This window comes from Polaromonas glacialis (assembly GCF_000709345.1).
Classification (GTDB): Bacteria; Pseudomonadota; Gammaproteobacteria; order Burkholderiales; family Burkholderiaceae_C; genus Polaromonas; species Polaromonas glacialis.
In genome coordinates this window covers 55,222-111,275 of the sequence record NZ_KL448323.1, presented here as the reverse complement: position 1 = coordinate 111,275, position 56,054 = coordinate 55,222, and the positions used below count along the sequence as shown (strand labels likewise).

52 protein-coding genes (2 of these 52 only partly in view) are annotated in these 56,054 nt (G+C 64.5%); 18 read left to right on the top strand and 34 right to left on the bottom strand.

What is annotated here, in order from left to right; genetic code table 11:
* The 5 genes from EC86_RS0100875 to EC86_RS0100855 form a co-directional block, all read right to left on the bottom strand.
* Positions 1 to 352: the 5' end (the start) of an FAD-binding domain-containing protein gene (locus EC86_RS0100875; RefSeq protein ID WP_029523836.1), read on the bottom strand. The gene continues 818 nt to the left of window position 1, outside the view; the window shows 352 of its 1,170 coding nt (coding positions 1–352); the start codon lies at positions 350 to 352; its stop codon lies beyond the left edge, outside the window.
* Complete coding sequence (locus EC86_RS0100870; protein ID WP_051675655.1) at positions 349 to 1,947, bottom strand: cryptochrome/photolyase family protein; 1,599 nt, start codon at positions 1,945 to 1,947, stop codon at positions 349 to 351. The genes EC86_RS0100875 and EC86_RS0100870 overlap by 4 nt, the downstream gene beginning before the upstream one ends.
* Entirely contained in the window at positions 1,944 to 2,111 is a 168-nt protein-coding gene (locus EC86_RS27430; RefSeq protein ID WP_084181081.1) for a DUF2256 domain-containing protein, read from the bottom strand. Before EC86_RS27430 ends, EC86_RS0100870 begins: the two co-directional genes overlap by 4 nt.
* 253 nt (positions 2,112 to 2,364) lie before the next feature.
* Positions 2,365 to 2,574, bottom strand: a complete 210-nt coding sequence (locus EC86_RS0100860) for a DUF2788 domain-containing protein (protein ID WP_029523834.1) — start codon at positions 2,572 to 2,574, stop codon at positions 2,365 to 2,367.
* A complete protein-coding gene (locus tag EC86_RS0100855; RefSeq protein ID WP_029523833.1) occupies positions 2,574 to 3,443 on the bottom strand; it encodes a DUF2189 domain-containing protein in 870 nt (289 codons plus the stop codon). Before EC86_RS0100855 ends, EC86_RS0100860 begins: the two co-directional genes overlap by 1 nt.
* Positions 3,444 to 3,644: 201 nt before the next feature.
* Between EC86_RS0100855 and EC86_RS0100850 the strand changes: the two genes are divergently transcribed.
* Complete coding sequence (locus EC86_RS0100850; RefSeq protein WP_029523832.1) at positions 3,645 to 4,013, top strand: TraR/DksA family transcriptional regulator; 369 nt, start codon at positions 3,645 to 3,647, stop codon at positions 4,011 to 4,013.
* 283 nt (positions 4,014 to 4,296) lie between these two features.
* Positions 4,297 to 5,109, top strand: coding sequence for a DUF2189 domain-containing protein (locus EC86_RS0100845; protein WP_051676089.1), 813 nt, complete (start codon positions 4,297 to 4,299; stop codon positions 5,107 to 5,109).
* 50 nt (positions 5,110 to 5,159) lie between these two features.
* Here EC86_RS0100845 and EC86_RS0100840 read toward each other — a convergent pair whose 3' ends face one another.
* The 15 genes from EC86_RS0100840 to EC86_RS0100765 all read right to left on the bottom strand — a co-directional run bounded on the left by EC86_RS0100840 (position 5,160) and on the right by EC86_RS0100765 (position 20,943).
* Entirely contained in the window at positions 5,160 to 5,855 is a 696-nt protein-coding gene (locus EC86_RS0100840) for an SOUL family heme-binding protein (protein WP_029523830.1), read from the bottom strand.
* 14 nt (positions 5,856 to 5,869) lie between these two features.
* Positions 5,870 to 6,091, bottom strand: a complete 222-nt coding sequence (locus EC86_RS0100835; RefSeq protein ID WP_029523829.1) for a TIGR02450 family Trp-rich protein — start codon at positions 6,089 to 6,091, stop codon at positions 5,870 to 5,872.
* A gap of 310 nt (positions 6,092 to 6,401) precedes the next feature.
* Positions 6,402 to 6,974, bottom strand: coding sequence for a dCTP deaminase (gene dcd, locus EC86_RS0100825; protein WP_029523828.1), 573 nt, complete (start codon positions 6,972 to 6,974; stop codon positions 6,402 to 6,404).
* A gap of 169 nt (positions 6,975 to 7,143) precedes the next feature.
* On the bottom strand, positions 7,144 to 8,451 hold the full coding sequence (gene guaD / locus EC86_RS0100820; RefSeq protein WP_029523827.1) for a guanine deaminase: 1,308 nt from the start codon (positions 8,449 to 8,451) through the stop codon (positions 7,144 to 7,146).
* An 18-nt stretch (positions 8,452 to 8,469) separates the two neighbouring features.
* Entirely contained in the window at positions 8,470 to 8,838 is a 369-nt protein-coding gene (locus EC86_RS0100815) for a 6-carboxytetrahydropterin synthase (RefSeq protein WP_029523826.1), read from the bottom strand.
* Between the two features lie 17 nt (positions 8,839 to 8,855).
* Positions 8,856 to 9,491: a 7-carboxy-7-deazaguanine synthase gene (queE, locus tag EC86_RS0100810; protein WP_029523825.1), complete on the bottom strand. Its 636-nt coding sequence runs from the start codon at positions 9,489 to 9,491 to the stop codon at positions 8,856 to 8,858.
* 14 nt (positions 9,492 to 9,505) lie between these two features.
* A complete protein-coding gene (locus EC86_RS0100805; protein ID WP_029523824.1) occupies positions 9,506 to 10,582 on the bottom strand; it encodes a BMP family ABC transporter substrate-binding protein in 1,077 nt (358 codons plus the stop codon).
* An 81-nt stretch (positions 10,583 to 10,663) separates the two neighbouring features.
* Positions 10,664 to 11,917 (bottom strand): YbfB/YjiJ family MFS transporter, encoded by a 1,254-nt coding sequence (locus EC86_RS0100800; protein ID WP_029523823.1) that lies wholly within the window; start codon positions 11,915 to 11,917, stop codon positions 10,664 to 10,666.
* A gap of 57 nt (positions 11,918 to 11,974) precedes the next feature.
* On the bottom strand, positions 11,975 to 12,361 hold the full coding sequence (locus EC86_RS0100795) for a response regulator (protein WP_029523822.1): 387 nt from the start codon (positions 12,359 to 12,361) through the stop codon (positions 11,975 to 11,977).
* Between the two features lie 2 nt (positions 12,362 to 12,363).
* Entirely contained in the window at positions 12,364 to 14,754 is a 2,391-nt protein-coding gene (locus EC86_RS25775; protein WP_051675654.1) for an ATP-binding protein, read from the bottom strand.
* Between the two features lie 266 nt (positions 14,755 to 15,020).
* Positions 15,021 to 16,061 (bottom strand): adenosine deaminase, encoded by a 1,041-nt coding sequence (locus EC86_RS0100785; protein ID WP_029523820.1) that lies wholly within the window; start codon positions 16,059 to 16,061, stop codon positions 15,021 to 15,023.
* Between the two features lie 92 nt (positions 16,062 to 16,153).
* On the bottom strand, positions 16,154 to 17,305 hold the full coding sequence (locus tag EC86_RS0100780) for a BMP family ABC transporter substrate-binding protein (RefSeq protein WP_029523819.1): 1,152 nt from the start codon (positions 17,303 to 17,305) through the stop codon (positions 16,154 to 16,156).
* A 79-nt stretch (positions 17,306 to 17,384) separates the two neighbouring features.
* Positions 17,385 to 18,305: an ABC transporter permease gene (locus tag EC86_RS0100775; RefSeq protein WP_029523818.1), complete on the bottom strand. Its 921-nt coding sequence runs from the start codon at positions 18,303 to 18,305 to the stop codon at positions 17,385 to 17,387.
* The gene (locus EC86_RS0100770; RefSeq protein WP_029523817.1) at positions 18,305 to 19,387 is read right to left on the bottom strand and encodes an ABC transporter permease; all 1,083 of its coding nucleotides are present in this window, start codon (positions 19,385 to 19,387) and stop codon (positions 18,305 to 18,307) included. Before EC86_RS0100770 ends, EC86_RS0100775 begins: the two co-directional genes overlap by 1 nt.
* Positions 19,384 to 20,943, bottom strand: a complete 1,560-nt coding sequence (locus EC86_RS0100765) for an ABC transporter ATP-binding protein (RefSeq protein ID WP_029523816.1) — start codon at positions 20,941 to 20,943, stop codon at positions 19,384 to 19,386. The genes EC86_RS0100770 and EC86_RS0100765 overlap by 4 nt, the downstream gene beginning before the upstream one ends.
* Here EC86_RS0100765 and EC86_RS28435 point away from each other — a divergent pair.
* From EC86_RS28435 to EC86_RS0100730, 6 genes are all read left to right on the top strand, one after another.
* Positions 20,942 to 21,175 (top strand): hypothetical protein, encoded by a 234-nt coding sequence (locus EC86_RS28435; protein WP_156955156.1) that lies wholly within the window; start codon positions 20,942 to 20,944, stop codon positions 21,173 to 21,175. The genes EC86_RS0100765 and EC86_RS28435 overlap by 2 nt on opposite strands.
* 73 nt (positions 21,176 to 21,248) lie before the next feature.
* Positions 21,249 to 22,838, top strand: coding sequence for a xanthine dehydrogenase small subunit (gene xdhA, locus EC86_RS0100755; protein WP_029523815.1), 1,590 nt, complete (start codon positions 21,249 to 21,251; stop codon positions 22,836 to 22,838).
* Positions 22,835 to 25,240, top strand: coding sequence for a xanthine dehydrogenase molybdopterin binding subunit (gene xdhB / locus EC86_RS0100750; protein WP_029523814.1), 2,406 nt, complete (start codon positions 22,835 to 22,837; stop codon positions 25,238 to 25,240). Before xdhA ends, xdhB begins: the two co-directional genes overlap by 4 nt.
* A 307-nt stretch (positions 25,241 to 25,547) precedes the next feature.
* Positions 25,548 to 26,585 carry a porin gene (locus EC86_RS0100745; RefSeq protein ID WP_029523813.1) on the top strand — a complete coding sequence of 346 codons (1,038 nt, stop codon included), beginning with the start codon at positions 25,548 to 25,550 and terminating at the stop codon, positions 26,583 to 26,585.
* Between the two features lie 139 nt (positions 26,586 to 26,724).
* Complete coding sequence (locus tag EC86_RS0100740) at positions 26,725 to 27,132, top strand: group III truncated hemoglobin (protein WP_029523812.1); 408 nt, start codon at positions 26,725 to 26,727, stop codon at positions 27,130 to 27,132.
* A gap of 216 nt (positions 27,133 to 27,348) precedes the next feature.
* Positions 27,349 to 28,311 (top strand): Bug family tripartite tricarboxylate transporter substrate binding protein, encoded by a 963-nt coding sequence (locus EC86_RS0100730; protein WP_029523810.1) that lies wholly within the window; start codon positions 27,349 to 27,351, stop codon positions 28,309 to 28,311.
* Between the two features lie 93 nt (positions 28,312 to 28,404).
* Here EC86_RS0100730 and EC86_RS0100725 read toward each other — a convergent pair whose 3' ends face one another.
* The 3 genes from EC86_RS0100725 to EC86_RS0100720 all read right to left on the bottom strand — a co-directional run bounded on the left by EC86_RS0100725 (position 28,405) and on the right by EC86_RS0100720 (position 30,301).
* Complete coding sequence (locus EC86_RS0100725; protein ID WP_029523809.1) at positions 28,405 to 28,638, bottom strand: hypothetical protein; 234 nt, start codon at positions 28,636 to 28,638, stop codon at positions 28,405 to 28,407.
* A 66-nt stretch (positions 28,639 to 28,704) separates the two neighbouring features.
* On the bottom strand, positions 28,705 to 28,875 hold the full coding sequence (locus EC86_RS28430) for a hypothetical protein (protein WP_156955155.1): 171 nt from the start codon (positions 28,873 to 28,875) through the stop codon (positions 28,705 to 28,707).
* A gap of 70 nt (positions 28,876 to 28,945) precedes the next feature.
* Entirely contained in the window at positions 28,946 to 30,301 is a 1,356-nt protein-coding gene (locus tag EC86_RS0100720; protein ID WP_029523808.1) for a glycerate kinase type-2 family protein, read from the bottom strand.
* Positions 30,302 to 30,391: 90 nt separating this feature from the next.
* Here EC86_RS0100720 and EC86_RS0100715 point away from each other — a divergent pair, with 90 nt between their 5' ends.
* On the top strand, positions 30,392 to 30,724 hold the full coding sequence (locus EC86_RS0100715) for an SMR family transporter (protein WP_029523807.1): 333 nt from the start codon (positions 30,392 to 30,394) through the stop codon (positions 30,722 to 30,724).
* Between the two features lie 130 nt (positions 30,725 to 30,854).
* Here EC86_RS0100715 and xdhC read toward each other — a convergent pair whose 3' ends face one another.
* Positions 30,855 to 31,697, bottom strand: a complete 843-nt coding sequence (gene xdhC / locus EC86_RS0100710) for a xanthine dehydrogenase accessory protein XdhC (RefSeq protein WP_029523806.1) — start codon at positions 31,695 to 31,697, stop codon at positions 30,855 to 30,857.
* Positions 31,698 to 31,786: 89 nt separating this feature from the next.
* Between xdhC and EC86_RS0100705 the strand changes: the two genes are divergently transcribed.
* The gene (locus EC86_RS0100705) at positions 31,787 to 32,296 is read left to right on the top strand and encodes a hypothetical protein (protein ID WP_029523805.1); all 510 of its coding nucleotides are present in this window, start codon (positions 31,787 to 31,789) and stop codon (positions 32,294 to 32,296) included.
* Between the two features lie 269 nt (positions 32,297 to 32,565).
* Here the strand turns inward: EC86_RS0100705 and EC86_RS0100700 are convergent, their stop codons facing one another.
* Complete coding sequence (locus tag EC86_RS0100700; protein ID WP_029523804.1) at positions 32,566 to 33,582, bottom strand: tripartite tricarboxylate transporter substrate binding protein; 1,017 nt, start codon at positions 33,580 to 33,582, stop codon at positions 32,566 to 32,568.
* 222 nt (positions 33,583 to 33,804) lie between these two features.
* On the opposite strand from EC86_RS0100700, the gene EC86_RS0100695 reads away from it, so the two are divergent.
* Positions 33,805 to 36,102, top strand: a complete 2,298-nt coding sequence (locus EC86_RS0100695; protein ID WP_029523803.1) for an NADP-dependent malic enzyme — start codon at positions 33,805 to 33,807, stop codon at positions 36,100 to 36,102.
* 224 nt (positions 36,103 to 36,326) lie between these two features.
* On the opposite strand, the gene EC86_RS0100690 is transcribed toward EC86_RS0100695, so the two are convergent.
* Both EC86_RS0100690 and EC86_RS0100685 read right to left on the bottom strand, forming a co-directional pair.
* Positions 36,327 to 36,677 (bottom strand): helix-turn-helix transcriptional regulator, encoded by a 351-nt coding sequence (locus EC86_RS0100690; protein WP_029523802.1) that lies wholly within the window; start codon positions 36,675 to 36,677, stop codon positions 36,327 to 36,329.
* A complete protein-coding gene (locus tag EC86_RS0100685) occupies positions 36,664 to 37,164 on the bottom strand; it encodes a type II toxin-antitoxin system RelE/ParE family toxin (RefSeq protein WP_332258564.1) in 501 nt (166 codons plus the stop codon). The genes EC86_RS0100690 and EC86_RS0100685 overlap by 14 nt, the downstream gene beginning before the upstream one ends.
* Between EC86_RS0100685 and EC86_RS0100680 the strand changes: the two genes are divergently transcribed.
* The 3 genes from EC86_RS0100680 (at position 37,158) to EC86_RS0100670 (ending at position 39,885) form a co-directional block, all read left to right on the top strand.
* On the top strand, positions 37,158 to 38,183 hold the full coding sequence (locus EC86_RS0100680; RefSeq protein ID WP_029523800.1) for an ABC transporter substrate-binding protein: 1,026 nt from the start codon (positions 37,158 to 37,160) through the stop codon (positions 38,181 to 38,183). The genes EC86_RS0100685 and EC86_RS0100680 overlap by 7 nt on opposite strands.
* Before the next feature lie 73 nt (positions 38,184 to 38,256).
* On the top strand, positions 38,257 to 39,078 hold the full coding sequence (locus tag EC86_RS0100675; RefSeq protein ID WP_029523799.1) for an ABC transporter ATP-binding protein: 822 nt from the start codon (positions 38,257 to 38,259) through the stop codon (positions 39,076 to 39,078).
* A gap of 42 nt (positions 39,079 to 39,120) precedes the next feature.
* Positions 39,121 to 39,885, top strand: coding sequence for an ABC transporter permease (locus EC86_RS0100670; protein ID WP_029523798.1), 765 nt, complete (start codon positions 39,121 to 39,123; stop codon positions 39,883 to 39,885).
* 134 nt (positions 39,886 to 40,019) lie between these two features.
* Here the strand turns inward: EC86_RS0100670 and EC86_RS0100665 are convergent, their stop codons facing one another.
* Both EC86_RS0100665 and EC86_RS0100660 read right to left on the bottom strand, forming a co-directional pair.
* Positions 40,020 to 40,502, bottom strand: coding sequence for a cyanophycin metabolism-associated DUF1854 family protein (locus tag EC86_RS0100665; protein ID WP_029523797.1), 483 nt, complete (start codon positions 40,500 to 40,502; stop codon positions 40,020 to 40,022).
* A 26-nt stretch (positions 40,503 to 40,528) separates the two neighbouring features.
* Complete coding sequence (locus EC86_RS0100660) at positions 40,529 to 42,922, bottom strand: cyanophycin metabolism-associated ABC transporter (RefSeq protein ID WP_029523796.1); 2,394 nt, start codon at positions 42,920 to 42,922, stop codon at positions 40,529 to 40,531.
* A gap of 336 nt (positions 42,923 to 43,258) precedes the next feature.
* Between EC86_RS0100660 and EC86_RS0100655 the strand changes: the two genes are divergently transcribed.
* The 4 genes from EC86_RS0100655 to EC86_RS0100640 all read left to right on the top strand — a co-directional run bounded on the left by EC86_RS0100655 (position 43,259) and on the right by EC86_RS0100640 (position 49,660).
* Entirely contained in the window at positions 43,259 to 45,493 is a 2,235-nt protein-coding gene (locus EC86_RS0100655) for a cyanophycin synthetase (RefSeq protein ID WP_029523795.1), read from the top strand.
* A complete protein-coding gene (gene cphA / locus EC86_RS0100650; protein ID WP_029523794.1) occupies positions 45,493 to 48,084 on the top strand; it encodes a cyanophycin synthetase in 2,592 nt (863 codons plus the stop codon). The genes EC86_RS0100655 and cphA overlap by 1 nt, the downstream gene beginning before the upstream one ends.
* Before the next feature lie 130 nt (positions 48,085 to 48,214).
* Positions 48,215 to 49,045, top strand: a complete 831-nt coding sequence (locus tag EC86_RS0100645; RefSeq protein WP_029523793.1) for an urease accessory protein UreD — start codon at positions 48,215 to 48,217, stop codon at positions 49,043 to 49,045.
* A 171-nt stretch (positions 49,046 to 49,216) separates the two neighbouring features.
* Positions 49,217 to 49,660: a hypothetical protein gene (locus EC86_RS0100640; protein ID WP_029523792.1), complete on the top strand. Its 444-nt coding sequence runs from the start codon at positions 49,217 to 49,219 to the stop codon at positions 49,658 to 49,660.
* Position 49,661: 1 nt separating this feature from the next.
* Here the strand turns inward: EC86_RS0100640 and EC86_RS26830 are convergent, their stop codons facing one another.
* From EC86_RS26830 to urtB, 5 genes are all read right to left on the bottom strand, one after another.
* A complete protein-coding gene (locus tag EC86_RS26830) occupies positions 49,662 to 52,274 on the bottom strand; it encodes a CHASE domain-containing protein (RefSeq protein WP_051675653.1) in 2,613 nt (870 codons plus the stop codon).
* A gap of 166 nt (positions 52,275 to 52,440) precedes the next feature.
* On the bottom strand, positions 52,441 to 53,136 hold the full coding sequence (gene urtE, locus EC86_RS0100630) for an urea ABC transporter ATP-binding subunit UrtE (protein ID WP_029523790.1): 696 nt from the start codon (positions 53,134 to 53,136) through the stop codon (positions 52,441 to 52,443).
* A 730-nt stretch (positions 53,137 to 53,866) separates the two neighbouring features.
* Entirely contained in the window at positions 53,867 to 54,745 is an 879-nt protein-coding gene (gene urtD, locus EC86_RS0100625) for an urea ABC transporter ATP-binding protein UrtD (RefSeq protein WP_029523789.1), read from the bottom strand.
* On the bottom strand, positions 54,742 to 55,953 hold the full coding sequence (urtC, locus tag EC86_RS0100620) for an urea ABC transporter permease subunit UrtC (RefSeq protein WP_029523788.1): 1,212 nt from the start codon (positions 55,951 to 55,953) through the stop codon (positions 54,742 to 54,744). The genes urtD and urtC overlap by 4 nt, the downstream gene beginning before the upstream one ends.
* Positions 55,954 to 55,956: 3 nt before the next feature.
* Positions 55,957 to 56,054 carry the 3' portion of an urea ABC transporter permease subunit UrtB gene (urtB, locus tag EC86_RS0100615; RefSeq protein WP_029523787.1) on the bottom strand. It continues 1,477 nt past the right edge of the window, so 98 of the gene's 1,575 nt are visible here — the last part of the coding sequence; the start codon falls outside the window, past its right edge; it ends in the stop codon at positions 55,957 to 55,959.

Here is a 56,054-nt window from a genome sequence, read left to right as displayed (position 1 = left end):
CGGTCCTGGCCTGCACGATGTCTTCGGGCAACTCGTTGGCATAGGCGGCCTCGGGCATCAGGCCTTCATGCAGCGACTGGTGAATGCCTGCGCCGACATGGCTCCACACATGCTGAAAATACGCGCGCCAGCCCAGTTCGAAGACAAACTTGTGCTGGTCATCGAGCGGATAGCTTGAGGCCACGCCCGCATGCACCTCGGGCAGCGAAACAAACCCGTGCGTCAGGTAGGGCGAGAGCCGGGTGACGGCGCCATAGAGGGCATTTCGCGTGCGGGCATATTCTTGCGGGCGGACCGCCTTGATGCGTTCATGGGCGGCCTGCAAGGTGGGTTCAAACGCAAAGGGGGTCATGGGGAAACGGGCGGGCTGACGGCGGACTGGTGGGACTGCGCCTTTTCGAGGATGAGGGCGCGCTTCTCCGGGCTCAGGCGGGCGATGTTCTTGACCTGCAGCGCCATGCGCGGGTTCTTGGCCAGCCGCGCTTCGTGGCGCATCAAAAAATCCCAGTACAGGGTGGTGAAGGGGCAGGCTTTTTCGCCCACAGCTTCGGCCGGGTCAAACCGGCAGCCCTTGCAGTGGTTGCTCATGCGCTGGATGTACTTGCCAGTGGCGGCATAGGGCTTGCTCGCCATCAGGCCGCCGTCGGCGAACTGGCTCATGCCCAGCACATTGGGCAGTTCGACCCATTCGACCGCATCGACATACACGCTGAGGTACCAGGCATGCACCGCCTGCGGCTTGACGCCGAGCAGCAGCGCATACAGGCCGGTGACCATCAGGCGCTGGATGTGGTGCGCATAGCCGTGCGCCAGGGTTTGCGTCAGGGCATCGCGCAGGCAGGCCATGTCGGTCTGGCCGGTCCAGTAAAAATCCGGCAACGCCTGCTGCGCGTCCAGTTCGTTGCGCCGAGCGTAATCGGGCATCTGCGTCCAGTAGATGCCGCGCACGAATTCGCGCCAGCCGAGGATTTGCCGGACAAAACCTTCAACGGCCGCCAGCGGCGCCTGCCCTGCCCGGTAAGCCGCCTGCGCGGCATCGACGACTTCGCGCGCGCCGAGCAGCTTGAGGTTCATCGACGACGACAGGTGCGAATGGTAGAGCCAGGCTTCGCCGTTCCACATGGCGTCTTCATACTGGCCGAACAGCGGCAGGCGCCGGGCAATAAAGGCGTCGAGCGCCAGCAGCGCCTGGGCGCGGGTGACCGGCCAGCCAAAGGAATCGAGTTGGCCGGGATGGCTGGCAAAACGACGGTTGACCAGCGCCATGACCTCCAGCGTGGTGGCATCGGGCGCAAAAAAGCTGCGCGGCGGCAGCGCGCCCGGCCCTGCCGCACCAAAGGATTCGCGGTTGTCGGCATCGAAATTCCACTGCCCGCCTTCGGGCTTGCCGCCTTGCATCAGGATGCCGTTTGTGGTGCGCAGTTCGCGGTACCAGTATTCCAGCCGCAGTTGCTTGCGCCCCTGGGCATGGGCGGCAAAGTCGCGCACGGTGCTGAAGAAATGCCGGTCGTCGCGGATGTCCAGCAGCTTGTCCGCTGCCTTGGCCGCGCCGCGCAAGTCCTGCAGCACGCGCCAGTCGCCCGGCGCGGTCATGACCAGCGCTTCGGGCGCCAGCCCGGTGATGGCGGCCTGCAATTGGCCCGCCAGCGTGCCGCAGTTGCCGCTGTCGTCCAGCCGTGAGTAGTGAACCGTCCAGCCGCGTTCGCGCAGCTGGACGGCAAAGTGGCGCATGGCGCTTAAAAACAGGGTGATGCGCTGCTTGGCCGACCACACATGGGTGGACTCCTCGGCTACTTCAGCCATCCAGACGGCATCGAGTTCGGCATCAAAACCATCAAAAGCCGAAGCCTGTTCATCCAGCTGGTCGCCCAGCACCATGACCAGATGGCGCAGCCGCCCCGGCTGAACGGGACTGGCCGCAGCCCATGCAACAGGGGCCCCGGTCATGGCGCGGCGCCGTGGTGCTTTTTCCTGGCGCGGCAGGCGTCAGAGCAGTACAGCACCTCGGCCCAGTTTTTCGCCCAGGCCTTGCGCCAGGTCATGGTGCGGCCGCAGACCGCGCAAGGTTTGGCGGGCAAGGCGTGCTTGTTGCCTTTGAAGTCATTTTTCATGAGCCGATTGTGTCAAGACCGATCCGCCAGGCACCGCCAGCCCGATTTTCAAGGGTCATTGCATGCTATATATTTAATAGCTGCCTACGCTTACGGGTATTGCGCGGGACTGATTTTTTTATTCAAAAACAGCAGCCAGGGCCAGCGCTTTATTACGTTTTCAAATCAGTCCGGGATTAGGCGCGAAGCCGGAGAACAGGCTTTGGCACGGCAAGGCAAAGCAAGGACATATCGGATTGATTTGGAAACGGAATTACTTCTCCAGCATCCACTGGATGAAGTACTTGGCGACAAAACCCACCATGCCGAAAGCCAGGCCCAGAAAGATCACGAAAGTGCCGAACTTTCCGGCCTTGGACGACCACGCCAGCTGGCCGATGATGAACAGCATGTAGAGCATGAAAGCGCCCACGCCGAACGACAGGCCAAAAGCGGCCACCTGCTCCTCCGAGTAACCGAACATCAGGCGGCCCCCTCGGGCGGCAGGCGCTCGGGCAGCGCACTGGCATCGACCAGGTCGCGGTAGGCATGCCAGCTGGCATGGCCCAGCAGTGGCAGCACCACGACCAGGCCCAGCAGCAGCGTGCCCAGGCCAAGCAGCGTCAGCAGCATGATCAGCGCCGCCCACAAGGCCAGCGGAACCGGGTTGGTCAGCACCGCCTGCCAGCTGGTCAGCACCGCCTGCAGCACATCGACCCGGCGGTCGAGCAGCAGCGGCATGGCAATCACGCTGGAGGCAAAGATCGGCGCCGCCATCAGGCCGCCCATGGTCAGCCAGAGTTCGAAGACGTAGTGGCCCGGCGCCAGCACGACGTGGCGCAGGAAATCGAGCGGCGTGTTGACGGGTTCGGGCGCCAGGAGGGTGATCAGCGCGGCCGACGTCAGCACCCAGCCGGTGCCGGCCAGCGCCAGCAGCAGGCCAAAGCGCACCATGCTCCAGTAGCCGCCCCTGGCCGCATAGCGCGAGTACTGCCAGCGCGTCCAGGTGTTGACGATGAGCCGGAGATTGACCGGCTCATCGCGTTCAATCGCCCGGCTGATCGCATACAGGCTGGTGGCCAGCACCGGCGCCACCACCAGGAAACCCGAAAACGCACCGGCCAGCAGCCAGAAACGGTCGCGCGCCAGCAGCACCAGCAGGCCGCCGAACGCGGCAGGCACCAGGCCGTGCAGCAGGCTCAGCCAGCCGCCGCGCCGCATGTCGCGCGCGCCGCGCGCCAGCCATTTCAGCGGCTGGGCCACGTCGATGCTCCGGATGCCGGGCAGGGCCAGGGCGCCGCGGCTGGCGCGCGGCGGAAGGGGTGGGGGGGGAGGAAGGTTGGATGGCGGCACGGTGGGATGCAAGCTTACCTGCAAATCTTCGGGCAGCCCCTGGATGCACCGGCAATAGTGCTGAAAAATCGCCCGGCGTTGCCTCCGTGCAGGCACGCGATGCGGGCGCTCCATGGGTGCTTAACACGCGTTGACCCTTGTCAATGAAGAAAATACCGCGCGGGTGCATGATGAACCCAAACCCAACAAGGAGACCTTCCCATGACCCCAGAACAAGCAAGCCCTTACCGCCAGCAATTGACGGACATGCGCACCGCCATCCTGGCGCAGATCAGCGACCAGCGCGGCGGCGTGCTGGGCCGCGCCGAAGCGGCAGCCGACCATTTCGAGCGCCGCGAGGATTCCAGTGCCCAGGTGGCCACCGAGCGTGAACTGGAGTTCGCCATTGGCGAGCGCGAAACCAGCGAACTGGCCATGATCGACGCGGCCCTGGCGCGCATTGAAGCAGGCAACTATGGCGAATGCATCGACTGCGCGGTCCCCATCCCCGCGCCAAGGCTGAAGGCCAGCCCCGAAGCCCCGCGCTGCATTGCCTGCCAGGAAAAATTCGAACAGCACCAGGCCGCCTGAAACACGGTTTTTCCTATTTTTCCCGGTACTCTGGAGCGAGCGTGTTTCAGGCAGTACACCGAAACGCAGGGCGACGCGCATGCACTGGAAATCCATACCGGCAACGCTTGTTGGTACTTTCCTGCTGGTCAGGGCCTGGGGAACTGGTTACGCTGGCGGCTGACGACAGACCCGCCTTCTCAACCAAAGCCCCATGAACTCTTCCCCTTCCCGCGACGACGGCAGGGTGCCGCCCGCAGCCCTGCCCTCCCAAGCCCAGACGCTGCACGACGAGCTGCCGGTCATGGACACGCCGTATGTGCCTCCGCCTCCGGTCGGGCCGCAGGCGATCATGCGGCCGCTCGGTCCGGGTGCGCCCTTTGCCTGGCTGGCCGCCGGATGGCGCGACCTGTTGGCGCATCCCGGCATCGGCCTGTTTTACGGGATTTGCTTCTGGCTCATGGCGCTCACGCTCGGCGCCGTGTTTCGCGCCCGGCCTGAATACACGCTGACGATTGCCTCGGGCTGCCTGCTCGTCGGCCCCTTCCTGGCGATGGGCCTGTATGAAGTCAGCCGCCGGCGCGAGCAGGGCCTCAGGCCCGAACTCGGGGCGTCGCTGACCTGCTGGGACAGCCACATCCGCAGCATGGGCATGCTGGTGCTGGTGCTGATCGTGCTCGAACTGCTGTGGGGCCGGGCCTCGCTGGTGGTGTTCGCGGTGTTTTTCAACACCGGCATGCCTTCGACCACTGGCGTGCTGAACGCCGTGTTCAACCCCGACAACTGGGAATTCGTCGCCGTCTACCTGGCGGTGGGCGGGATGTTCGCGGTGCTGGTCTTTTCCACCGCCGTGGTGTCGATCCCGATGATCCTGGACCGCGACACCGATGCGATTTCAGCGGCCATCACCAGCATCCGTGTGATGTTTTCAAGCCCCGGCGTGATGCTGCTGTGGGGGCTGCTCATCACCACGCTGATTGCCGTGGCGCTGCTGCCCTGGGGCGCCGGCCTGGTGGTGATCGGCCCGCTGCTCGGCCATGCAAGCTGGCACGCCTACCGGGGCGCGGTGGGCTGGCGCGAAGCCGAGACGCCAACGGCTCAGACCGCTCCAGGCTGACCGGAAAAAGGAGTCAGCGCATCGCCCTGTTCGTGTGAAAAACCCCTGATTCAGGGCGTCTTGATTTCCATCTGGATTTCGTTTCGGCGCCACATCGGCAAGGTCCACGGCGGGTCGTAGCGCGCAAGCTGGGGCACGCTGACAGCCTGCAGGTTTTTCGACTTCATCCACAGGGCCAGCTCGTCCGTTTTCTCCTGAACCCTGGAGGCCGTGTTGAAACCGGAGTAGCTCAGCACCGCAAAAGTCCTGGCGGGCACTGCCCGCAACTTCACCGCCTCGTTGTTGGGTTTGGGCAGCGTTTGCATCGAATACTGGCTTGGCATCACGAAATGAATCCGCCATTGGGTGGCGCTGGCCATGGAGGCAGCAGCCGCCACAGGCTCCACGGTCACGGGAGCGGTCATCGCGATCTTCCCGGACGCAGCCACGGGCTCGGCGGTGACGGGCGCCGTCATTGCGATCTTTTCCGAAGCCTTGTCTGGCGCCGTGCCTGCCAGCTGGTTGTTGCCAAAAATGTAATCGGCGATCAGCTTGAAACCCTGGCGCGAGGCCGCATCCATGTCACCTTCCACATAGGTTTCAGCCACGATGACCGGGGCATAGCGGCGCACTTCGCAGTTGCCGTCCTTGACCGTGACTTCAAACTTCGGTTCTTCAACGGCCATGGCCACGCTCCCTGCGGTTAATCCCATCGCCAAGAGGCCTGCAAAACGCGCCTGGCGCAGCAGCAGGCTGCGGGGTTTCATGCGCTTGCCGGCTTTCATACCCAGCCCTGCTTCCAGAGGTCGTCGTTTTGCAGGTCACGCCAGGCAAGCCTTTGCGTGGACCGCGAAAACACCGCTTCGATGTCCACCCACTGCGTTTTTTCTCCCACAAACTCGGGCGCAACTACCTTGGTGACCAGGAAATGCTTGTCCTTGCGGATGGGCTGCACCGCCGTCCATTTGGAAAGCAGGAGTTTTTTGGGGTTCAGGGGGTTCATGCGGCAGGCGGATGATCAAGCATCCGAAGTTCCGATGATTTTTCAGCAAGCCCGGGTTCAAGCGCCGCCTGGCCTGGCTGCCCGCCGGGCAAGCCCGGTGCGCACATTTTTTCTCCGTCCCAGCGCTGCCCGCACCAGCAGAAACCTTGCGCATTGATCATGCAGGTGCCGGTTCCGCAGCAGCGGGTGTCGTCATTTCTCATGGGTTGCCTGCCTTTCGTGGGTGGACTTCGCAGGCCGCATTGTGGCGCGGCCATTGCGCCAGGCCAATAGCCCCCGGCGTTCAAGGCCTATCCGCAAGTGCGGCAGCTCACGCCTTGGGCAGCGTCACGCCCACCTGGCCCTGGTATTTGCCGCCCCGGTCCTTGTAGCTGACTTCGCAGACATCGTCCTTGTCGCTTTCAAAGAACAGCACCTGCGCGCAGCCTTCGCCGGCGTAGATGCGGGCGGGCAGCGGCGTGGTGTTGGAAAATTCCAGCGTCACATAACCTTCCCATTCGGGCTCGAAGGGCGTGACGTTGACGATGATGCCGCAGCGCGCATAGGTGCTTTTGCCCAGGCAGATGGTCAGCACGTTGCGCGGAATGCGGAAATATTCGAGCGTGCGCGCCAGCGCAAAGCTGTTGGGCGGAATGATGCAGCTGTCGCCGTGCATGTCCACGAAGCTCTTTTCATCGAAGTTCTTCGGGTCCACCACGGTGCTGTGGATGTTGGTGAAAACCTTGAACTCGGGCGCGCAGCGGATGTCGTAGCCGTAGCTCGACGTGCCGTAGCTGATGATCTTGTGGCCATCGCGCTCGCGGACCTGCTTGGGTTCGAAAGGCTCGATCATGCCGGTGGTCTCGGCCATGTGGCGTATCCATTTGTCGCTCTTGATGCTCATTGGGAAGGTTCCTTGCGTTGCCGGTGATTGTAGGCAGGCTGGATTGCACAAGCGGCGCGCCAGGGCGTCTTTAACGGCCAGCAGACCGGCCCGTTATCACGCTATCTATTCAATAGCTTACTTCGCCCGTCCTGCCTGCGCAAAATACCTTTTTCATCATGAATCCGGCCTATTTCAGCAGCCCTGCGCCACCGGCCTGCGAAATCACGGTTTTTTCGACCAGCCGGTCGTCCCCGAGCACGATCATTGAAAACAGCAGCTCGTCCAGGCTGGACGCCTGCGAGGCGCGGCGCGCCAGCAGTGCCGTAGCCTGCGGATTGAGCACGACAAAGTCGGCCTCGCAGCCGGGTAGCACGTTGCCCACCACGCCTCCCAGGCCCAGCGCCTGCGCGGCGCCCCCCGTGTGCTGCCACCACAGGTGTTGCGGGCTCAGGGAAACGCCGGTCTTGGTCTGCCCTTCGCGGCCAACGTAATACGCCGCCAGCATGGTGTGAAACGGACTGAACGACGTGCCGCCGCCGACGTCGCTGGCCAGCCCATAGTCAAAACCCACGCGGTCGGCGCCGGCATAGTCGAAAAATCCGCTGCCCAGGAACAGGTTGCTGGTCGGGCTGACGGCGGCGGCCGCGCCCGTGCTGCGCATCAGCGCCCGGTCTTCGTCGTCGAAGTGAATGCAGTGGGCGTAGATGGCGCGCGGGCGCATCAGGCCGAACTGCTCGTACACGCTTAAATAACTACGCGCCTCGGGATACAGGCCCTTGACCCAGGCGACTTCATCCTTGTTTTCGGCGACGTGCGACTGAATCCACACGTCCGGATACTTGGCGGCCAGTTCGCCGGCGCCGCGCAACTGGGCGGCGCTGCAACTGGGCACGAAACGCGGCGTGATGGCATAACCCAGCCGGTCCACGCCGTGCCAGCGCCGGATCAGCGCCTCGGTGTCGAGCAGGCTTTGCTGCGTCTCGTCGCGCACGCCGTCGGGCGCGTGCTGGTCCATCAGCACCTTGCCGGCGATCAGGCGCAGATTGTTTTTTTGCGCCTCGGCAAACAGCGCATCGACCGATTCGGGATGCGAGCTGGCAAAGGCCAGCGCCGTGGTGACGCCGTTGCGCAGCAGCTCTGCTATGAAAAATGTAGCTACCTGCGCACTGTGGCCGTGCGCAGAGAAGCGTTTTTCCTGGGGAAAGGTGTAGTTTTCAAGCCACGGCAGCAAGCCCTCGGCGGGCGAGCCGATCACATCGACTTGCGGAAAATGGAGGTGCAGATCGACAAAGCCCGGCGCGATGATGCGGCCGGGGAAATGCTCGGTCGGCACGCCGGCAAAGCGCGACGCCAGTTCGGCGTAAGGGCCGAGCGCCTGCACCACCTGCCGGCCCCGGGCGTCCGGACCGACGACCAGCAGGCCGTCGGCTTCCAGCGCCGCCCGGGGGAGCGCAGGATCGGGAAAATGAAGAATCGAGGCGCGGTAGGCTTTCATCGCGTCAAGATTACCCGATCACAGCGGCCGGGTCACCCGGCAGCCATCGCCAATCGACACGCGCCAGACCCGCACCGAGCTCAAGGCCGGCAGCGCGGGCAGCAGTTTGCTGAAGATGAACTGGCACAGGTTTTCCAGCGTCGGCGGCCCCAGGCCCGGCACTTCGTCAAGCAGGTGGTGGTCGAGTTGCTCGCGCAGCAGCGCCACCTCGCGGCGCACCAGCCCGAGGTCGATCACCATGCCGGTGGCCGGATCGGGCTGGCCGGTCAAGAACACCTCGGCGTTGTAGGTGTGGCCGTGGATGCGTTTGCTGCTGGCGGTTTCGATGGCGCGGTCCAGCGTGTGCGCGGCGTCGAAAAAGAAGGACTGGCTGATCTCGCAGACCATGGGCGTTGACCTATCGTTCATCGGATGCCGGTGATCTTGTGGGTTTGCAAGCTCAGGCGCCAGGCGGGCTGGGCCAGGCACAGCGCGATGCAGGCCTGGGTATTTTCCTGGCGCGCGGCGTTGTCCATCGGCTGCAGGTAGCGATGACTGAAATTGGCCGCCTGCAGTTCAGCCCAGTCAAGCGCCGGCTGCGGCCAGACGACCTTCAGCTCATCGCCTTCGCGCTGGACCCATGGCGCGCCGGCCTTGGGGCTGACGCAGATCCAGTCGATGCCGGGCGGCGCGGCGATCGTGCCGTTGGTTTCCACCGCGATCTGAAAGCCGCGCGCATGCAGCGCTTCGATCAACGCGCTGTCCACCTGCAGCAGCGGCTCGCCGCCGGTCATCACGACAAAGCGGTGCGCGCTGTCGCCGGCGGGCCACTGGGCCTCGATCTGGCGGGCCAGCGCGTCGGCATCCCGGAACTTGCCGCCCAGCGTGCCGTCGGTGCCAACGAAGTCGGTGTCGCAAAACCGGCAGACGGCGCTGGCGCGATCTGGCTCGCGTCCCGACCACAGGTTGCAGCCGGCGAAACGGCAAAAAACCGCAGGACGGCCGGCATGGCTGCCCTCGCCCTGCAGCGTGTAGAAAATTTCCTTGACCTGGTAGCTCATGGTGTTGATCTCGTTTATGGGTTCAGCTTGCCCTGAACGCCCTGCACCAGGAAGTTCATGTTCAGGATCTGTTCGTCGCTCAGCGCCCGGCCGGCGGCCAGCACTTCACGGCCTTCGTTGTCAAGCAGCGCGCCTCGTGCCTTGAACGGATGCAGCCGGCCGGCGGCGATGTCGCGCTGGCGGGCCAGCACTTCGTCGGCGACCTGTTTCGGCACTTTGGGGCCGAAGCTGTCCACGCGGATCATTCCCTCCTTCACGCCGCCCCAGAGCGCGGCGCTTTTCCAGCGACCATCCAGCACGGCTTTGGCGCGGCCGGTGTAGTAGTCGCCCCACTGGTGGGTGATGGCCAGCAGCTGCGCGTCGGGCGCGACCTTGCGCATGTCGGAATGGTAGGCAATCGCCAGCTTGCCGCGCTCTTGCGCGGCGCTCATCACGGCGGTCGAGCCGGTGTGAAAGGCGATCACTTCCACGCCCTGATTGAACAGCGCCATGGCCGCTTCGCGCTCGCGCGGCGGGTCGAACCAGGCGCCCAGCCAGACCACCTTGACCGTCGCCTGCGGGTTGACCGAGCGCATGCCCAGCGTGAAGGCGTTGATGCCCTGGATCACCTCGGGAATCGCAAAGCCCGCCACATAGCCGGCGCTGCCCGCCAGCCGTCCGGCGGCAATGCCGGCCAGGTAACGGCCTTCGTAATAACGCGCATTGGCTACCGCCACGTTGGGCGCGGTCTTGTAGCCGGTGATGGATTCGAACTTCACGTCGGGAAAGTCTTTGGCGACCTTGAGCGTCGGCTCCATGTAGCCAAAGCTGGGCGTGAAGATCAGCCGGTGGCCCTGGCTGGCCAGGTCGCGGATCACCCGTTCGGCGTCAGCGCCTTCGGCGACGTTGTCGACATGGGTGGTCTGCACCTGGCTGCCCAGCGCCGCCTCGACGGCCTTGCGCGCTTCGTCGTGCTGGCGAACCCAGCCGGCCTCGGTGACGGGCGCGACATAGACAAAGCCGATCTTCAAAGGCGCTGGCGCCGGGGATTGGGAAAAAGCGGGAGAAAAAAAACAGGCGGCCACGAGCGTGGCGGCGAGGTTTTTATACATGGTGGTCCTCTACATGGTCCCGGAAAATAAAAACACCAGTGCGCCGGGACAGCGCGCTGGTGAAGCCGTGATTTTAGCGTTTTATTTCAAAACTGGATAAGCGCGCACCATCCAGGCATACATGACTGCGCCGACCAGCAGGGCGCTGGCGGCAATCTCAAGCGACAGCGTGAAGCCTTCGCCGGTGGTCGCGCTGTGCCTGAGCAGCAGCGCCACCAGCGGCGGGCCGGCAATCTGGCCCACGCCGTAGGCCGCCGTCAGCAGGCCGATAAAGGCGGGGGCTGTGGCCGGGCGCAGGCGCCGCACCTCCTGCACCCCGAAAAAGGTGATCGCGGTAAACGGAATGCCCAGCAGCAGGCTGCCGACGACAAAGCCGGCCAGGCTCGGACTCCACAAGCTGGCGAAAATGCCCAGCGCCTGCACCGCATAGCAAATGCCCAGGCGCACCCGCATGTCGCCGTGCGGCAGGCGCGTGGCCAGCAGCGCACCGGTCATGACGCCCAGGCCGAAGATCGGCCAGAACAGGTCGAGCCAGGCCGAACCGGGCAGCGCTGCTCTAGCAATCACCGGCAGGAAGGTCGCCGTGATGATGTAGCCGAAACCGGCCAGGCTGTAGGCCAGCGTCAGCACGGCCATTTCAGCCGGGCCATGATTTGCAGTTGCGGACAAGCTGGCCGCTTGCGGGCCTGGCGCGCCGAGCGCCTTCAGGCGTTCGTCGCCGCCGCGAAAAATTCGCCACACGGTCGCTGACAGCCCGAAGGCCAGCAGGCCCACCACCACCCAGCCGGCAGCCGCCGCCAAGTGCTGCGCCACCATGGCGCTGGCCAGCAGGCCGCTCACGACAATGCCAGCGCCGGGACCGGCGTAGATCATGCCGCCCATGCTGGGCACGCCCAGCCGCGACAGGCGGGCAAGGCACCAGCCCGAGGTGTAGACAAACACCACCGCGCTGGTCACGCCGGCGGCAAAGCGCAGCGCCGGCCAGGCGGCCGGAAAAGGCCAGGCCATCGCCAGCGTCAGGGCGCCGGTCGCCAGCAGGCCGGCGCGCACCAGCGACGAAAAGGCCAGCGCCGGCAGCCAGCGCAGGCGCGCCCAGATCCAGGGCTGGAGCGTGCAGAAAATGGCGCCCAGCATGTAGCCAAAATAATTGGCGCTGGCCAGCCAGCTGGCGCCCGGCAGATCGACCACGCCGTCGCTGAGCATCATCGGCAGGAGGGGCGTGAAGGCAAACCGGCCGATGCCCATGGCCACGGCCAGCGACACCAGCCCGGCCAGGGCAATCGGCCATGCGCCGGACGGCGTTGCGGAAATGGGTTGGTTTGTCGAAAGCGCCATGCCAGGTGTCTGTCTTTTTTGCTTCAGCTCAGCCCAAAGTCAGGCCAGGGTCGATTATCAAGGGCGCGCCGCCCATACCTGGCGTAGTTGTTCAGACAGCTTCATCGGGTCGAATGGTTTGGAAATCACCTCCAGCGCGCCCATCGACTTGTAGAGCGCCACTTCGGCGGCCTGCACCTTGGCGGTCATGAAGATGACCGGTGTCTGCGCCGTGGCGGGAAGCTTGCGCAAGGCCTGCAAGGTGCTGGGCCCGTCCATGCCGGGCATCATCACGTCCAGCAGCAGCAGATCGGCCATGGCGTCCGGGGCGCAATTGAGCGCCTCCTGGCCCGAAGCGCAGGCCACGACGGTAAATCCCCCGACGACCTCCAGCGCCATCTTGGCCACCAGGCGGATGTCAGGCTGGTCTTCAACATAAAGGATGCGGCAAAGCGGTGAGGACATGGTCAATCTTGATTTTTGGGATGAATGCGCCCGGGGTTCCCGGAATTTTCGGGAATCAGGAGCGCGCGCTGTATTGCATTGAGCAATTCGGTGTTGGAAGTGTTGGATTTGACCAGAACCGCTGCAACCTTTTTTCTTTGAGCCGGGTCTTCATCACTGGCAGAAAACACGATCACCGGCGGCCTGGGGGTGAGTTGGTCGATGTCCTCGAACAGGCTCCAGCCCGAATCCTTGCCAAGCGCAAGGTCCAGCAGTATCAGGTCAAAGGAGTTCTCGCGCAGCCGGGCACGGGCTTCATGGAGCGTGGCCGAAAACTCGAACACGGCATTGTCCTGAACGATGGCGGCAACGATGCTCTGGATATCAGGATCGTCTTCGACATGCAGGATGCGCGGCTTTGCGCTTTTCGAGCTGGCCACGGCGCGGCGCACGCTGTGTACCAGCCGGCTTTCGTCGATGGGTTTTTCAAGCCAGTCCGACACCGTGAGCAGTTTTTGGTTGAATTGCAGGCGCCCTTCCCCGGCCATGGCCGAGATCGCCACGACCGGCAGATGGCGTGTCCGTTCATCGGCGCGCAAGGCATTGATGAAGGCCGCGCTGCCCTGGAGATTCAAGTCCACGGTCAGGGCCACGAAGCCACCGAGCACCACGCGTTCCAGCGCCTGCGACGCGCCATGCACCATTTCCGAATCGAACCCCGCTTTTTCGAGCATCATGCGGATCAGGCGTGCAACGTCCGGATCGCTCTCGCAGACCAGGATGCGTGGCCGCGCGCGGACGGGCTGAACAGCGGCAGGCGGAAGTTGCACCGCCGGTTCCGGGTTGCGCCATTCGGGGAGCTCGAAGAAAAACGTGGAACCCGCGCCGGCCCTGCTGGCAAAGCCGATCTGGCCGCCCATCTTGTGGACCAGGGCCTGTGAAATATTGAGCCCCAGGCCGGTGCCGCCTTTTTGCCGGCTGTCGGAAGCATCGGCCTGCGAGAACTTCTCGAAGATACGGTCGCGAAATTCATCGGGAATGCCCGGGCCGCAGTCAACCACCTCGACACGGACGCCCTGCGCGACCTGCAACACCTTCACGGTCACCGTGCCATCAGGCGGTGAAAACTTGACGGCATTGGACAACAGGTTGGTCACGACCTGCACCAGCCGGTCGCTGTCCACGCTCGCCTGCAGCGAATCGTCGGGCGCTTGCAGCACCAGCTTCACGCCGTGCTGGTCGGCAAAGCCTTCGTTGGCGGTCATGGCCTGCTGCACCAGTTGCGCCATGTTGACGACCTTCAGCTCCAGCTGCATCTTGCCGGACTCGATTTTTTCGCTGTCCAGGATGTCGTTGATCAGGCGGATCAGGCGTTCGCAGTTGTTGTTTGCGATGTCCAGCAGGCTTTTGACCGCGTCGGGCAGTTCACCGGCCACGCCGCCCAGCACCAGCCCCAGCGATCCCCGGATGGAGGTCAGCGGCGTGCGCAGTTCATGGCTGACGGTGGAGATGAATTCGGTTTTCATGCGGTTGATCCGCTTGAGCTCGGTGATGTCCGCGCCCAGCGAGTAAAAACCGATGACCCGGTCTTTCTCGGTTCCTTCGCCATAACGCGGGGCGTACTGCATGTCGTAGATGCGCAGCTCGCCCAGCCGGTTCCTGAACGACTGTTCGTAGCGAACCGGATGGCCGCGCAGCACCTCCTCGAATTTGTCCTGTACCCGATCGTTGGCTTGCGGGCCAGCCAGTTCGGCAAAGGTGCGGCCCTTGATCTGCCTGGCGCTCAGGTTGAAGAGTTCTTCATAGGCCCGGTTGTGAAAGCAGAACCGCTGCTGGCGGTCCCGGTAGGCAATCAGGGCGGGCACGGTGTCGGTGATCTGGCGCAGCCTGGACTCGCTCTCCCGGGCGGAATTGACCGCCAGCGTCAAGGCCTTGTTCGTGAGTTCGAGCATGACCAGTTCCGCCAGGTCGTGCAGAGCAGCCGCATCTTCGGGGCTGAATTCTCGCGGCGTCGGGTCAATCAGGCACAGGGTGCCGACTTTGTGGCCTTGCGGCCCCTTCAGCGGCATGCCTGCGTAAAAACGGATGCCCAGCGGGCCCGTCACCAGCGGGTTGTCGGCGAAACGCGGATCAAGCGACGCGTCTTCCACGACAAAAGCGCCATCGGCCAGAATCGCGTGGCCGCAAAACGAGATGTTTCGAGGGGTTTCCCGTGCATCGAGCCCCTGGCTCGACTTGAACCACTGGCGTTCATCGTCGATCAGCGACACCAGCACGATACGCACGCCGAACAGGCGCTGCGCAATGCGCGTGAGACGATCAAAGCGTTCTTCTGGCGGCGTATCGAGCAGGCACAAGTTGTGCAGTTCGGCCACGCGGCCCCATTCGTCCGGCGGTTTTATGGGCTCAAGCATCTGTATTGTTCATTTCACATCCAGGGACCGGCTTCATCACTGCAACAACGTGCGCGATGTGACAGCACTATAAGTAAATTCGTGAAAGCTTCATTGGACAAGCTGCGCTGGAAATTCGGTCGTCCTGTGCGCATCGGCGGGCTCCGGCGTTCAAGATGCCCGGCGATTTTTGCTACTTAATCCATAGCTGCTTGCACATACCAGGCGTGCGACAAAGGCCTATTTGATAACAAAAAAGTGGTTGTCCGGGCGAAAAGCCATGCGCGCTACTGGAAAGCCTCGAAAGTCGCATCCAGCCGGTCGATATGGCGCCGCTTGGCCGCGTCGTCGATGAAGCTGGCCTCGAAACTGTTGCGCGCCAAGGTGTAGGCGTGCTGGGCATTGAGCGGGCCGGCGGCAAAGGTCTGCGTGAAGTTCTCATTCATATAGCCGCCAAAATACGCCGGGTCGTCGGAATTGACCGTGGCCGCCAGCCCGGCGTCCAGCAGCTGGCGCAGGTTGTGGCTGGCCAGGTCGGGGAACACGCACAGCTTGAGGTTGGACAGCGGGCAGACCGTCAGCGCGATGCGGTCCCTGGCCAGCCGCTGCATCAGCAGCGCGTCCTTGCTCGACTGCACGCCGTGGTCGATGCGCTCGACCTTCAGCACATCGAGCGCGGTCCAGACATAGGCCGGCGGGCCTTCCTCGCCGGCATGCGCGACCAGGTGAAAGCCGAGTTCGCGGCAGCGGGCGAACACTCTGGCGAACTTCTCGGGCGGGTTGCCGACCTCGCCCGAATCAAGGCCGATGCCGAGAATCAAGTCCCGAAAGGGCAGCGCCTGCTCCAGCGATGCAAAAGCGTCTTCCTCGCTCAGATGGCGCAAAAAACACAGGATCAGCGACGCGCTCACGCCCAGTTCCGCCTGCGCATCGACGCAGGCGCGGTGCAGGCCGTTGATGACCGTTTCCATGCGCACGCCGCGCGCCGTGTGCGTCTGCGGGTCGAAAAACAGTTCGGTGTGAACCACGTTGTCCTGCGCCGCCTTGACAAGATAGGCGCGCGCCATGTCGTAGAAATCCTGCTCGGTGATCAGCACGCTGGCGCCGGCGTAGTAGATGTCCAGAAAGCTCTGCAGATTGGTGAAGGCATAGGCGCTGCGCAGCTCGTCCACGCTGGCATACGGAATCTGCACGCCGTTGCGCCTGGCGAGCGCAAAGATCAGTTCGGGCTCCAGCGAGCCTTCGATGTGGATGTGCAGTTCGGCCTTGGGCATCTGCCTGAGCAGCGCGGGCAAGCGGTCGGCGGCAACGGGTTTGACTGGCGTCATGGCAACTCCGGAAAAAGAAAAGGCTGCCCGAAGGCAGCCCGCAAGTATCTCTGTTTTGCGCCCTCCCCTTTGGGAAGGGGGCAAGCCGGGGATCAGCCGCCGGGCACCTTGCCTTCGACGCCCTTCACATAGGTCTTCAGGCCGCCCAGGAACTTGTCGTCGGCGACCACGTCCTTAGGCAAAAGTTCCTTGCCGGTGTTGTCCATGATCGGGCCTTTCCAGATGGAAAAGCTGCCGTCCTTCAGGCCGGCCTTGACTTCGTCGATGCGCTTTTTCGTGTCGTCGGGCACGTCGGCGGCGATGGACACCAGGTCAATCGCGCCTTCCTTCACGCCCCACCAGGCTGAGGTGCCGCCGGTCCACTTGCCTTCGAGCGCCTCGCCCACGGACTTGACGTAGTACGGACCCCAGTTGATCACGGCCGATGCCAGGTGGGCCTTGGGGCCGTAGGCGGTCATGTCCGAATCCCAGCCGAAGGCGCGCTTGCCCATCTTCTCGGCGGTCTGCAGCACGGCCGACGAGTCGGTGTTCTGGAACAGCACGTCGGCGCCGCCGTTGATCAAGGCCGTGGCGGCTTCGGTTTCCTTGGGCGGGTTGAACCATTCGTTCACCCAGACCACCTTGGTCGTGATTTTCGGATTCACCGACTGCGCGCCCAGCGTGAAGCTGTTGATGTTGCGCACCACTTCAGGAATAGGCACCGAGCCGACCACGCCCAGCGTGCCGGTCTTGCTCATCTTGCCGGCCACGACGCCGGCCATGTAGGCGCCTTCGTAGGTGCGGCTGTCGTAGGTGCGCAGGTTGGCGGCGGTCTTGTAGCCGGTGGCGTGCTCGAACTTGACATCCTTCAGGTCGGCGGCGACCTTGAGCATGGGCTCCATGTAGCCGAAGGTGGTGCCAAAGATCAGCTGCGCGCCTTGAGAGGCCATGTCGCGGATCACGCGCTCGGCATCGGCCGACTCGGGAACTTTTTCGACAAAACTGGTGACGACCTTGTCGCCGAATTCCTTTTCAACCGCCTTGCGGCCGTTGTCATGCGCGTAGGTCCAGCCGCCGTCGCCGACCGGGCCGACATAGGCAAAAGCGATTTTCAGGGGTGCGGCCTTGGCCGGGGCAGCAGCGGCTGGCGCCGGTGCGGGCGCAGGCGCCGCTTCCTCTTTCTTGCCGCAACCCGCGAGGGCGGCCACAGCCACCGCCGAGAGGGCGGCCAGCTTGAGCAGGGAGCGTTTTTGCAGGTCTGTCATGTCATGTCGCTTTCATTCAAGGGTCAAAAAAATCGGTCACGCCAGGCTTGGGCAAGCGCCATTATCGGGCGCGAAAAACTCAGGCGCCGGGGTAAAACGGCTTGCCGATGGAAGTCGGCATGTTGATGCGTATCCACAGGGGATTGCGCGAAATCAGCACCAGCACCACGATGGTCGCCAGGTAGGGCAGCATCGACAAAAACTGCGGCGGCACATCGACGCCCAGCCCCTGCAGGTGGAACTGCAGCATCGTCACGCCGCCGAACAGGTAGGCGCCAAGCAAGACGCGCGCCGGGCGCCATGTGGCAAAGGTGGTCAGCGCCAGCGCGATCCAGCCCTTGCCTGCAATCATGCCCTCGACCCACAGCGGCGTGTAGACCACCGACACATAGGCGCCGGCCAGGCCGCACAGCGCGCCGCCGGCCACCACGGCGGCCAGGCGGATGCGCCGCACCGGGTAGCCCAGCGCATGCGCCGACTCGGGGCTCTCGCCGACCGAGCGCAGCACCAAGCCGGCGCGCGTGCGGTACAAAAACCAGATCAGCCCGGCGGTCAGTGCCATCGCGATGTAGACCATCGGATGCTGGCGGAACAGCGCCGGGCCGATGAAGGGAATGTCGGCCAGCAGCGGAATCGGGTAGAGCGTTTGTTCGGGCAGCTTTTCCTGCACATAGTTGATGCCGGCAAAGGCCGAAAAGCCGGCGCCGAACATCGTCAGCGCCAGCCCGGTGGCGTACTGGTTGGTGTTGAGCCAGATCACCAGCGCGCCAAAAATGGCGGCCAGAAAAGCCCCGGCGGCCATGCCGGCGGCAAAGCCCAGCCAGCTGTTGCCGGTATGCACCACGGTGGCAAAGCCGGCGATGGCGGCGCACAGCATCATGCCCTCGGCGCCGAGGTTGACGATGCCGGCCTTTTCATTGATCAGCAGGCCGAGCGAGGCAATCGCCAGCACGGTGCCGGCACTTAAGGTCGAGGCCAGCAGCAAGGCGGTGGAATCCATCAGCGCGCTCCCTGGGTGGAAAGGGGAAGCGGCCGGGACAGCCGCAAGCGGTAGGCAATCAGGGTGTCGCAGGCCAGCAGGTTGAACAGCAGCAGGCCCTGGAACACGCCGGTGATCGACTTGGGCAGGCCCAGGCGCGACTGCGCCAGCTCGCCGCCGATGTAGAACATGCTCATCAACATGGCGGAAAACACCACGCCCACCGGATGCAGCCGGCCGACAAAGGCGACGATGATGGCGGCAAAGCCGTAGCCCGCCGGCACGTAGGGCGTGAGCTGGCCAATCGGCCCGGCGACTTCCAGCGCACCGGCCAGCCCGGCCGCGCCGCCCGAGATCAAGAGCGCCACCCACAGCGCGCGGCGCGACGAAAACCCGGCATAGCGGGCGGCCGCAGGCGCCAGGCCGCTGACCTCCTGCGCAAAGCCGGCATAGGTGCGGTACAGGTACAGCCACAAGGCGCCCACGCCGGCCAGCGCCAGCACGATGCCAATCGTCACGCGCGAGCCGGCCATCAGCCGGGGAATCTGCGTGACCGCCTCGAAGTTCCTGGTTTGCGGAAAGTTGTAGCCGTTCGGGTCTTTCCACGGGCCGAACACCATGTAGTTCAGGATCAGGCCGGCCACATAGACCAGCATCAGGCTCACCAGGATTTCATTGGCATTGAAACGATCGCGCAAAAAGGCGGTGATGCCGGCCCAGAACATGCCGCCCAGCACGCCCGCCAGCAGAATCGCCGGAATGATCCACGGCCCGGTGGTCTTGTCGGCCAGCAGCGCCACGCCGCCAGCCGCCAGCGCGCCGATGACAAACTGCCCTTCGGCGCCGATATTCCAGACATTCGAGCGAAAGCACACCGCCAGCCCCAGCGCGATGATCAGCAGCGGCGTGGCCTTGACCAGCAATTCGCCTATTGCATAGGACGACTTGAGCGGCTCCCAGAAAAACACCTGCAGGCCCTTGACCGGGTCCTTGCCCAGCGCCAGAAACAAGCCTATGCCGATGGCCACGGTCAGCAAAAGCGCCAGGATGGGCGATGCGTAGCTCCAGAAGGGTGACGGCTGCGGCCGCATCTCTAACTTCATGCCGCACTCCCTGACGTGGCGGCTGGCGCCCACAGGCCGCTCATCCACAAGCCGACTTTTTCGACCGTCGCGTCGGCGCGCGGCAGCGAAGGCGACAGCTGGCCCTTGGCCATGACGTACAGCCGGTCGCAGATCTCGAACAGCTCGTCAAGTTCCTCGCTGACCACCAGCACCGCGCAGCCGGCGCCCGCCAGCTTGAGCAGTTCGCCGCGAATCTGGCTGGACGCGCCCACATCGACGCCCCAGGTCGGCTGCGAGACGATCAGCAGCGCCGGTTGGGCATCGATCTCGCGGCCCATGATGAATTTTTGCAGGTTGCCGCCCGACAGCGACTTGGCCACCGCCTGCGGCCCGCCGCACTTGACCTTGTAGCGTTCAATCGTCTGCCGGGCCTGCGCCAGCAGCCTGCCGCCGCTGATCCAGCCGCTGGAAGACACCGCGTCCCGGCGCGTGAGCAGCAGGTTGCGCGCCAGCGACAAGGTCGGCACGGCGCCGCGCCCCAGCCTTTCCTCTGGAACGAAATGCAGGCCGAGACGGCGCCGGCGCGCCGGGCTCATCCGGCCGGCGCCTTGACCCCTGACGGTGATCGCGTCGCTCGCGGCGCGCGTGTCCTCGCCCGACAGCGCATACAGCAGTTCCTTCTGGCCGTTGCCCGACACGCCGGCAATGCCGACCACCTCGCCGGCGCGCACCTGCAGCGCCACCTGGCTCAGGTCAACGCCGAACTGGTCCTCCTTCGCCAGGTCAAGCTGCCTGACATCGAGCACGATGTCGCCGGTTTTCACGACGCGGCGCTCCAGCGCGGGCGGCTCGGCGCCGATCATCAGCCGGCTGAGCGACGCGTTCGATTCCTCGCGCGGGTCGCATTCGCCCGCTACCCGGCCGGCGCGCAGCACGGTGCAGGCGGTGCACAGCGCGCGGATTTCGTGCAGCTTGTGGCTGATGTACAAGATGCTGCAGCCCTCAAAGGCCAGCTTGCGCAGGGTGACGAACAGGTTTTCAACCGCCTGCGGCGTGAGCACCGACGTCGGTTCGTCCAGGATCAAGAGTTTGGGATTCGTCAGCAGCGCGCGAACGATCTCGACGCGCTGGCGCTCGCCGACGCTCAGCGTATGCACCGGCCGCGTCGGGTCCAGCTGCAGGCCGTAGGCCTGGGTGGTTTCCAGGATGCGCCGGGACACGTCGGCCAGGCTCAAGTGCTTGCCCAGCCCGAGCCAGACGTTTTCGGCCACCGTCAGCGTGTCGAACAGGCTGAAATGCTGGAACACCATGCTGATGCCCAGCGCGCGCGCCTCTTGCGGATTGCGCACCGCCACGCTCTGGCCGTCGATGGCCATGCTGCCGGCGTCGGGCTTGACCGAGCCGTAGATGATCTTCATCAGCGTGGACTTGCCGGCGCCGTTTTCGCCCAGCACCGCATGGATCTGGCCGGGCAGCACGCTGAGCGCAATGTCGCTGTTGGCGACCACGCCCGGATAGCTTTTGCTGATGCCGGCAAGCTGAAGCCGGGGCGCCGGGGCAGTGCCGGGGGCCGCGAAGGTGGAAGGAGCGGTCATGGGAATTCTGATGGTCCGGATAACTTGTTTTTTTCAGGCTTTTAGCCTGTATACGCACACACTATGGGCATGGTCAGCTATGTTTTCAAGAGCACAGGGGTCACGCGAGAGCGCGTTCGGCGGCGCGGCATTTTCCTTGCTTTGCATCCTGGCTACCGGCCTGAACGCAGCGCTTGCAGCAAGCTTGATGCCATGCCCGATGGATCAGGCGTCCGGCGCGCCGGATGACTGATACCTGTCTGCCCTGGCGGGTAATATGAAGCGCCGCAGGCAGTGCAAGGCCCGATTGTTTTAACCTGATTTCCATGACCCTCCACCCCCTCGCTGTTCAGCCCGCCGTCAAAAACATCCGCTTCATCCGCAAGGGCGAAGTGGTCAATCTCGGCAATGTACCACCCGGACGCACCGTTTTGGAGCTTCTGCGCGAAGACCTCGGCTGCACCGGCACCAAAGAGGGCTGCGGCGAAGGCGACTGCGGCGCCTGCACCGTCGTGCTCGGCCAGATCGAGGACGGCGTGCTGTGCCTGCGCGCCATCAACAGCTGCATCCGGCTGGCACATTCGATTGACGGCATGGCGCTGTGGACGGTCGAGGATATTGCCCCCACGCTTGTCGCTTCGCGAACTGCGCTGCCCCCCGAGGGGGCGCTGCGCAAGCGGCCCGGCGAAGCCGGTTCCGTGGCCCCGGCTGGCGAGGAAGTCAGGGCTGAGCCAACACTTCATCCAGCGCAGCAGGCCATGGTGGACTGCCACGCCAGCCAGTGCGGCTTTTGCACGCCGGGTTTTGTCATGAGCCTGTTCGGCATGTACAACAACCATGTCAGCCGGGGCGAGCCCATCACGCGGGCGATGGCGCAAGAGGAACTCTCGGGCAACCTGTGCCGCTGCACCGGCTATCGGCCCATCTTGGACGCCGCGCAACTCATGGCCAGCCTGCCGCCGGTGGCGCTTGACGAAAACACGCTGCTATCAAAACTGGAGCTGCTTGCGCAGGCGGGCTATGCACAGGAGCTTGATTCGGCTTACAAATTGCCGTACACGCTGGCCGAGCTGCTCAGGCTTCGGGCCGCGCATCCGGCGGCGCAGCTGGTGGCCGGCTGCACCGACGTGGGCCTGTGGGTGACCAAGCAGCACCGCCAGCTTGATGAGGTCATCGACCTCACCCAGGTGCAGGAATTACGCCAGATTGAAGACCAGCCGGGCCACCTGACGATTGGCGCGGCGGTGACGCTGGCCGATGCGTTTGCCGCGCTGGTCAGCGACCGGCCGCAGCTGCACTCCTTCGCCAGCCGCTTTGCCGGCCTGCCGGTGCGCAATTCGGGCACGCTGGGCGGCAACATCGCCAACGGCTCGCCGATTGGCGACTCGATGCCGCTGCTGATCGCGCTGGGCGCCCAGGTGGTGCTGATGAGCGGGCGCGGCCAGCGCGAGATGCCGCTGGAAAATTTGTACACCGGCTACCGACAGAACGTGATGGCGGCCGATGAAGTGCTGGCCTTTGTCCGGGTGCCCAAGGCCTCGCCCGAGGAGACGATGAAGGTTTACAAAATCTCCAAACGCTACGACGACGACATTTCCGCCGTCTGCCTGGCCGTCAAGCTGCAGATCTGGCAAGGCGTCGTGGCCTGTGCGTCCATCGGCGCAGGCGGCGTGGCGGCCACGCCGGCCAGGGCCGTCCAGACCGAAGCGGCGCTGACCGGCCAGCCCTGGACCCTTCAAACCGTGCAGCAAGCCATCGCCGTGCTGCGCGCCGAGTTCTCGCCGATTTCGGACATGCGTGCCTCCGGCGCCTACCGCAGCGAAGTGCTGGGCAACCTGCTGGAGCGCTATTGGCTGGAAAGCCAGGGCGTGCAGCAGATCAACCTCGAATCGTTCGTTCTGGAAGAAAGGGCATGACCATGGACAAGGACATTTCCCCCAGCCGCGATGAAGTCGCCGACCCGGACGTGATCGACGCCAACGCGCACGCCGACCTGATGGCCGACACGCAGCCGGCCCCCATCAGCCCGCCGCCGGTGCCGCAGGCGGCAGGCACCTCGCGCTTTCACGAAAGCGCTAGAGCCCAGGTTCAAGGTGCGGCCACCTATGTCGATGACATTCCCGAGATCAAGGGCACGCTGCATGCCGCGCCGATTTTGTCCACCGTCGCCCATGGCCGGCTCCTTAGCGTCGATGCCTCGGCCGCGCTGGCGATGCCGGGCGTGCGCGATGTGATCCTGGCGCGCGACATTCCCGGCGATCCGGTGCTGGGCAACTTCGCCCACGACGAGCCGGTCTTTGCGCAGGACAGCGTGCAGCACATCGGCCAGGTGATCGGCGTGGTCGTGGCCGACACGGTGATGCAGGCGCGGCGCGCGGCGCGGCAGGTCAAGTGCCAGATCGACGCCCTGCCCGCCATCCTGAATGTGCATGACGCGTTGAAGGCGCAAAGCTATGTGCTGCCGCCGGTGTTCGTCAGGCGCGGCGATGTGCAGGCCGCGCTCAAGACGGCCGCGCACACGCTGCACGGCACGCTGGAAGTCGGCGGCCAGGAGCATTTCTACCTCGAAGGCCAGATCGCCTATGTGCTGCCGCAGGAGCAGAACCAGTGGCTGGTGTATTCGAGCACGCAGCACCCCGGCGAGATCCAGCACTGGGTGTCGCATGCCCTTAGCATTGACAACCATGCGGTGCGCGTCGAATGCCGGCGCATGGGCGGCGGCTTTGGCGGCAAGGAAACGCAGTCCGGGCACATGGCGGTCTGGGCGGCGATTGCCGCGCGCAAGCTGAAGAAACCCGTCAAGCTGCGCATGGACCGCGACGACGACTTCCTGGTCACCGGCAAGCGCCATCCGTTCGCCTACGACTACACGGTAGGCTTTGACGACAGCGGCCGCATCACCGGCCTGAAGCTGACGATGGCCGTGAACTGCGGCTTCAGCGCCGACCTGTCCGGCCCGGTGGCCGACCGCGCGGTGTTCCATGCCGACAACGCCTACTTTCTGGAAGATGTAGACATCGCCTCCTACCGCTGCAAGACCCACACGCAGAGCCACACCGCGTTTCGCGGCTTTGGCGGGCCGCAGGGCATGATCGTGATCGAAACCATCATGGGCGACATTGCGCGCCAGCTCGGCCTGGACCCGCTGGACGTGCGCCGGCGCAACCTGTACGGCACGGGCGAGCGCGACGTAACGCACTACCAGATGAAGGTCGAGGACAACATCCTCGAACCATTGCTATTAAAACTGGAGCAGACTTCGAGCTACCGCCTGCGCAAACAGTCGATTTCGGCATGGAACGCCGCCAGCCCGGTGATCCAGCGTGGCATTGCCCTGACGCCGGTGAAATTCGGCATTTCCTTCACCGCCACGCTGTTCAACCAGGCCGGCGCGCTGGTGCATGTGTACACCGACGGCTCGTGCCAGGTGAACCACGGCGGCACCGAAATGGGCCAGGGCCTGAACACCAAGGTGTGCCAGATCGTCGCCGACGAACTCGGCATCGCGTTTGAAAGCGTGCTGGCCACGGCCAGCGACACCAGCAAGATTCCCAACGCCTCGGCCACGGCTGCATCGGCCGGAACGGATTTAAATGCCCGGGCCGCGCAATACGCCGCCCGCAATGTGCGGGACAACCTGGCGCAGTTCGTCGCCGGCATGGACGGTTGCGGCGCGGGTGCGGTGTCGTTCAGAAGCGGCCAGGTCATCACGCCCATGGGCAGCCGGCCCTTCACCGAGGTCGTCAAGCTGGCCTATGCCAACCGCATCCAGCTCTGGAGCGACGGCTTTTACCGCACGCCCAAGATCCACTACGACAAGGCCACGCTGACCGGCCGGCCGTTTTATTACTTTGCCTATGGCGCGGCCTGCACCGAAGTCGCCATCGACACGCTGACCGGCGAAAGCCGCGTGCTGAAGGTGGACATCCTGCACGACGTGGGCAACTCCATCAACCCGGCCATCGACATCGGCCAGATCGAAGGCGGCTTCGTGCAAGGCATGGGCTGGCTGACCACCGAGCAGCTGGTTTGGAACGACAAAGGCCAGCTCAGCACCCACGCCCCCAGCACCTACAAGATTCCAACCACCGGCGATGTGCCCGAACATTTCAAGGTCGATTTGTGGCCCGAGCCGAACCGCGAGGACAACGTGTTCGGCAGCAAGGCCGTCGGCGAGCCGCCGCTGATGCTGGCGATCAGCGTGTTCGAGGCCTTGCGCGATGCGGTGGCCCGGGCGCGGCCGGGCGCGCGGGTGCAGCTTGACGCGCCGGCGACGGCGGAAAACGTGCTTCGGGCGCTGGGGCGGCTGGACGCCTGAGCCGGGCTGGGGCGCACTGGTTTTAGGCAGCCAACGGATTTTCTGCATCGAATCTGCCTTTTGCGCACGTTCTGTAAGCGCAAACAGCTATCAATTAAATAGCAATACCCGCCAGGCGCCTTGAGCGCTGTGGCGGGTGGTCGGTGTGACGTCGATTCAGCCGCACCGCACCCCTCAAAATAGGGAAAACCCTGGGCACAGTCCTTGCAAGCCGAAACACATGGATACGAATTTCCCGCATGACTGGCGAAGTCGTATCCATGCGAATGCCGAGTCCTCGGCGCTTTCATCACTTGCTGGAGTTTCGATGCATAAAAAAATCATGGCCCTGGGCGCCGCACTGCTGTGCGCCGCCGGAGCCCACGCGCAAACCGCCGTCCAGTTCACCGGCATCGAGGACGCCTATGCCGGTTCCATGAAGATGGCCGGCGATGCCAGCCGCCAGTCAGCCGTCAACAGCGGCGGCCTGACCACTTCCTGGTTCGGCTTCAAGGGTTCCGAAGACCTGGGCGGCGGCTTGAAGGCCAACTTTGCGCTGACCAGCTTCTTCAGGGGAGATACCGGCGCGCAGGGCCGCTTTGCCAACGACCCGCTATTCTCGCGCGATGCCAATGTCAGCCTGTCGGGCGACTTCGGCTCGGTGCTGGTGGGCCGCTGGATGGCGCCCAACTTTTTGCCATCGGTCGTGGGCAATCCGCTGGGCGACTCCTTCGCCTTTTCGCCGCTGATCCTGCACATGAACGTGCCGCTTTTCAACGGCACTGGCTGGGCTTCCACCACGCCAGCCGACACTGGCTGGAGCAACCAGATTGCCTACACGACGCCGAAGTTCGGCGGCTTCCAGGCCAACCTGCAGTACCAGTTCGGCGAAGTGCCGGGCGACAACGGCAAGAAGAACATCGGCGCCAACTTCTTTTACCTTGGCGGCCCGCTGACGCTGACCGGCTTTTACGAGCGTGACCAGGTCAAGAACTACCCGCTGGCCCCCGGTGCCAGCCCCCTGATCGGCAGCACCAGGAAGGACTGGATGCTGCTGGGCGCCTACGACTTCGGCGCTATCAAGCCTTTTGTGAGCTATGGCCGGTCCAAGGCCGACAACTCGACCAACGAAGCCGGGACGATGCAGCTCGGCGCCTCCATCCCGGCCGGCCCCACCGGCAAGGTGCTGGTGGACATGGTCAGCACCAAGCTGTCTCAGACCGGCGTGAAACGCACCACCGCCACGCTGGGCTACGACTACAACCTGTCCAGGCGCACCGATGTCTATGCCTTGCTGATGAACGACCGCATCACCAACAAGTCCACCGGCAACAGCGTCGGACTTGGTGTGCGCCACCGTTTCTAAACGCACTTGCGCCCGGCGCCGCCGTACAGCGGCGCTTGATCGGTCCGGGCACCACCATAAGATTTATTTAAAATACATCTTATGGTGCGCAAAGACTGCAATGTTTGCAGCCCCGCCTTGCCCCGAAAAGGAATCCAGCATGCCAGCCGCCGATCTATGCAGCGAAGAGGAAATTGTCCAGCTGGTGCATGACTTTTACGATGCGGTGCGCCGCGACGACGTGCTCGGGCCGATCTTCGACCGGCATGTGAAAAACTGGGATGCGCACCTGCCGACGATGGTGGACTTCTGGTCATCGGCGCTACGCGGCACCGCCCGCTTCCGGGGTTTGCCGATGCCCAAGCATGCGGCGCTGCCAGGACTGAGCATCGAGCTGTTCCAGCGCTGGCTTCGATTGTTCAGGCAGACCACGGGCGCATTGCCGAATGCGGCGCTGGCCGCAAAAGCCAATGACCTGGCCGAGCGCATTGCGCACAGCCTGTGGTACGGCTACCGGATGCGCCAGGACAAGCCAGGCCAGGCGCCAGCGATGAGCGCACCGGGTTAAAAGCCCGGACCGATGCCGTGCCGACCAACCCCGGCAGGCTTGACGGCCATCGCCAAAGAAGAAGCCTGGCATCTTCCGGCCAAGGGAAATCCCACGGTCTGCCAAATAAGGTTCACCCTAGAATTGGCAACCACGACATGCCCGGAGCACTCGGCTTGCAGCGCATCGCTCAAGCCCTGCCGGTCCATCCCGCAAGCCCTTCACCAAGACAATCCAATGTTGCGTAAACTTTTTTCCTTCCTGCTGATGGCATGCGCCCTGACGGCGGCGCAGGCACAGACCTATCCGGCCAAGCCGATCCGCATGATCATTCCCTTCCCGCCGGGCGGCGGCACCGACATCCTGTCGCGGCTGGTCGCCAACAAGCTGACCGAAGTGAGCAAATGGACCGTGATTCCCGACAACCGGGGCGGCGCCGGCGGCACCATCGGCATTGCCGAAGCCGCGCGGGCAGCGCCCACCGGCTACGAGATGGTGATGGGCCAGAAAGACAACATGGTGGTCGCGCCCTGGCTGTACAAGAACCTGAGCTATGACCCGACCAGGGACCTGGTGGCCGTCGCCCATGTGGCCTTCACGCCGGTCGTCATCGTCACCGCCGTCAACTCGCGCTTCAAGACGCTGGCCGACGTGGTGGCCGCCGCCAAGGCCGCGCCCGACCAGATCACCTACGGCTCGCCCGGCAACGGCACGACGATTCACCTGGCCGGCGAAATCTTCAACACGGCGGCCGGCATCAAGCTGCGCCACATTCCCTACAAGGGGTCCAACCCCGCCATGATGGACGTGCTGGCCGGCAATGTGGACCTGATGGTGTCGTCGCTGCCGTCGGCCATGGGCCAGATCAAGGCCGGCAAGCTGCGCGCCCTGGCGGTGACCTCGGCGCGGCGCAGCACGTCGCTGACCGACGTACCCACGGTGGCCGAACTGGGCTACAAGGACTTTGACGTGAGCACCTGGTACGGCCTGTTCATGCCTGCCGGCACGCCGAAGGAGATCGTCGCAACCGTCAGCGCAGAAGTCAACAAACTGCTAGCCATGCCCGACATCAAGGCCGCCATCAATGCCCAGGGCGCGGAGACGCAAAACATGACATCCGAGCAGTTTTCCACCCTGCTCAAGACCGATTACCAGAAGTGGAAAGGCATTGTGCAGGCCTCGGGTGCGACCATCGAATAAGCATCTAGCCATGCTTGACCCAAGGGACGGCCAGGCCGTCCCTTTTTTTATGCGTGGCAGCGAAACGAAAGCCCGGAATCCTGCAACGGCGGGTTAAAAGCCCAGGCCAATGCCCACGCCGCCAAACCCCCGGCCGCCCCAGCTTCCCAGGCCGATGCCCAGGCCAACGCGCGGTGCGCGGCGCGGCGCCGGTTCAATGGGAACGCCATTGGCGTCCTGCGTCACGACCGGGTATTCGGGATTGACATTGGCATTCGGGCCGGGCGGCGCCGTGGCGCATCCGGCCAGCGAAGCGCTGATCAAGGCAGCGGCAAACCATGGTTTCATCGCAGGGCTCCTATAGGTGGTAGCCAAAATGGTAGGCGTGCCCGGCAGGACTTCACCATGGCTTCGTCAAAAAGCCATTTTGCCGTGCTGGCCTTTAAAAGCCTGGATTGACGGCGGCGTCCCTGAAGCGGTGCGAAAAGGCCGTGGCCGCCAGGCAATTGCCGGGCTTCGAGCTGCGGCAATTTCAAAATTCGCAGCATGTCCGAAGTCTTCACCAAAAACCGGTATTTCAAGCATCAAATAGGCATTTTTCGCACAGCTGGTATGCGCAAGCAGCTATTAATTCAGTAGCAAAAACCCTCACAAGCTAAAGCACCAGGATCGCCCTGAAATCATTCACGTTGGTGTAGGTCGGCCCGCTGATGACCAGGTCATCGAGCTTTTCAAAGTAGCCGTAGGCGTCGTTGCGGTCGAGGTAATGGTCCAGTTTCATGCCGGCGGCCAGCGCCCGTTTGAGCGTGTCGGGCGTCACGCAGGCGCCGGCGTTGTCCTCGATGCCGTCGATGCCATCGGTGTCGGCCGCCAGCGCATACACGCCCGGCTGGCCCTGCAGCGCCAGCGCCAGTCCCATGCAGAACTCGCCGGCGCGCCCGCCACGCCCCCGGGGCGTGCCGGGCGGCTGCTTGCGAATCGTCACTGTCGTTTCGCCGCCGCTCAGGATCACGCAGGGTTTCTGGAACGGCTCGCCGGTCTGCGCCACGGCACGCGCCAGTGCGGCATGCACCTTGCCGACCTCGCGCGACTCGCCTTCCATTTCGTCGCTCAGGATGTAGGCGGCCAGTCCGGCGGCGCGCGCGGCGTCGGCGGCGGCCTGCAGGCTTTGCCGGGGCGTGGCGATCAGATGCACTTCATGGCCGTCGAACAGCGCATCGCCGGGCTTGGGCGTTTCCAGCGCGCCTTGTTCGAGCAGGCTCATGATGTCGCCCGGCACGTCGATGCCGTAGCGCTGCAAAATCGCCACCGCCTCGGCGCAAGTGCTGGCGTCGGGCACGGTCGGGCCGCTGGCGATGATCGACGGGTCGTCGCCCGGCACGTCGCTGATGGTCAGCGTGACGACGCGCGCCGGCGCGCAGGCCGCAGCCAGGCGGCCGCCCTTGATGCGCGACAGGTGCTTGCGCACGCAGTTCATCTCGGAAATGTTGGCGCCGCTGGCCAGCAGCGCCTGGTTGACCGCCTGCTTTTCTTCCAGGCTCAGCCCCTCGGCCGGCAAGGCCAGCAGCGACGAGCCGCCGCCCGAGATCAGGCACAACACCAAATCGTTGGCGGTCAAGCCCTGGACCATCGCCAGGATGCGTGCTGCCGCCGCCTGACCGGCTTCGTCGGGCACCGGATGCGACGCCTCGACGACTTCGATGCGCTGCGCCAGGCCTTCGGGACGCGACGGCACATGGTGGTAGCGCGTCACCACCAGGCCTTCGAGCGGCGCATCCGCCGGCCAGTGCGCCTCGACCGCCTGCGCCATCGCGCCGCCGGCCTTGCCCGCGCCGATCACAAGGGTTCGGCCGCCGCTGCCTGGCGTGGGCGGTTCAGGCAAAAACCGCGCGGTGTTGGCCAGTGGCAAGGCGCGCGTGACGGCGGCCTGGAACAGGTGGTCGAGAAACTGGCGCGGCTGCGCGCTGACATCGGCAATGTCATTGAAGGATAGGGGTATCGGTATCGTCATGAAAATTAGTGCCTCCTGCCCGGATTGTGCCGCGCCATACCGGCCTTCTTAAAATCACCAGCCACGACGGAACCACCGAAAGCGCGGCCCATGAATGCTTACCTTGCCCTGGGCATTGCCATCGTTGCCGAAGTCATCGCCACCACCGCCCTGAAAGCCAGCGACAGCTTCACGCGCCTGCTGCCCTCGGCGCTGGCCGTGGCGGGTTATGCCATTGCCTTTTATTTTCTGAGCATCACCTTGCGGTCAGTGCCCACCGGCATTGCCTATGCCATCTGGTCGGGGCTGGGCATCGTGCTGATCACCATGGCCAGCTTCTTTATTTACCGCCAGACCCTCGACCTGCCCGGCCTGCTGGGCATGGGGCTGATCATTGCCGGGGTCGTGGTGCTGAACGTCTTTTCAAAATCGGCGACGCATTGATGCCGCAAACCCAGTTTGTTCTGGAAATCGTCGGTTTTCTGCGACCAAATAGTGCTTTTTCGCAGGTGCTGCTTACGCAACCAGCTATTGATTGCATAGCATATCTATAGGATCGTGCGCTTCCCTGCGGCTAGCCAAGCATCTGCAGCAACTGCGCCGCCACCGCCACGGCAATCACTTCGGGTTCCTTGCCGGTGATGCCGGGCACGCCGATCGGGCAGGTGACGTGCGCCAGTTCTTCGGCGCCAAAGCCGCGCGCCTCCAGGCGGTTCCTGAACGTGGCCCATTTGGTCTTGCTGCCAATCAGGCCGACATACGGCAGGTCGGCTTTCCCGCGCTGGCGCAACAGGCAACTGGCGACGATTTCCAGGTCTTCGGCATGGCTGAAGCTCATGATCAGCACGCGCGACTGCGGCGCCAGGCCGGGCACCGCCGACTGCACCGGCTCGGAATGCTCGCAGGCCACGCGCGCCGGCAGGTCCTGCGGAAAAACGCCGTCGCGGCTGTCGATCCAGGTGAGTGAAAACGGCAATGGCGCCAGCACCCGCGCCAGCGCATGGCCGACATGGCCGCCGCCGAACAGCGCCACCGGTGTCAAGGGGGCTTCCAGCGTTTGCGCCAGCACCGGCAGGTCGCTGGCGCTGACGCGTTCAAACGCCAGATGCACCACGCCGCCGCAGCACTGGCCCAGCGAAGGCCCGAGGGCAAACCGCAGGCGCAGAGGAACGGCGTTTTCCGGGCCAGAGGACTCGCCTGATGCCGCCAGAAGGGCTCGCGCCCGTGCCGTTGCATCGAACTCCAGGTGGCCGCCGCCAATCGTGCCGACCAGCGCATCGGCAAACACGCCCATCCAGGCGCCGGCTTCGCGCGGCACCGAGCCCTGGGTCGAAACGACACGCACCAGCACCGCCGGCTGGCGGGCCAACGCTGCAAAAAAGTGTTCGGCACAATGGACGGAATGGCTGAGAATCATGAATGAAGCGTCTCGAAATGAAAACCATGCGGATGGAAAAAAACGGCAATATTGGCGTCCGGCCCGAATCACCTTACCAAACTATGCCCATGTCTGAATCCAAACCCCGCCGATTCTGGCTCCTCCGGTGGCTCACAGGCGCCGCCGCGCTGGTGGCCAGCGCCTGCAAGATGGCGCCTCCGACCCTCCCTGGTTCAGCGCCGTCCCAGCCGACCGGGGTCGTCGGGCCGGTGCCCGCTGCTCGCGGCTCGGCACGCAATTCCTCGGCGGCGTCGCCCCGGGCCTACCGGGAAGATGGCGCCAGCCACCTGTACGGTCTCAATGCCGAGCGCATCTACAAGGGCCGGCTGCCGCCGCTGCTGTACGCTGTGGGCGTGATGAATGTGGAAATCGACCGGGTCGGCCGCGTCACCCGGCTGGACTGGCTGCGGGCGCCGCGCCATGCGCCCGAAGTGATGGCCGAGATTGAGCGCACCATCCGGCAGGCCTCGCCCTTCCCGGCGCCGGTGCGGCTGGGCAAGGTGGTCTACACCGACACCTGGCTGTGGCACAAGAGCGGCAAGTTCCAGCTGGATACGCTGACCGAAGGGCAAGATTAAGCCCCCACGCTCCCCACTGCGTGTGGTTCGCTGCCCCCCGAGGGGGCGCTGCGCCTGCGGCCCGGCAAAGCCGGTTCCGCGGCCCCTGCTGGGTGGGGAAGTGTCACCCCCCACGCTCCCCACTTCGTGTGGTTCGCTGCCCCCGAGGGGGCCGCTGCGCCTGCGGCCCGGCGAAGCCGGCTCCGCGGCCCCTGCTGGCGGGGCGTGCCACCCCGACGCTTGTCAGTGTCGAAGGCCGCTGTTGCAGCTTTACCCCCCAGATGCGCGGGCTACTCGATCTTCAGGTTCTGCGTCTTCACCACATTGCGCCAGGCGCGGTAATCGGCTTCGATGAAATGGCCGAGCAGTACGGGCGAGCCGGGCGCGGCTTCGACCGCGTCGGCCTTGAAGCGGGCCAGCACTTCGGGCAGGGCCACGACCTTGTTGATGGCTGCGTTCAGGCTGTTGACAATGGCGGGCGGTGTGCCGGCAGGCGCCATCAGCGCAAAGTAGTTCACCACGTCAAAGCCTGCCAGCCCGGCCTCGCTCATGCTGGGAACGTCGGGCAGCGCGCTGGAGCGTTTGGCGCTGGTCACCGCCAGCGGCTTGACGCTGCCGTTCTTGATGAAGGGCAGCAAGGCCGGAATGGTGCCGGTGACCAGCTGGATCTGCCCGCCAATCATGTCCATGGTGGCCGGCGCCACGCCACGGTAGGGAATGTGCGTGATGAAGGTGCCGGTGCGCGCCTTGAGCAGTTCGAGCACCAGGTGGTTCACGCCGCCGGCGCCGGCCGAGCCGTAATTGAGCACACCGGGCTGCCGCCGGGCCAGCGCGACCAGCTCCTTCATGCTGTTGGCCGGCAGCGCGTTGTTGGCCGCCCAGACCAGCGGCCCGGTGGCAATCATGCCGACCGGCGTGAACTGGCGCAGCGGGTCGTAGTGGGCGCCGGGAACCGACGCGGCCACGGTAGTAAAAGGAGACGCCGCCAGCAGCAGCGTGTAGCCGTCGGGCGGGGCCTGCGCCACGTATTGCGTGCCGATGGCCCCGGAGGCGCCGGCGCGGTTGTCCACGACAAAGCTGGCGTTCATGACTTCGCCGAGCTTTTGCGCCACCAGCCGCGCCATCGCATCGGTGCCCGCGCCGGGGGCAAAAGGCACGACGATCCGGACGGCCCGATCCGGATACACCGCCGAAGGCGTCGACAGCCCTTGCGCCAGCGCGGCCGGCATTGCCAGGCTGGCGGCTGCGGCGGCGAGCAGCGCCAGCATCTGGCGGCGGCCCGGGGCGCTTGTTGAACTGAGATTCATGGACGGAGCAAAAAAGTGGCGGAAGAAAGATTGTCGCCGTGACGCATGACGGCCCGATGACACGCGGGTGCGGGCTTCAGGCGCCTGGCTTGCGGCGCAAAAAAACACCGCCTTCGGGCAACTGCAAGCCAAAAAGCGGCCTCCGTCCAGCATGAAAGCCCGCGCATTTGCAGTACCCTTTAGCGTTATCTGCATGTGTTCAACAAAAAGTCAGGAGACACCATGGACAAAGCCCTTTCCCCGGCCGAAGTGGCCCTGCGCGAAGCCGCGCGCGACTACCACCGCCTGCCCACGCGCGGCAAGATTTCTGTCAACGCCACCAAACCCCTGTCCAACCAGCGCGACCTGTCGCTGGCCTACTCGCCCGGCGTGGCCTACCCCTGCCTGGACATCCAGGCCGACCCGTCGCTGGCGCACGATTTCACCTCGCGCGGCAACCTGGTCGGCGTGATCACCAACGGCACCGCCGTGCTGGGCCTGGGCAACATCGGCCCGCTGGCCGCCAAGCCGGTGATGGAAGGCAAGGGCTGCCTGTTCAAGAAGTTCGCAGGCATCGACGTGTTCGACATCGAACTCGACGAGAACGACCCCGACAAGCTGGTCGATATCATCGCCGCCATGGAGCCGACGCTGGGCGGCATCAACCTGGAAGACATCAAGGCGCCCGAGTGCTTCTACATCGAGAAAAAACTGCGCGAGCGCATGAACATCCCGGTGTTTCACGATGACCAGCACGGCACCGCAATCATCTCGTCGGCCGCGCTGCTCAACGGGCTGGAACTGGTGGGCAAGAACATCGAGGACGTTCGCGTCGCGGTCTCGGGCGCGGGCGCTGCGGCGCTGGCCTGCCTGGACGTGATGGTCGGCCTGGGCGTGCGCGTCGAAAACATTTACGTCTGCGACTCCAAGGGTGTGATCTACGAAGGCCGGCCCGGCGGTTTTGACGAATCGAAGGCACGCTTTGCACAGACCGGCAGCGAGCGCACGATGGCCGATGCAGTCAACGGCGCCGACGTGTTCCTGGGCTGCTCGGCGCCCGGCGTGCTGACGCAGGACATGGTCATGACCATGGCCAGCAAGCCCATCATTCTGGCGCTGGCCAACCCGGAGCCTGAAATCCGGCCCGAACTGGCCAAGGCCGTCCGGCCCGACTGCATCATCGCCACCGGCCGCTCGGACTATCCGAACCAGGTCAACAACGTGCTGTGCTTCCCCTACATCTTTCGCGGCGCGCTCGACTGCGGCGCGACCAAGATCACCGAAGCCATGAAGCTGGCCTGCGTTCGCGAGATCGCCAACCTGGCCAAGGCCGACATCAGCGAGGAAGTGGCCAGAGCCTATGCCGGCCAGGAGCTGTCGTTTGGTCCCGACTACCTGATCCCGACGCCGTTCGACTCGCGCCTGATCTTGCGCATCGCACCGGCCGTGGCGAAAGCCGCCGAGGCGTCGGGCGTGGCCACCCGCCCGATCGAGGACATGGAAGCCTACCGCCAGAGCCTGAGCCGTTTTGTCTATTCCACCGGCATGCTGATGCGGCCGGTGTTCGGCGCCGCCCGCGCCGCCACCACCAAACGCGTCGCCTATGCCGAGGGCGAGGACGAGCGCGTGCTGCGCGCCGTGCAGCTGGCGCTGGACGACAACCTGGCATCGCCCATCCTGATCGGCCGCCCGGCCGTGATCGAGGCGCGCATCCTCAAGGCCGGCCTGCGCATGCGCCTGGGCAAGGACGTGGAATGCGTCAATCCCGAGGACGATTCGCGCTTTCGCCAGTACTGGGAAACCTACCACCGGCTGCTCGGCCGCGAGGGCGTCAGCCCCGAAGCCGCCAAGGCCGCCGTGCGCCGCTCGACCACCAGCATTGGCGCGCTGATGGTCCACCTGGGCGACGCCGACGCCATGCTGTGCGGCCTGCACGGCCGCTTCGACGTCCACCTGGACCACATCCGCGACATCATTGGCCTGAAAGAAGGCGCGCCCGGTTTTGCCACCGTCAATGCGCTGATGCTGCCCAAGCACACGCTGTTCATCGCCGACACCTTCGTCAACGAAGACCCGAGCGCCGAGCAGCTCGCCAGCATCGCGCTGATGGCCGCCGAGGAAGTGCGCCGCTTCGGCCTGCCGCCCAAGGTGGCGTTTTTGTCGCATTCGAATTACGGCTCGTCCAAGCGGTCTTCCGCCCTGAAGATGCGGCGCGCCCGCGAACTGTTTGCAAGAATAGCGCCGGACGTGGAATGCGACGGCGAGATGCACGGCGATGCCGCCCTGTCGGAGACGATCCGCCGCAATTCGCTGATGGACACCACGCTGACCGGCGAGGCCAACATCCTGATCTGCCCGAACCTGGACGCAGCCAACATTTTGTTCAACGTACTGAAAGTCACCGGGGGCGAAGGCATCACCATCGGGCCGATCCTGCTGGGCGCGGCCGCCACGGTGCATGTCATGACGCCGTCGGCCACGGTGCGGCGGATTTTGAACATGACGGCGCTGGCGGTGGCCAACGCGGGCGCGGGGCGCTGACGGCTGACTTGCTCCTTCCCCCGCTGGGGGAAGGTTGGGATGGGGGCGGACCCGAATTTATGCTTCAGCCCGAACCTGATCGCCAAGATTGCGGGTTTGAGGATGTTTTAAGGCTCTGGCGCAATACCCCCCTGCGCAAGCTGCTATTTATTTTGTAGTGCTGGCTGGCCTGCCATGAATGACGGTAGCGGGTGCAAGGTGCTTTTTTTATCCGAATGTGAACGTCAAAGCCCACCATCAGCACGAGAAGCGGCTCCGCTGGAACGAGCCGTTGAATTTTTCGGGGTCAGCGATTTTCGAATCAGCCTGACTTCCAGCGTGCAGCCCAAAGCTTGCGCATATTTCGAAAGCGTGGCCAGCGACGGTGAGTGCTTGCCGCTACCCGATTCCATGCGTGCCACGGCGGACTGGGTCGTGCCAATCTTCTCGGCCACTTGCGCCTGGGTAAGCCCTTGCGCCGCGCGCGCCTTGAAAAACTCATCCAAAAGCGAGAATTCATCGGCCAGCTGGTCGAATTCTGTCTTTACCTCTGTGTTTGCCAATGCCTTGGCGCGCATCTGCTTATGTGTCAACATTTTTCCACTCCTTCATGCGCTGGCGCGCGAGACTCAATTCCTTGGGAGGCGTCTTGTTCGTCTTCTTCACGAACTGGTGAAGCATGACGATTTTTCGTCCCGCCATGGTGCAGTAAAAAACTCTTCCGATGCCCTCACGCGATTTCAGACGCAATTCGAACAAACCCGCAGCCATTGCGCGCGTATGCGGCATTCCTAAATCAGGGCCAAATTCCAGCATGCGATCAGTGCAATGAAAATACCTCGCCAATAGTCCGGTTGGAAGCGCAAGAATGTCTGACTGCAACTTCTCGTCGTGATATTTGATCTCCCATTTCATGGGAAAATAATAGCGTATTTGCGATAAACAAGACGTCACGTGCAGGTACTGATATTCAATAGCTCCTTTGCAGCAGCTTGACACGGCTCCAGCGCCATGAAACCCCGCCACTGGCACAGTCTTTGCAAGCCCTGCGTCATCACTCTCACCCAAGGTCATCCATGCCATTGCACCCTTTCCTCGTCACGTCCTTGAGCGCTGCCGTGCTTGCCGCCACCTCCGCCGCGCACGCGCAGAACACGCCCATCAAGTTCCAGCTCGACTGGCGGTTTGAAGGCCCTGCGGCGCTGTTCCTGACGCCGGCGGCGAAAGGTTATTTCAAGGACGCCAGGCTTGACGTGACGGTGGATGCCGGCAACGGCTCGGGCGGCACGGTCACGCGGGTGGCGTCGGGCGCCTACGACATGGGCTTTGCCGACATGGCCGCACTGATGGAATTCCACGCCAACAACGTGGACGCGCCAAACAAGCCGGTCGCGGTGATGATGGTTTACAACGACACGCCGGCCTCGGTCATGGCACTGAAAAAATCCGGCATCAAGACGCCCGCCGACCTAAGCGGCAAGAAATTCGGCGCCCCGGTGTTCGACGCCGGCCGCCGCGCCTTTCCGATCTTTGCCAATGCCAACGCCATCAGCAACGTGACCTGGACGGCGATGGACCCGGCGCTGCGCGAAACCATGCTGATTCGCGGCGACATTGACGCCATCACCGGCTTTACCTTCACCTCGCTGCTGAACCTGGAGGCGCGCGGCGTCAAGGCCGCCGACGTGGTCGTGCTGCCCTACCCCGACTACGGCGTGAAGCTGTACGGCAACGTCATCATCGCCTCGCCCAAAATGATCAAGGAGAACCCGGCGGCGGTCAAAGCCTTCCTCGCGGCCTTAGCCAAAGGCGCGAAGGACGTGATCGCCAACCCCGCCGCCGCCATTGCCGACGTCAAGGCGCGCGATGGCATCGTCAACCCCGAGCTCGAAACCCGCCGCCTCAAGCTGGCCATCGACACCGTGATCAACAGCCCCAACGCCCGTGCCGAAGGCTTCGGCCAGGTCAACGGCGCGCGCCTGTCGCTGATGGCGTCGCAGGTGTCCGACGCCTTCAACACCAAGACCCGCGTCAACCCCGAGGCGGTCTGGAACGGCGCGTTCCTGCCCACCAAGGCGGAATTGAACGTGCTGCCCAAATAATCGATTGCTCTGTTTTTTATAGCTGGTTGCGCTTGCACGGAAAGCGCAAAAGCACTTTTTGATACCTAAAACCATGCACGAAACCGAAACACCCTGGTTTGTCGATTTCCAGGATGTCTGGCTGGCTTACAACGATGAGCTGCGCAAGCAGAACAACTTTGCCGTCGAGGCCATCGACCTGAAGGTCAAGCCTGGCGAATTCATCGCCATCGTCGGGCCGTCGGGCTGCGGCAAGTCGACCTTCATGAAGCTGGCGACCGGGCTGAAGATGCCGTCGATGGGCAAGATCAGCATCGACGGCCAGCCCGTGACCGGGCCGCTGAAGGTGTCGGGCATGGCGTTTCAGGCGCCGTCGCTGCTGCCCTGGCGGACCACGGTGGACAACGTGCTGCTGCCGCTGGAAATCGTCGAGCCTTACCGCAGCCAGTTCAAGCACAAGCGCAAGGAATACGAGGAGAGCGCGCGCAAGCTGCTGCAAAAAGTCGGCCTGAGCGGCTACGAGGACAAGTTTCCGTGGCAGCTGTCGGGCGGCATGCAGCAGCGCGCCAGCATCTGCCGGGCCTTGATTCACGAGCCGAAAATGCTGCTGCTCGACGAGCCCTTCGGCGCGCTCGATGCCTTCACGCGCGAGGAACTATGGTGCATCCTGCGCGATTTGTGGACCGAGCAGCGCTTCAACGTAATTTTGGTCACGCACGACCTGCGCGAGTCGGTGTTCCTGGCCGACACGGTGTATGTGATGAGCCGCAGCCCGGGCCGCTTCGTCGTCAAGCGCGAGATCGACTTGCCGCGCCCGCGCGAGCTGGAGCTGACCTACACCAAGGAATTTGCCGACATCGTGCTGGAGCTGCGCGGCCACATCGGCGCCTTCCGCAAGCCGGCCGCTGTCGCCTGAGCCTCGGCGCTTTCCCTTTCCTGCTTATTTGCCAAGGCTTTCATGCACAACAAAACCGTCGAGCGCTGGTCACCGTGGCTGCTGCTGACTGCCGTGATCGTGCTGTGGCAGGTCATCTGCTCGGCATTCAGCATTTCCGAATTCATCTTTCCCAGCCCGTGGCGCATCTGGACGCAACTGGTCGAATACAAGGGCCTGATCGCCGGCCACGCCTGGCGTACCTACTGGGTGACGATGGCCGGCTTCGGCCTGGCCATCGTGGTCGGCGTGCTGCTCGGTTTTCTGGTCGGCAGTTCGCGCCTGGCGTATGCCGCGCTGTACCCGCTGATGACGGCGTTCAACGCGCTGCCCAAGGCGGCGTTCGTGCCGATCCTGGTGGTCTGGTTCGGCATTGGCGCCGGCCCGGCGATTTTGACGGCGTTCCTGATCTCGTTTTTCCCGATCATGGTGAACATCGCCACCGGCCTGGCGACGCTGGAGCCCGAACTCGAAGACGTGCTGCGGGTGCTGGGCGCCCGGCGCTGGGACGTGCTGGTCAAGGTCGGGCTGCCGCGCTCCATGCCCTACTTCTACGGCTCGCTCAAGGTGGCGATCACGCTGGCGTTTGTCGGCACCACGGTGTCGGAAATGACGGCGGCCAACGAAGGCATCGGCTACCTGCTGATCTCGGCCGGCTCGTCGATGCAGATGGGCCTGGCGTTTGCCGGCCTGATGGTCGTCGGCGCGATGGCGATGGCGATGTACGAGTTGTTCAGCCTGGTGGAAAAGCACACCACCGGCTGGGCGCATCGCGGCTCGCAGGGCTGATGCCGCGATGCACCGGCACCGGCAGGGGCATGCAGCGTAGATGACCGGGTTGGCGCTGCGCAACCGGACCTGAAAATGCTATTGATTCAATAGCTGCCTACGCCCGTGTCTATTGCGCAAAAGCCGTTTTTGGATCATAAAAACCGCTCTAGTAGCCGGCGCGACGCCTTGTCCAGCGCCGTCATGTCGGCAATGCGGTACTGCACGCCTTCGCTGGCGGCGATCAGCAGCTCACCGCCTTTCAAACGGCGGATGTCTTCCTCGCCCTTGAGCACGAAGGCGGTGTTGCCCCGGTCGGTTTCCACCGTCCAGGTGCTGGGCGTGCCGAAGGACGACACGCTCGCCAGCCGCTTGATCTCGGGCACGAAGTCGCGCAGCGCGAGTTCTTCCTTCAGCAGCCGCTGCACGGCGGCAGGCAGGCTTGACAGTTGTTCGATCCATGCCAGTTCATGGCCCTCCAGGCTGACCAGGGAAATGCCCTCCTCCGGCGCAGCCAGCGGAAAGGCGCGCACCGGCACGACGCCCTGGTGTACCTCGCCATGCGGGCTGATGTACTTCAGGCGGCCCGAGGCTTCGCGCTGAAGCTGGAAATCGGGAATGAAGGTGAAATTGGTCATGGTCTGTATGTCCTTTTACCGCGCTGTCACGGGGTGCCGGCCTGCTGCAGCGCATGCTGGGCGGTGTGCTCGACGTGCGCGGTGGCCACGGCGATCAGGCTGTCCTGCGCATCGGTTTCCGTCTCTTCGGTATCGACCTGGCGCAACTGCGCTTCGTAAAGCCGCCAGTAATGGCCCTGCTTGGCCATCAGCTCCTCGTGCGGGCCGACTTCGACCACCTGCCCCCGGTCCATCACCACCAGCCGGTCGGCCTTGCGCAGGGTGGACAGGCGGTGCGCAATCGCAATCGTCGTGCGGCCCTGCACCAGGTTGTCGAGCGCCTTCTGGATTTCCTTTTCGGTCTCGGTATCGACCGACGACGTGGCCTCGTCGAGGATCAGGATGCGCGGGTCGATCAGCAAGGCGCGCGCAATCGAGATGCGCTGGCGCTCGCCGCCCGACAGGCCCTGGCCGCGCTCGCCGACCAGCGAGTCGTAGGCCTGCGGCAGCCGCAGGATGAATTCATGCGCATGCGCCGCGCGCGCAGCGGCGACGATCTCGGCGCGCGTCGCGCCGGGCTTGCCGTAGGCGATGTTCTCGGCAATGGTGCCGAAGAACAGGAAAGGCTCCTGCAGCACCAGCCCGATGTGGCGCCGGTAGTCGGCCACGGCAAAGCGCCGGATGTCGGTGCCATCAATCTGGATCGAGCCATCTGTCACGTCGTAAAACCGGCACAGCAGGTTGACCAGCGTGCTCTTGCCCGAGCCGCTGTGGCCGACCAGTCCGATCATCTCGCCGGGCTTTATTTCCAGGTCGAGCCCGCGAATCACCGAGCGGTTGCCGTAGCGAAAGCCCAGGCCCTTCATCTCGATGCGGCCCTGCAACTTGTCGATCTTCACCGGCTGCGCGGGTTCGGGCACGTTGGACACATGGTCGAGGATGTCGAAGATGCGCTTGGCGCCGGCCGCCGCCTTTTGCGTCACCGAGACAATCCGGCTCATTGAATCGAGCCGGCCGTAAAACCGGCCGATGTAGGCAATGAAGGCGGTCAGCACGCCGACCGTGATCTCTTGCCGCGACATCAGCCAGATGCCGAAGGCCCAGACCACCAGCAGGCCCATTTCGGTCAGCAGCGACACCGTCGGCGTGAACAGCGACCAGACCTTGTTCAGCTTGTCGTTCACCGCCAGGTTGTGCTGATTCACCACGCGAAAGCGCTCGGCCTCGCGCTTTTCCTGGGCAAAGGCCTTGACCACGCGGATGCCCGGAATGGTGTCGGCCAGCACATTGGTCACGTCCGACCAGACGCGGTCGATCTTCTCGAACCCGGTGCGCAGCTTGTCGCGCACAACGTGGATCATCCAGCCGATGAAGGGCAGCGGCACCAGGGTCGCCAGCGCCAGCCAGGGATTGATGGAAAACAGGATGGCGGCGGTCATGCCGATCATCAGCACGTCGGTGGCGAAGTCCAGCGCATGCAGCGACAGGAACACGCAGATGCGGTCGGTTTCCGAGCCGATGCGCGACATCAGGTCGCCGGTGCGCTTGGCGCCGAAATAGTCCAGCGACAGCTCCAGCAAATGGTCGAAGGTCGCGGTGCGCAAATCAGCGCCGATGCGCTCGGACACCAGCGCCAGCAGATAAGTGCGCGCCCAGTTCAGCGCCCAGCCCAGCACCGCCGCGCCCAGCAGCGCCCCCAAAATCAGGCCGACCTTGCCCGGCTCGATCTGCTGGCCGTTCTGGAACGGAATCAGGATGTCGTCCATCAGCGGAATCGTCAGGTAGGGCGGCACCAGCGTCGCGGCGGTCGAGGCCAGCGTCAGCAAAAACCCGGACAGCAACTGCCAGCGGTAAGGCCGGGCAAAGCGCCACAGCCGCAGCAGCACCCAGGTCGAAGGCGGCGTATGGACCTTGCCCTGGGCGCAGGCCGGGCATTCGTCGCTGTCCGGCGGCAGCGGCGCATCGCACTCGGGGCACAGGGGAAGCTCGTGGCCCGTGCGGTCCAGTTCAATCGCCTGGAGCCGGGCCGCGCTGGCCTGGCGCTGGGCCTGCTGCTGCGCGAACAGCCGCACCATGCGCAAGGCCTGCGGATTGGCCCCCAGGGTGAAGCGCCACAGGGCCAGGCGCCGCGAAGGCTGGCCCTGGACATCGTGCAGTTCCAGCGTTCCGACACCGGCATGGTCGAAATGGCGCAAATCGAGCTTCTGGATGGGCTCGTCGTCATGGTTCTGCATGAACAGGCTGGACCAGTTACCGGCAGCGTTGCGCGACAGCAGGCGACGGTCCGTCAGCACCAGCGCGCCGGGCGAAAAACGCAGCGCCTGGTCCAGGTCAACCAGCAAGGTACACAAAACGTTCTCTTGGGTTGCCAGTTGCGATGCAAGCCCTGCGAGTGCCGGGTCGTCGGAACTGGAATCTTCCACGGGGTGCTGATGTTGCATGTTGTCTCGAATTCATTTTCCGGTCATGACCGTGTTGCCGGTTGCGGCCTTGATACCCCTCAAGGGTAGGGACACAGTGGCGAAAGGCATTCAAAACAACGATTTTCGCCCAAGCGGCCGGCCTGCCCGAGAGGTTAACCCCCTTGAAGCCCTGGCAGGCCCCGCCCGTGAAATTCTGAATTCGTAAAACGGCACAATGAGGCCAGCCCCATTGACCACGATGACCCACCCACCGCTGCCCACGCTTCTTACCCGCACCCCTGGCCGGCATGTCGCCGGACCGGAACCAAAACGTTGCACCGGCACAGCCGGTTGACCTTAAATTTTTTGCCAACCATGAGCAAACTGGACGATATCAAGCTGCTGCGCATCAGTTACCTGCGCGGACCCAACATCTGGACCTACCGGTCGGTGCTGGAAGTCTGGCTCGACCTGGGCGCGCTGGAAGACTTTCCGAGCAACCTGCTGCCCGGCTTCAACGACCGGCTGCTGGGCCTGCTGCCGGCGCTGCTGGAGCACCATTGCGGCGTCGGCGAGCGCGGCGGTTTTCTTCAGCGCCTGAACGAAGGCACCTGGACCGGCCACGTGCTCGAACACGTGGTGATCGAGCTGCTCAACCTGGCCGACATGCCGACCGGCTTTGGCCAGACGCGCAGCACCTCGACGCACGGCGTGTACCGCATGGTGTTTCGCGCGCGCGACGAGCAGGTGGCCCGCACCGCACTGGCCGAGGGCCACCGGCTGCTGATGGCCGCTATCAACGCCGAAGCCTATGGCGCAGCCGAGGTGCAGGCGGCGGTGCAGGTCATCCGCGACCAGATCGACGACTGCTACCTCGGCCCCAGCACGGCGGCCATCGTGGCGGCCGCGACCGACCGGGGCATTCCGCACATCCGCCTGAACGACGGCAACCTGGTGCAACTCGGCTACGGCGCCAGCCAGCGGCGCATCTGGACGGCCGAGACCGACCTGACCAGCGCGATTGGCGAAAGCATCGCCCACGACAAGGACCTGACCAAGAGCCTGCTGGCCAGCTGCGGCGTGCCGGTGCCCGAAGGCGAGATCGTCGCCAGCGCAAAAGCCGCCTGGGAAGCGGCGCAGGACATCGGCCTGCCGGTGGTCGTCAAGCCGTCGGATGCCAACCACGGCCGGGGCGTGTCGCTCGACCTGAACACGCGCGAGGAAGTCGAGGCGGCTTTCGCGATTGCCGAACCCGAAGGCAGCGAGGTGATGGTAGAGCGCCATGTGCGCGGCCAGGAACACCGGCTCCTGGTCGTCGGCGGGCGGGTGGTGGCCGCCGCGCGCGGCGACATTGCCCAGGTCACCGGCGACGGGCAATCGAGCGTCAACCAGCTGATCGATGCGCAACTCAACACCGATCCCCGGCGCGGCCTGGGCGAAGACTTTCCGCTTGGCCGGATCGACACGGCCGTGGATGCCGCCATCGTCCTTGAACTGCAGCGCCAGGGCTTGAGCCCCGGCGCCATTCCCGCCGCCGGCCGGGTGGTGCTGGTGCAGCGCAACGGCAACGTGTCCATCGACTGCACCGACGAGGTACACCCCGAGGTCGATTACATCGTCTCGCTGGCCGCCCGCGTGGTCGGCCTGGACATCGCCGGCATCGATGTGGTGGCGCAGGACATCTCGCGCCCGCTGCATGCGCAGGGCGGCGCGATCGTCGAGGTCAACGCCGGCCCCGGCCTCCTGATGCACCTCAAGCCCGCGCAGGGCGCGCCGCGCCCGGTGGGCCGCGCCATCTGCGACCACCTGTTTGCGCGCAACGCCGAAACGCCAGACCACCGCAGCCAGGGCAGTGACGGCCGCATTCCCATCGTCGGCATTGCCGGCCTGGACGGCACGCAGCACATTGCGCGGCTGGTGGCGTGGCTGCTGCACCTGTCGGGCCGCTACACCGGCCTGGCCTGCCGCGATGGCCTGTTCCTGGACCAGCGCCGCGTGGAAAGCGCCGACAGCACGAACTGGGAAGCCGGCCAGCGCCTGCTGATCAACCGGGCGGTGCAGGCCGCCGTGTTTGAAAACGGCGCCGACACGATCCTGCGCACCGGTCTGGCCTACGACCGCTGCCAGGTCGGCGTGGTCACCGACCTGGGCGGCGCCGACGGGCTGGCGGAATTCGACATTCTTGACGACAGCCAGATGTTCAAGGTCCTTCGCTCGCAGGTCGATGTGGTGCTGCCAGGCGGCGCGGCGGTGCTCAATGCCGCCGATGCCGGCGTGGTGGAGATGCAGCAACTGTGCGACGGCGAAGTGATTTTCTACAGCAGCGACCCGGGCGCGCCAGCCATTGCCGCGCACCGCGCCAGCAACGGCCGCGCCGTGTTCGTGCGGCAGAACCAGGTCGTGCTGGCCACCGGCGGGGCCGAGTCCTTCCTGCCTGGCCTGGGCAAACTGACCGCCTGGTGCAAGCGCCATGCAAAAAGCGCCATCGCCGAGCCTTCGCTGCTCGCCGCCGTCGCCACGGCCTGGGCGCTCGATATTCCGCTCAACCTGATTGGCGCGGGCATCGAAGCTTTTGAATCCAACCCACTACCTGCCGGGAGGGCAGCCTGATGGAAGTTTCCCGCATCCGGGCCCTGCGCGGCCCCAACCTCTGGAGCCGGCGCACGGCCCTGGAAGCCATCGTCGCCTGCACGCCTGACGAATGCTCCATCGACCACCTGCCAGGCTTCGAGCCGCGCCTGCGCGCGCTGTTTCCGGACATCGGCGTGCTGCGCGACACCGGCCCCGCCGGCCCGGTATCGCTGGCGCATGTGCTCGAAGCGGCGGCGCTCGAACTGCAGGCGGCCGCCGGCTGCCCGGTCACCTTCAGCCGCACCTCGGCCACGCTGGAGGACGGAACTTACCAGGTCGTGGTCGAGTACAGCGAGGAAGCGGTGGGCCGCCTGGCGTTTGAGCTGGCGCAGGCGCTGATGCATGCCGCCTTGCAGGACGCGCCCTTTGACCTGCAGGCCGCCATTGCCCGCCTGCGCGATCTCGATGAAGACGAGCGCATGGGTCCGAGCACCGGCGCGATTGTCGAGGCTGCCCTGGCGCGCGGCATTCCCTTCCGGCGCCTGACCAAGGGCAGCATGGTGCAGTTTGGCTGGGGCTCGCGCCAGCGCCGCATCCAGGCCGCCGAGATCGATGCCACCAGCGCGGTAGCCGAATCGATTGCGCAGGACAAGGACCTGACCAAGAAGCTGCTGCGCGCCGCCGGCGTTCCGGTGCCGCAGGGCCGGCCGGCAACCAACGCCGACGACGCGTGGGCGGCGGCCCAGGAAATCGGCCTGCCAGTGGTGCTCAAGCCGCAGGACGGCAACCAGGGCAAGGGCGTGACGGTCAACATCACGACACGCGAACACCTGGACATCGCCTGGCGCGCCGCCGCCGAGCATGGCGAGGTCATGGTCGAGCGGTTTTTGCCGGGTTGCGACTTTCGCCTGCTGGTCGTGGGCGACAAGCTCGTCGCCGCCGCCCGGCGCGAGCCGCCGCAGGTGGTGGGCGACGGCCTGCACACCGTGCGCGAGCTGGTCGACATCGTCAACCTGGACCCTAGGCGCGGCGAAGGCCATGCCACCTCGCTGACCAAGATCCGCTTCGACGACATCGCCGTCGTCCGGCTGGAAACCCAGGGACTCACGCCCGAATCGGTTCCGGCCAAGGGGCGGCGCGTCATCCTGCGCAACAACGCCAACCTGAGCACCGGCGGCACCGCCACCGACGTGACCGACGAGGTGCATCCCGAGGTTGCCGCCCGCGCCGCGGCCGCCGCGCAGATGATCGGCCTGGACATCTGCGGCGTCGATGTGGTGTGCGAAAGCATGCTGCGGCCGCTGGAGGCGCAAAACGGCGGCGTGGTCGAGGTCAATGCCGCGCCCGGCCTGCGCATGCACCTGTCGCCCTCGTACGGCAAGGGCCGCGCCGTCGGCGCCGCCATGGTCGACGAGCTGTTCCCGGCCGGCGACAACGGCCGCATTCCGGTGATTGCCGTGACCGGCACCAACGGCAAGACCACCACCACGCGCCTGATCGCCCACCTGCTGGCCGCGCACGGCCTGCGCACCGGCATGACGAACACCGACGGCGTGTACATCAACGGGCGGCAGACCGACAGCGGCGACTGCAGCGGCCCGAAAAGCGCGCGCAACGTGCTGATGCACCCCGACGTGGATGCCGCCGTGTTCGAAGTCGCGCGCGGCGGCGTGCTGCGCGAAGGCCTGGGGTTTGACCGCTGCGAAGTCGCCGTAGTCACCAACATCGGCAGCGGCGACCACCTCGGGCTGAACTACATCACCACGGTGGAAGACCTGGCCGTGTTGAAACGCGTGATCGTGCAGAACGTCGCGCCCACCGGCTACGCGGTGCTCAACGCGGCCGACGCCATGGTCACCCGGATGGCGCCTGCCTGTCCCGGCAAGGTGATATTTTTTGCCGCCGACCGCCATCACCCGCTGATGGCGACGCACCGGGCGCAGGGCAAGCGCACGGTGTTTGTCGATGGCGCCATGCTGGTGGCCGCCGAAGGCTCGCGCGTCGAGCGCATCCCGCTGCAAGGCATTCCGGTGACGCGCGGCGGCAGCATCGGCTTTCAGGTCGAGAACGCCATGGCGGCCGTGGCGGCAGCCTGGGCCGTCAACCTGAGCTGGGACACGATCAAAAGCGGCCTGGCCAGTTTCGTGACCGACACCCACAATGCGCCCGGCCGCTTCAACGTGATGGACTATGCCGGCGCCACCGTGATTGCCGACTACGGCCACAACCCCGACGCCATGCAGGCGCTGGTGGCGGCCGTCAACGCCATGCCGGCCGAGCGCCGCAGCGTGGTCATCAGCGGCGCGGGCGACCGGCGCGACAGCGACATCTCCGACCAGACGGTCATTCTGGGCGCGGCGTTCGACGAGGTGATCCTGTACCAGGACGCCGCCCAGCGCGGCCGCGCCGACGGCGAGGTGATGGCGCTGCTGCGCGAAGGCCTGCAGGGCGCCAGCCGCACGGCGCGTATCGACGAGGTGCGCGGCGAGTTTGCCGCCATCGACGAGGCGCTGTCACGCCTGCAGCCGGGCGACCTGTGCCTGGTGCTGGTCGACCAGGTGCAGGAAGCGCTGGACCACCTGGCGCTGCGCATCGGCGAGGCGAAGGACAAGCTGATGGCGATTCCTTGAAGCCAAGGCGGCGGCCGGCCGACATTTTTAATGGAAAAGGCCTTTTGCGCATATCACACGGGTGTTAACAGCTATTAATTTAGTAGCGCCTTGCAGGCTTTTCGGTTGGCGGCCGCGTTAAACTGCAGCGATGACATGGAACGCAACGCTGGCACTCGACTACACCCGACAGGCTGAAAAGACCGTCGCCCATTTTCGCCACAGCGGCCCGCTGCGCATCCTGCAAAGCCTGTACCCCGAGGGCGAAGGCATCTGCCACAACGTCATCGTCCATCCGCCCGGCGGGCTGGTGGGTGGCGACACGCTGGACCTGGCCTTCAGCGCCGGCCCGGGCGCGCATGGCCTGGTCACCACGCCCGGCGCCACGCGCTTTTACCGCTCCACCGGCGAGACCGCGCTGCAGCGCACCAGCTTGTCGCTGCAGGCAGGCGCGCGCATGGAATGGCTGCCGTTAGAGGCGATCTGCTACAGCGGCTGCCTGGCGGAAAACCACCTGACGATGGACCTCGCGCCCGGCGCCGAACTGATCGGCTGGGACGTGACGGCGTTCGGCCTGCCCGCAGCCAGACTGCCGTATGCGCAAGGCAGCTTTTGCCAGCACATCGAAGTGCCCGGCGTGTGGCTGGAACGCGCGCGCCTCAAAGCCAGCGACACGCTCCTGATGGACAGCCCGCTGGGCCTGGCGGGCCACCGCTGCATGGCGTCGATCTTCTTCGTGTCCGGCAGCAAGCTGGAGCGAAACCGCCGTCAGGCCGCGCTGGAGGTGGCGCGGGAAGTCATCGAGGCGCATGAACTGCGCGCCACGGCAGGCGCCACCAGTCCCGATGCACAGGTGGTCGTCGTCAGGGTGCTGGCGCCGCTGGTCGAGCCGGCGATGGCCTTGCTCAGGCAGGTCTGGCAGGCCTGGCGCGGCCATTTCTGGCAGCAGCCGGCGTCCACGCCGCGCATCTGGTCGATGTAGCCAATCGTTTCATGACCAAAACTTCAAGTCGCCGCAAGTGCGTCCTGCTGAAAGACAGGTCCTACAACTGAATCCGGTATTGCACGCGCCCGGCCCGCCGCATTTCCTCTCAAGCTGCACAGCCTTGTGGTTTCACACTCCTCTTATAAATATTTATCAGGAGTCCCGATCATGTTCACATCCCTCAAGTCCCGTTTCCTGGCCCCTTCGCGGATCAACCGTCTGGGCAAGGGTGTCGGCTATTTCGGACTCACCGCCTTGCTCGCCATGACCGCAGCGACTGCCCAGGTTGCCCCCCTGGACGCCACCGGCCTGGATGCCTCGGGCAATGCCCGGAGCGAAATGGCCGCCTGCAACAGCGGCAAGACCCAGCAGGACCGGGTCGCCTGCGTCACGGAAGTGCGCAATGCGAACGCGGAAAAACGCGCCGGCACGCTGCGCAACGGCGGCGACTACAGCGCCAACGCCATGCGGCGCTGCGAAGTCTTCAAGGACAGCGAAGACGCGGCCGCCTGCCGCGCCCGTATCGAGGCACAAGCTCAGCTCGATGGCAGCGTGGCCGGCGGCGGTGTGATGCGCCAGAGCGAAATCGCAGTGCCTGCCGCGCCGCGCTAAGCTACGCCGGATCTGCGGCCAGCGCTGCCGGAAGCGTGAAGAAAAACGTCGCGCCTTCGCCCACGGCGCCCTGCGCCCAGATGCGGCCGCCATGGCGGGCAACGATCCGGTGCGTGGTGGCCAACCCTATGCCGGTGCCCGAGAATTCTCCCGGCGAATGCAGGCGCTGGAAAGTGCCAAAAAGCTTTTCGACATACGCCATGTCAAAACCCGCGCCATTGTCGCGAACAAAGAACGTCGTTATTTCCGGGCCATCCTGCGCCAATTGACCGATCCAGATTTGCGCATCGGCCGCATGGGCCGTGAACTTCCAGGCATTGCCGATCAGGTTTTCCATCACCTGGCGCAGCAAGGCGCGGTCGCCCATCGCGACCAGCCCGGCCTGCACGTGAACCGTCACCAGCCGGCGCGCCTCCCGCTCGCGGCAGGCCTGCAGCGCATCTTGGGATACCGCGCCAAGGTCGATGGATTCGTTCTTCAGGCTGGTGCGCGACACGTGGGCCAGCGACAGCAGGCCATCGGTCAGTTCTCCCATCTGCCTGACGCCTGCGCGGATGCGATTCATGTAGTGCCGCGATCGTTCCGCCGTCTCGATGGCAATGGTTTTTTCCAGCAAATGGCTGAAGCCGTCAATCGAGCGCAAGGGCGCCCGCAGATCATGCGCGACGGAATACGAAAAAGCCTCCAGCTCCTTGTTGGCGGACTCCAGTTCGGCTGTGCGTTTCCTGACCTTGTCCTCAAGTTGCGCGTTCAGCGCACTGATCTCGGCCTCAGCCCGCTTGCGCTTGGTCACGTCGCGCAAAAACAGGTTGTTGCAAGCCTCGCCGCCGGGCGTCAGGTAATTGGTCAGCGACAGTTCGCATTCAAACCGCGAGCCGTTGCCCCGGTGCATCGTGACCTCGCCCCTGGCATGGCCGGACAGCATCGCCTGCGCGACCAGGATATGCAGGCGCGAGTCATGCGGGTCCACCAGTCCGGCACGTCCGCGCTGCCGGATCTCTTCCTGCGTCAGCCCGAACAGCTGGCAGGCGGCCGGATTGGCGTACTGGATCGAGCCATTCGGCATGGCCTGCAAAATGCCGTGGAGGCTGCTTTCAAACAGCTGGCGAAAATTTTCCTCGCTGGTGCGCAGCGCCAGCTGCGCGGCCTGCCGGTCGGAAATATCCATGTGCGTTCCGGACATCAGGTCAGGCTTGCCCGCCAGTGTCCAGGTCGACACCTTTCCCCGGTCCAGCACCCAGACCCAGCGCCCGTCGCGATGGCGTATCCGGTGTTCGCATTCAAAATACTGGCTTTTTCCCCGGAAATGCCGTTTCAGCGCGGCGTTCATCGCTGGCGCATCGTCAGGATGGATGCGGTCGCGCCAGTCGCTGATCTGCTGGGGACCCAGCCGCGCCAGGTCATAACCCATCATCGCCGCCCATCGCTCATCGAGCTGAAGCGCTCCGGTCTGCACATGCCACTCCCACGTCCCCACATGCGTGCCTTCCACGATGTTGTGCAGCCGCTGGCGTTCGCGCGCCAGGTCAGCCGTCATCCGCCGCGCCAGCGCCAGGGCGCGCGCCCGGCCGCTGCCCAGCAGCCAGATGGTCAAGGCCAGCAGGCCGCTCAGCACGCTGCCCGACAAGCCCATGAGCCAGGGCGCCAGACTGCCCTGCTGCGCTTCAAAGGCTGCCGTGGTACCCATGCGCAGCGTCAGCGGCCGGCCGCCGACGAGCACGACGCGCGCGGTCTCGAACATCGGCGTGGCATCCCTGGCCAGACGGGAAAGGCCTCCGAGTTCAAACAGCAAATTATCGGGCGTCGCGCCCGAATCATCCAGGCTGTCATGGACGGCCAGGCGGGTCTGGCCGCTCATTCCGGCGACGACCTGGGCCATGATTTCCTCCACCACCACGGGCGCCAGCAAAATGCCCAGCAGTTCGGCTTCCCGCTTCTGCACCGTGGCGGGCTGCAGTCCTTGCCGGTAGATCGGCAGGAAAAAGGCAAACGCAGGTCGCTGGCTATCATCCTGGACCAGCTGGATACGCCCGCTGAGCGTGGCCTCGCCGGTCGTGATGGCGCGCTTGATCGCCTGCATCCGGACCGGGTCTTCGGCAAGATTAAGGCCCAGCGCGGCCTGGTTGGGCGCGGCTGGTTCCAAAAACTTGATGATGTACAGGTCTGGCGCCGTGCCCCGGTTTTTCACCGTGAAGCCGGGGCTGCCATCGCGCCGCTGCGCTGCAACAAAAGCCTTCACGGCGCCGCTTTTGACCCGCTCGACAAAACCAAAGCCGCGGATTCCGGGGTATTCGAGCCCGACATTGCTCGACTCGACAAAGGCGCGGAACTCGGCCCGTTCCACCGAGAGGCTGGCCGCATAGACGCCCGCAGCCCCTTTCAGGCCGGTGAAGGGCAGGTTGAGGTGGTGCTTGACATCGGCTTCGATGCGGTCGACCTGCTGGTCGAAGCGGTTTTTGGCCCGGGCCTGAAGGTCTTGCTGCTGCCAGCGCAAGGCCGCCGCCGTGGCGCCCAGCCCGGCGACAAGCACCAGTGCCGTGGCCAGCCGCATCGTGCGTACATTGCCGTCGGAACTGCTTTGGCCAGCGGACAGGTAGTGGAAAAGGGCTTTCATCGAGTCGAACGCGTCGTTCAAGCGCCCAGTGGGGATAGCCCTGTAGTATCCCCCAGCATGCCGGCGCTTTGGCCTGGCGCCGGGCAGGCAGGGCCGCAGAAGTCGCTACGCGATCAAGCAGCTTGCCAGCCCGGACCGTTGACCCGCCTTGTCGCCGGGGCGGCGTTCAAATCGCCACCAGCTGGCGCACGCCATTGGCCTGCATGTCCCGGCCCTGCCCGCGCGCGATGAATTCGCCGCGCTCCATCACCAGGTAGTCGTCGGCCAGTTCCTCGGCGAAGTCATAGTACTGCTCGACCAGCAAAATCGCCATGTCGCCCCGGTCGGCAAGCATGCGGATGACCCGGCCGATGTCCTTGATGATGCTGGGTTGGATGCCTTCGGTCGGCTCGTCGAGGATCAGGAGCGTGGGCTTGGCGGCCAGCGCCCGGGCAATGGCGAGTTGCTGCTGCTGCCCGCCCGACAGGTCGCCGCCCCGGCGGTTGAGCATCTGCCTGAGCACCGGGAACAGTTCGAACAGTTCGGCGGGAATCGGCGTGCTGGCGCTTTTGTAGGCCAGGCCCATGCGCAGGTTTTCCTCGACCGTCAGGCGGGCGAAGATTTCACGGCCCTGGGGGACGAAGCCGATGCCGGCCCTTGCTCGCTCGTAAGGAGTGGCGTTCTGGATTGGCTTGCCGTTGAATTCGATGGTTCCGGTCTTGATGGGCACCAGGCCCATGAGGGATTTCAGCAGCGTGGTCTTGCCGACGCCGTTGCGGCCTAGCAGGACGGTGACTTTCCCCAGATGCGCTTCCAGGCTCACATCGCGCAGGATGTGGGAGCCGCCGCCGTAGTATTGGTTGATGTTTTTGACTGTCAGCATGACTTTGTTCCCGGAATGGCAGCAGAGGTTTGCAATGTTGGGAGGCCGGGGGTTGCCCGGCGGCAACTCACTTTTCTTTGCTTCGCCAAAGAAAAGTAAGCAAAAGAAAGGCGACCCGACTGTCTGAGTCCCTTCGCTTCGCTTCGGGCAACCTGTGAGAGCCCATCAAAACGGGGGTCCGCGCAAACTCGCCTGCGGCTCAAACAGCGCGCGGCCCTGATCCCGTTTTGATGGACTCTCACAGGCTCAGCCAGAACGGGACTTGCGGGAGCGGGAGCGGGAGCGGATTCGGATTCGGGGTCATATGCGCTCACTTTTGCGTAAAAAGTGCTGTTTCCGCTTTCTACGCCTGCGCAAGCAGCTATTGAATTAGTAGCATTCATAATTTCGGCATGGGCGCGGTGGCTGTTGGCTGTTTGGTTTTTTTCCCCGCCTGTCCCGTCTGTCCGGGCCTGTGATGCCCCGGAAAAACGGGATCAGGGCGGCGCGCTGTTTGAGCGCAACGCAGTGAAGCGAGTTTGCGCCGACCCCCGTTTTTCCGGGGCAGCGCAGGTTGCCCGTAGCGCAGCGTAGGGACCCGGACAGTCGGGTCGCCTTTTCTTTGCTTACTTTCTTTTGGCGAAGCAAAAGAAAGTGAGTAGCCGCCGGGCTACCCCCGGCCAGCAAGTGCAAGCAGCGGTAACCCAGCCACGAGCAAACACCAAAGCCGCCAAAGCCGCCAAAGCCCATATCAGCGCCCAAGATAAACCTCAATCACCCGTTCATCCGCCTGCACCTGGTCCAGCGTCCCCTGCGCCAAAACAGACCCGTCGCACAGCACCGTAACAATCTCGGAAATAGTCCGGATAAAGCTCATGTCGTGCTCGACCACCATCAGCGAATGCTTGCCCTTGAGCGTCAAAAACAGCTCCGCCGTTCGCGCAGTCTCTTCATCGGTCATGCCAGCAACCGGCTCGTCGAGCAGCAGCAGCTTCGGGTCCTGCATCAACAGCATGCCGATTTCCAGCCACTGCTTTTGCCCGTGGCTCAGGTTGCCCGCCAGCCGGTTCACGCTGCCAGCCAAGTGAATCGTCACCAAAATCTCGGCCAGCCGGTCGCTTTGCAGCGAGTCCAGCCGGAAAAACATCGACGCCTTCACGCCCTTGTTGGTTTTCAGCGCCAGTTCCAGGTTTTCAAACACCGTGAGCTGCTCGAACACCGTCGGTTTCTGGAACTTGCGGCCAATGCCGAGCTGCGCAATCTCGGCCTCCTTGTGGCGCAGCAGGTCAATCGTGCTGCCGAAAAACACCGTGCCTTCATCGGGCCGGGTCTTGCCGGTGATGATGTCCATCATCGTCGTCTTGCCAGCGCCGTTGGGCCCGATGATGCAGCGCAGCTCGCCCGGCGCAATGTCCAGTGAAAGCTTGTTGATGGCCTTGAAGCCGTCGAAGCTGACGCTGACATTTTCCAGATACAGGATGCGGCCATGGGTCACATCGACTTCGCCCGGCGTGCTGATACGGCCGGTGCTGGCGTTACGGCCGCCGGATTCGGTGTTGTTGAGGCCCGTCGGCGCCGCGCCATGGCGTTCAACCCGGCGCGCACCCTCTTCCAGCAGGTCGGGGGTCATTGCTCACCTCCCTTGCGGAGTTTCTTCACCAGCCCGACGACGCCGTTGGGCAAAAACAAGGTCACTCCAATGAACAACGCCCCCAGAAAATAAAGCCAGAACTCGGGGTAGGCCACCGTCAGCCAGCTCTTGGCTCCGTTGACGATGAAGGCGCCGACAATCGGCCCGATCAGGCTGGCGCGCCCGCCTACGGCCGCCCAGATGGCGATTTCAATCGAGTTGGCCGGGCTCATCTCGCCCGGGTTGATGATGCCGACCTGCGGCACGTACAGCGCACCGGCTACGGCGCACATGACGGCCGAGATCACCCAGATCGTCAGCTTGTAGCCCAGCGGGCTGTAGCCCGAGAACATGACGCGCGTTTCGGCATCACGGATCGCCTGCAGCACGCGGCCGAACTTGCTGCCGACCAGCCATTTGGCGAACAGGAAGAAACCCAGCAGCGTCAAGCCTGTCATGACGAACAGCGTCATGCGCATAGCCGGCGTGGCAATCGAAATGTCCAGGATGCGCTTGAAATCGGTAAAGCCGTTGTTGCCGCCAAAGCCGGTCTCGTTGCGAAAGAACAGCAGCATCGCGGCAAAGGTCATGGCCTGCGTGATGATCGAAAAATAGACCCCCTTGATGCGCGAGCGAAACGCAAAGTAGCCGAACACAAAGGCCACGATGCCCGGCACCGCGACGATCAGGAACAGCGTGCCGACAAAGCTGTCGCTGAAGGTCCAGTGCCAGGGCAGCTCTTTCCAGTCGAGGAACACCATGAAGTCGGGCAAGTCGCTTTTATAGTTGCCGTCCGCGCCGATCTGGCGCATCAAATACATGCCCATCACGTAGCCGCCGAGCGCAAAAAACACACCGTGGCCGAGCGACAAAATGCCGGTGTAGCCCCAGATCAGGTCCATCGCCAGCGCGGCAATGGCGTAGCACATGATCTTGCCGAGCAGCGCCACCGCGTAGGTGCTCAGGTGCAGCGCATGGCCTTCGTGCACCCACAGGTTGAGCACCGGCGCCAAGGCGCAGATGACGATCAGCGCGATGACGAAGGCGCTCCAGCCGCTGCGGGTCAGCAGCGGGCCTTTGCCGGGAAGCAGGGCGCGCGCCGGGCTGGATGGCGCTGGCGGGCGGGCCTGAACTGGCACTTTAGGTGTCATATCGGTGCCCTGCTCGGCCAGCAAGGATTCGTTGATGGTGGGAAATGGTGTGCTCATGATTTATGCCTCTGCCGAACGGCCCTTCATCGCGAAGATGCCCTGGGGCCGCTTCTGGATGAAGACGATGATGAGTACGAGCACGGCGATCTTGGCCAGCA

Excerpts from the sequence above, each read along its gene's own strand:
- EC86_RS0100780 (WP_029523819.1), bottom strand. The coding sequence starts at position 17,305 with ATGACAGACCTGCAAAAACGCTCCCTGCTCAAGCTGGCCGCCCTCTCG.
- EC86_RS0100685 (WP_332258564.1), bottom strand. The coding sequence starts at position 37,164 with ATGGCATGGATGACCTTGGGTGAGAGTGATGACGCAGGGCTTGCAAAG.
- guaD (WP_029523827.1), bottom strand. The coding sequence starts at position 8,451 with ATGAAAGCCTACCGCGCCTCGATTCTTCATTTTCCCGATCCTGCGCTC.
- EC86_RS0100775 (WP_029523818.1), bottom strand. The coding sequence starts at position 18,305 with ATGGATTCCACCGCCTTGCTGCTGGCCTCGACCTTAAGTGCCGGCACC.
- EC86_RS27430 (WP_084181081.1), bottom strand. The coding sequence starts at position 2,111 with ATGAAAAATGACTTCAAAGGCAACAAGCACGCCTTGCCCGCCAAACCT.
- EC86_RS0100745 (WP_029523813.1), top strand. The coding sequence starts at position 25,548 with ATGCATAAAAAAATCATGGCCCTGGGCGCCGCACTGCTGTGCGCCGCC.
- EC86_RS26830 (WP_051675653.1), bottom strand. The coding sequence starts at position 52,274 with ATGAAAGCCCTTTTCCACTACCTGTCCGCTGGCCAAAGCAGTTCCGAC.
- xdhC (WP_029523806.1), bottom strand. The coding sequence starts at position 31,697 with ATGATTCTCAGCCATTCCGTCCATTGTGCCGAACACTTTTTTGCAGCG.
- EC86_RS0100725 (WP_029523809.1), bottom strand. The coding sequence starts at position 28,638 with ATGAAACCATGGTTTGCCGCTGCCTTGATCAGCGCTTCGCTGGCCGGA.
- EC86_RS0100660 (WP_029523796.1), bottom strand. The coding sequence starts at position 42,922 with ATGCAACATCAGCACCCCGTGGAAGATTCCAGTTCCGACGACCCGGCA.
- EC86_RS0100680 (WP_029523800.1), top strand. The coding sequence starts at position 37,158 with ATGCCATTGCACCCTTTCCTCGTCACGTCCTTGAGCGCTGCCGTGCTT.
- EC86_RS0100675 (WP_029523799.1), top strand. The coding sequence starts at position 38,257 with ATGCACGAAACCGAAACACCCTGGTTTGTCGATTTCCAGGATGTCTGG.
- xdhA (WP_029523815.1), top strand. The coding sequence starts at position 21,249 with ATGACCCTCCACCCCCTCGCTGTTCAGCCCGCCGTCAAAAACATCCGC.
- EC86_RS0100785 (WP_029523820.1), bottom strand. The coding sequence starts at position 16,061 with ATGACGCCAGTCAAACCCGTTGCCGCCGACCGCTTGCCCGCGCTGCTC.
- EC86_RS0100645 (WP_029523793.1), top strand. The coding sequence starts at position 48,215 with ATGACATGGAACGCAACGCTGGCACTCGACTACACCCGACAGGCTGAA.
- EC86_RS0100870 (WP_051675655.1), bottom strand. The coding sequence starts at position 1,947 with ATGACCGGGGCCCCTGTTGCATGGGCTGCGGCCAGTCCCGTTCAGCCG.
- EC86_RS0100835 (WP_029523829.1), bottom strand. The coding sequence starts at position 6,091 with ATGAACCCCCTGAACCCCAAAAAACTCCTGCTTTCCAAATGGACGGCG.
- EC86_RS0100800 (WP_029523823.1), bottom strand. The coding sequence starts at position 11,917 with ATGGCGCTTTCGACAAACCAACCCATTTCCGCAACGCCGTCCGGCGCA.
- urtC (WP_029523788.1), bottom strand. The coding sequence starts at position 55,953 with ATGAGCACACCATTTCCCACCATCAACGAATCCTTGCTGGCCGAGCAG.
- EC86_RS0100845 (WP_051676089.1), top strand. The coding sequence starts at position 4,297 with ATGGACACGCCGTATGTGCCTCCGCCTCCGGTCGGGCCGCAGGCGATC.
- urtD (WP_029523789.1), bottom strand. The coding sequence starts at position 54,745 with ATGACCCCCGACCTGCTGGAAGAGGGTGCGCGCCGGGTTGAACGCCAT.
- xdhB (WP_029523814.1), top strand. The coding sequence starts at position 22,835 with ATGACCATGGACAAGGACATTTCCCCCAGCCGCGATGAAGTCGCCGAC.
- queE (WP_029523825.1), bottom strand. The coding sequence starts at position 9,491 with ATGAGCTACCAGGTCAAGGAAATTTTCTACACGCTGCAGGGCGAGGGC.
- EC86_RS0100705 (WP_029523805.1), top strand. The coding sequence starts at position 31,787 with ATGTCTGAATCCAAACCCCGCCGATTCTGGCTCCTCCGGTGGCTCACA.
- EC86_RS0100815 (WP_029523826.1), bottom strand. The coding sequence starts at position 8,838 with ATGGTCTGCGAGATCAGCCAGTCCTTCTTTTTCGACGCCGCGCACACG.
- dcd (WP_029523828.1), bottom strand. The coding sequence starts at position 6,974 with ATGAGCATCAAGAGCGACAAATGGATACGCCACATGGCCGAGACCACC.
- EC86_RS28435 (WP_156955156.1), top strand. The coding sequence starts at position 20,942 with ATGGGAATTCTGATGGTCCGGATAACTTGTTTTTTTCAGGCTTTTAGC.
- cphA (WP_029523794.1), top strand. The coding sequence starts at position 45,493 with ATGGAAGTTTCCCGCATCCGGGCCCTGCGCGGCCCCAACCTCTGGAGC.
- EC86_RS28430 (WP_156955155.1), bottom strand. The coding sequence starts at position 28,875 with ATGCTTGAAATACCGGTTTTTGGTGAAGACTTCGGACATGCTGCGAAT.
- EC86_RS0100715 (WP_029523807.1), top strand. The coding sequence starts at position 30,392 with ATGAATGCTTACCTTGCCCTGGGCATTGCCATCGTTGCCGAAGTCATC.
- EC86_RS0100840 (WP_029523830.1), bottom strand. The coding sequence starts at position 5,855 with ATGAAACCCCGCAGCCTGCTGCTGCGCCAGGCGCGTTTTGCAGGCCTC.
- EC86_RS0100665 (WP_029523797.1), bottom strand. The coding sequence starts at position 40,502 with ATGACCAATTTCACCTTCATTCCCGATTTCCAGCTTCAGCGCGAAGCC.
- EC86_RS0100765 (WP_029523816.1), bottom strand. The coding sequence starts at position 20,943 with ATGACCGCTCCTTCCACCTTCGCGGCCCCCGGCACTGCCCCGGCGCCC.
- EC86_RS0100690 (WP_029523802.1), bottom strand. The coding sequence starts at position 36,677 with ATGTTGACACATAAGCAGATGCGCGCCAAGGCATTGGCAAACACAGAG.
- EC86_RS0100850 (WP_029523832.1), top strand. The coding sequence starts at position 3,645 with ATGACCCCAGAACAAGCAAGCCCTTACCGCCAGCAATTGACGGACATG.
- EC86_RS0100795 (WP_029523822.1), bottom strand. The coding sequence starts at position 12,361 with ATGTCCTCACCGCTTTGCCGCATCCTTTATGTTGAAGACCAGCCTGAC.
- EC86_RS0100655 (WP_029523795.1), top strand. The coding sequence starts at position 43,259 with ATGAGCAAACTGGACGATATCAAGCTGCTGCGCATCAGTTACCTGCGC.
- urtE (WP_029523790.1), bottom strand. The coding sequence starts at position 53,136 with ATGCTGACAGTCAAAAACATCAACCAATACTACGGCGGCGGCTCCCAC.
- EC86_RS0100670 (WP_029523798.1), top strand. The coding sequence starts at position 39,121 with ATGCACAACAAAACCGTCGAGCGCTGGTCACCGTGGCTGCTGCTGACT.
- EC86_RS25775 (WP_051675654.1), bottom strand. The coding sequence starts at position 14,754 with ATGCTTGAGCCCATAAAACCGCCGGACGAATGGGGCCGCGTGGCCGAA.
- EC86_RS0100695 (WP_029523803.1), top strand. The coding sequence starts at position 33,805 with ATGGACAAAGCCCTTTCCCCGGCCGAAGTGGCCCTGCGCGAAGCCGCG.
- EC86_RS0100740 (WP_029523812.1), top strand. The coding sequence starts at position 26,725 with ATGCCAGCCGCCGATCTATGCAGCGAAGAGGAAATTGTCCAGCTGGTG.
- EC86_RS0100700 (WP_029523804.1), bottom strand. The coding sequence starts at position 33,582 with ATGAATCTCAGTTCAACAAGCGCCCCGGGCCGCCGCCAGATGCTGGCG.
- EC86_RS0100720 (WP_029523808.1), bottom strand. The coding sequence starts at position 30,301 with ATGACGATACCGATACCCCTATCCTTCAATGACATTGCCGATGTCAGC.
- EC86_RS0100640 (WP_029523792.1), top strand. The coding sequence starts at position 49,217 with ATGTTCACATCCCTCAAGTCCCGTTTCCTGGCCCCTTCGCGGATCAAC.
- EC86_RS0100805 (WP_029523824.1), bottom strand. The coding sequence starts at position 10,582 with ATGTATAAAAACCTCGCCGCCACGCTCGTGGCCGCCTGTTTTTTTTCT.
- EC86_RS0100770 (WP_029523817.1), bottom strand. The coding sequence starts at position 19,387 with ATGAAGTTAGAGATGCGGCCGCAGCCGTCACCCTTCTGGAGCTACGCA.
- EC86_RS0100860 (WP_029523834.1), bottom strand. The coding sequence starts at position 2,574 with ATGTTCGGTTACTCGGAGGAGCAGGTGGCCGCTTTTGGCCTGTCGTTC.
- EC86_RS0100730 (WP_029523810.1), top strand. The coding sequence starts at position 27,349 with ATGTTGCGTAAACTTTTTTCCTTCCTGCTGATGGCATGCGCCCTGACG.